Source organism: Parendozoicomonas sp. Alg238-R29 (assembly GCF_947331445.1).
Taxonomy (GTDB): Bacteria; Pseudomonadota; Gammaproteobacteria; order Pseudomonadales; family Endozoicomonadaceae; genus Sansalvadorimonas.
The window spans coordinates 57,672-104,883 of sequence record NZ_CAMZOG010000003.1; the positions used below are offsets into that span (position 1 = coordinate 57,672).

Genomic DNA, 47,212 nt, shown 5'->3' on the forward strand with positions numbered 1-47,212 from the left:
CCACAGCTTCTTGCCGACTATTCCAGAAGTTCGGCCGCCGGTCCGCTATAGCGGCCATAGGATTAATCTTTGGACTGAGTTTTTGCAGAGATCGAAAGGTAAGCCATTTGGTAGTGGTAATAAAGACCGGATCAATCAGCACCAGTGCAGAAAACAAATCGGGTCTTTTAGCTGCCGCAAATGTTGTAGCCACAGCACCCAGGGAGTGCCCTATTCCAACAACAGGGCCTTTGTTTTGCCCCTCCAGGAAACAGATCAGATCATCCGCATAAATATGCCAGTGCATACTTTTATCAGGTAACCCTGCGCTTTCCCAGGTACCTCTGTGGCTTAAACCAAAAATATCTCCATCCAACTTATCGAGAAAGCTGCCGTAGGTTCTGAAAGGGTAGGCGTTGGCATGGTAGACATGGACAGGCCTTGTGGAGGAGTTTTCTCCCTCAAGGCTAAAGTAATGGGCGGGCTTATTATCGAGCTGAATATCCCGGCGAGATACGGTTGGCATCATGGCATTGTTATTCTTATCAAATCACTGACAATGAGATTCTCACAACGATTTCACCAAATAAATAGCAAACTCTACCACCGAGGTTGACTTGGAAATCCTGAAATAATTCGTCATTGGTTTTCTTTAACGGATTAAAAACAAATGATCTGGGAGTCCCATACCACACCACGCCCTGTTCACGCAGAGCGTCGGTGTCCAGAGTTGGCTGATGAGGGGCCGTCAGAAAGTGCGGTAAGATCCCGAGAAGTAAAAAGAATATCTAGAACGCCTGATCTACCTTCACCAAAGCATCTGCCAGCTCCTGAGGCTTAAAAGGGGGTCGTAGGAATCCTTGGTAATCACCCTTTGGATTAACCAGAACAACCTGAGCACTGTGCTCCACCAGGTAATCATCTGATTCTATATCTCCAACAATCTCAAACGCCACGTTCAGCTGTTGAGTTAAGGCTTTCAGGTTTGCAGAATCACCAGTCACCCCAACAAAATCCTTATCAAAGAAATCCACATATTGGGCAAGTTTGTCCGGTGTATCCCTCTGGGGGTCAACACTGACCAGTACCACGTTTACTTTCTGAGCAACCTCCGGGTTGATAGCTTTCAGCTCCTTCATCACCTGCGCAAGATTCGCTAGCGTGGCCGGGCAAATATCCGGACAGTAAGTAAACCCGAAGTACATCAAAGTCCAGGGGCCTTCCAGATCGGAAGCCTGAAAGGTTTCTCCGCTTGCTTTCTTTAACGGGTTAAATACAAATGTTCTGGGAGTCTCATACCAGACAACCCCCTGTTCACGCAGAGCTTCGGTATCCAGGGTTGGCTTTCCGTTGAACTTGTTAAATGTCAGACCTATTACCGCCAGAACAACCAGCGCCAAAATCAGAACCGTCTTGCGTACACCTGCATCCATTTATTTTTAACCTTTTCAACTTAACCCAGATAGAGATAGTGATCTGCCAGTAAAACCACGAACAACAACATCAGATAAGTGATGGAGTAGTGAAATGTTTTAATCGCCGCATGGGGGCGAGATTCTCGCAGCAACGCCACAGCCCAATACAAAAAGCGCAGACCAAGAGCCGATGCTCCCAACAGATAAATCATGCCGCTCATACCTGTCATCCACGGCATAAGGCTGACCAGCAGCAGAATCACGGTATAGAGAAGAATATGAAGTTTGGTGTAAGCCTCCCCGTGAGTTACCGGCAGCATAGGGATATCCGCTTTGGCATATTCTTCCTTGCGATGAATAGCCAGAGCCCAGAAGTGAGGTGGAGTCCAGGCAAAGATAATCAGAACCAACAACAAAGCATTACCGTGAAACTCGCCGGTTACAGCAGTCCAGCCAAGCAGGGGAGGTGCAGCACCAGCAATGCCACCAATCACAATATTCTGTGGAGTCGCACGTTTCAGGAACAGGGTATAAACGACAGCGTAACCAAGTAGAGAAGCCAGTGTGAGCCATGCTGTCAGTGGATTAACCATAGCCAGCAAAATACCCATACCAGCCACGCCAATCACCAGCGCAAAGAGCAGAGCATTCAGCGGTTCAACTTTGCCAGTTGCCACCGGGCGTTTCATGGTGCGAGCCATCACCGTATCTATACGACGATCAACAACATGATTGATCACTGCCGCAGAACCTGCACATAGAGCAATGCCAATGTTTCCCAAGAACAAAATATCCAAAGGAACCATGCCCGGTGTTGCCAGACACATGCCGATAACAACAGTCAGCACCATCAGAGCAACGACTTTCGGCTTACACAGCTCGAGGTAATCCCGCCAACCCGCAGGTTCAACTATAACCGTTTTGCTTGCTCGTGTTATTCCCATAACCTTCCACCTTTTATCCTTATTTTTATTATTCTTTCCGTGTGGTGACCAAGACTAAAACCTTTAAAGTTCTATGCCCGTTCTAACCTGAGCCGATAATTCAGTACTATGACTGAGACCAGCAACAAAGCTCCACCCAGATTATGTGCAACGGCAACCGAAAGAGGCAGATAAAAAATTATATTGCTCAACCCAAGGCACACCTGCAAAACAAGCGCTCCCAGCACAAAGCCATAAACTGGTTTTAAATTTCCCGCTCCACGCACAAGACCTTTTATGGTAAGAAACCCAAGCAGTAGCGTAGTTAGGATAGCGCCTATCCGATGCGCCATATGAATAGCAACACGGGCATCATTATCCATCTGCCCACCAAGATAGTTCGGACCGATAGATTGCATAACATCAAACCCTTCTGAGAAATCCATTGGTGGTAGATATTGCCCCTGGCAGGTTGGTAAATCCGGGCAGGCAAGAGCTGCATAGTTGGAACTTGTCCACCCTCCTAATGATATTTGGGCAACCACAACCAGCAATGCAGCAACAGCCAGCTTTTGAGGTTGGAAGATGGACGCAGAGAAAGCTCTAACTTTTTGCCACGCCCCCGACAATCGAAAAGTAAGCAGCGCCAGCAAACTTAACGTGGCAAAGCCTCCCAACAGATGAGCCGTTACCACTTGTGGCCAAAGCTTTAACGTCACTGTCCACATACCAAAAGCAGCCTGAAGAATAATCAACCCAAGGATAAACAGTGGAAGCTTCAGTGGCTGACCTTCAGCCTTTCGGTTTCGAACAGCGCTTACCGCAAGCCCAAGAACCAAAAGAAGTAATGAGCCCGCTACATAGCGATGAATCATTTCCGGCCAGCCCTTCTCAACCTCTACAGGGGCATCCGGAAAACGTTGTTCTGCAATCATGATTTCGCTTGCTGTCTCGGGCACAGTCAGGAAGCCATAACAACCTGGCCAATCGGGACAGCCCAATCCGGCGTGTACAAGCCGGGTCCAGGCACCGAGACCAACCACGACAATCGCGATTAATGTTGCGAAAGCTGCCAGCCAGAATCCGGGTTTACGATATGATGTCATCATACATCCTTACCCTATACGACTGGCTTTCAGCAGTTTTTCCAAATCCTTCAGGATTTGTTTGCCCGAATGTTCTTTTCCGTACCAGAGCATCACATTACCAAGTGGGTCTGCGAGAAAAACTCTTACAGATTCATCGGAGCCGTAGGGGAGTAGAGGCATCCTCCCTGTTAGAACATTGAGTTCCTGATGTTCTGCTTCCAGAAGTTGATTCAGTGCTCCTTGTGGCAATTCTTCGGAAATAAAGAAACGTGAAACACGTGTGGAGTTACGATTCAGAGCAATATGGGACTGCCGGGTGAGATAAAGAAAATCCCGACACGCCTGCCCACACTCTCCCTCAGAAACAACAATAATGCCCCACTTGCCGTCCAGCATGTCTGTGTTAAGACCGCTGGTCTGAAACTCTGCCAGGGAAAGGGGTGTGGAAAGCAGATTCCCTTTATGACTTCTCCCATCTGGTAAAAACTCACCGGCAAAGTACATCCATGCAGCCAGCGCTAATCCGCCAAATGGAATGAGCAGAATGAATATCAACTCCAGCTTGCTGGATGACTTTGCCTCTGCCTGTATCCCTGCTTCTACCATCAAGGTAACTCCTGCTTTACAGCTTGTTTATTATTGCTTTTATCTTTTCTGAGAGCCCAAAAACCCAGCACTACCAAAACCAGAGCCATGGCAAACCACTGCATGGCATAACCAAAATGTCGCGATGCGGGCATATTGGTTAAGAAAAAATTCTTTTCCAGGCTGCCCGGTTGATCATTATCCTGCACCAGCAACCATGACTCCGCTGTTACACCAAGAACTTCCTGCATACGCTCCTGATCAATTGCCTGAATCACTTTAGGCCAATCTTCACTCCAGACATCTTCTGCAAGCAGAAAGGCTTCTCCAGCTGGTTGCCAGCTTTGGCCAGCGATAAGCACCTTGCCATCAACTGCTGGAATATCTGGTAGACGACTACGATCAGGGATTCCGACAATCCAGCCACGATCAACTATGACTGTTTCACCGGAGACTGTTTCACCGGAGACTGTTTCACCGGAGACTGTTTCACCGGAGACTGTTTCACCGGAGTCCACAAAAAAGGGAGTGAGCACATGAAACCCGACCCGCCCTTTAAATGTACGGTTATCCAGAAGAAAGCTGCGAGAGTTATCGAATCGTCCTGCCAGAGTCAGCTGAAAGTACAGAGGGTCATAAAGCCCTTTCAGGTCAGAGACAGAATAAGTACCACCCCTGCGCTCCTGATACTGATTTTCCATAGCGAGTTTGGAGTCGTACCTTTCCAACTGCCAGAAACCCAACCCCACAAGAACGGGGAGTAGGGCGACTACCAGTAACACTATTCGAATTCTGTACATCTCGCGGATTCGATACATCTACTTCATCCGTTTCTGGATTTATTATTTTTATCTGCCAGCTTTCCTGTGTTTATACGACGCAGTAAGCTGGTAATTAAAAACAAGCGGAGAGCACCATGTGGATCAAAGTCGCCATTGTTATCCTTCTCATTACTATGATCGCCAGCCTTGTGAATGCCTTTATCGGGCTGATGAAGGATAGAAGTGGCTCTCCCCGTCTTGTCTGGTCACTCACGTCCCGCGTACTGATGGCGGGATTAATTCTTGCGCTGATTCTTTACGGCAAGCTCAGCGGCCAGCTTGATATCTCTGCACCTTGGTTATGATGCCCGGCTTTGTTGGGTGAGACGCAAAGCGTCGTAACCCAACACGCGCTACAAGATATACACAAACAAAAACAGCCCAATCCAAACCACATCCACAAAGTGCCAATACCAGGCCGCAGCTTCAAAACCAAAATGATTCTTCGCAGTGAAATGCCCTTTGGAAATCCGGATAAACATGATCAGCAACATCACGGCTCCAAGGGTTACGTGTGCCCCATGAAAACCAGTCAGCATAAAGAAGGTTGAACCATAGATACCGGAATTCAGCGTCAAGCCAAGGTCATTATAGGCGTGGTAATACTCATAACCCTGTACACCCAGGAATACAAAACCAAGAACAAGCGTGATGGCCAGCCAGTTCTTTGTACTGGAACGGTTATCAGCAACCAATGCGTGGTGAGCCTTGGTACAGGTCACACTGGAAGTCACCAGCAAGATGGTATTGATTAACGGCAGAGTCCAGGGATCAACAAGCTTCGCAGGTCCTTTAAATGTTTCTGGATCAGGGTTATTCATCAACGGCCATTCTGGAGTAAAGCCTGGCCATAAAAGCTGAGAAACACCTTTCTCTCCTTCACCTCCCAGCCACGGCACTGCGTAGAAACGCACAAAAAACAGTGCACCAAAAAATGCCGAGAAGAACATCACTTCGGAGAAAATGAACCACCCCATTCCCCAGCGAAAACTGCGATCCATCTGCGCACTGTACAAACCAGAGCGAGATTCACGAATCACATCACCAAACCACCCAAACAGCATATAAGCCATAACCAGCGCACCGGCAAAGAACACGTAGTGCCCGGTGGGGTCATCCACTTTAGCGCTCATACTGTTCATCATCATGCCGGCACCAACCAGCGTCAGAAACAGTCCTACAGTTGCAACAATGGGCCACTTACTTTGAGCAGGAACGTAGTAGGTGCCTTCGCCCTCATTTGCTCCCTGTGTTTCACTTGCCATTGTTCTCTCCTTAATAGCCTCTAGAGGTGCACTGTGTACACCAGCCTGAGATTTACGGGACTTACAGCCCGGCAGTCCTCTTCTTATTCATTTCTGTAATGTCGAACAGCGTGTAGGACAGGGTCAGCTTATTAATATGTTTGGGCAGATCCTGATCTACGATAATTTTCAGTGGCATCAACTTTTCCTCATGGGCCTCTAAAGGCTGGGAGGTAAAGCAGAAACATTCTGTTTTGTGCAGATAATCTGTAGCTTCAAAAGGTGAAACACTGGGAATAGCCTGCCCCACCATATTCTTTCCGGAAGGATTGCGGACATAGAATGTCAGCGAGCCTATCTCTCCGGGATGAATTTTCACCTGGTGGGTGCTGGGTTTGAAATCCCAGTGCATACCTTTGTTGTTTGTTGCCAGAAACTGCACAGTAATTGTTCGGGATGTATCCACAGCGGCGGGAACGGATTTGTAAGGATTCGGGTCTGTTTTTCCATTCAAACCCGTTACCTTACAGAGCACGTTATACAAAGGAACCATCACCACAAAGACAAAGGCGAACATACCAACAGCGGTTATGATGGCTTTAACAATCGTCTTCTGTGCCGGATTCAGCTGCATAATCCCATGCCTCCTTTTACTTCACATCTGGAGGCGTTGTGAATGTGTGGTAAGGAGCCGGAGAGGGCACCATCCACTCCAGACCATGAGCGCCTTCCCAGGGTTTAGCTTCTGCCTTTTCACCGCCTTTCACACACTTAATAACGATAAACAGGAACAGCAGCTGGGTTACACCGAACATAAACCCGCCAATACTGGAGAGCATGTTGAAGTCGGCAAACTGCATGTTGTAGTCAGGAATACGTCGCGGCATTCCCGCCAACCCAACAAAGTGCATGGGGAAGAAGGTCAGGTTCATGCCAATAAACGACATCCAGAAGTGAACCTTGGAAAGTGCCGTGTCATACATATGACCCGTCCACTTTGGCAGCCAGTAATAAACCCCTGCAAAGATTGCAAAGATTGCTCCAGGAACCAGTACGTAGTGGAAGTGGGCAACAACAAAGTAGGTATCGTGATACTGGAAATCCGCCGGCGCGATCGACAGCATCAGACCGGAGAAGCCACCAATGGTGAACAGCACCACAAACGCTATTGAGAACAGCATCGGTGTTTCAAAGGTGAGAGAGCCCCGGAACATGGTAGCGATCCAGTTAAACACTTTCACCCCTGTCGGCACGGCTATCAGCATGGTGGCGTACATAAAGAACACCTCGCCCACCAACGGGATACCCACGGTAAACATATGGTGTGCCCATACAATGAACGACAGAAAGGCAATACTGGCAACGGCGTAAACCATTGAGGTATAGCCAAACAGTTGCTTCCGAGCAAAAGCGGGAATAATCGCAGACACGATCCCGAATGCTGGCAGGATCATGATGTATACCTCGGGATGCCCGAAGAACCAGAACACATGCTGGAACAGAACCGGGTCACCACCGCCGCCCGCGTTAAAGAACGAGGTGCCGAAGTGAATATCCATCAGCATCATGGTCACCGCACCAGCCAGTACGGGCATAACGGCAATCAACAAATAAGCCGTGATCAACCATGTCCATACAAACAGCGGCATCTTCATCAATGTCATACCCGGAGCCCGAAGGTTCAGGATTGTGGCAATAACGTTGATCGCCCCCATGATCGACGATACACCCATCATGTGAACGGCGAAGATAAAGTAGGTCGTTGATGGCGGAGCGTAGTCCGTAGAAAGAGGGGCATAGAAGGTCCAACCAAAGTTTGGACCACCACCTTCCATAAACAGAGTGCTGGCCATAAGCGCAAAGGCAAACGGGAGAATCCAGAAACTCCAGTTATTCATACGTGGCAGTGCCATATCCGGCGCTCCGATCATCATCGGAATCATCCAGTTCGCCAAACCAACAAAGGCTGGCATAACCGCACCAAACACCATGACCAGACCGTGCATGGTGGTCATCTGGTTAAAGAAATTCGGCTCCACAAGTTGAAGGCCGGGCTGGAACAGTTCTGCCCGAATCACCATTGCCATGGAACCACCAAACAAAAACATGGCAAAACTGAACCACAGATACATTGAGCCAATGTCTTTATGGTTTGTAGTCAGTACCCAGCGCATTAAGCCTTTGGCAGGCCCGTGATGATGGTCGCTCATTTGACGCCCCCTTCAGGAACCTTACCTTCCTGGCCTTTGTACTTACCGGTTTTCTTGAAATCGAGAATATCTTTCGGGGTCACCATTTCACCGGTGTTGTTACCCCAGGCATTCCGCTCGTAAGTAATGACAGCTGCCATATCAACTTCACTTAACTGTTCCTTGAATGCCTGCATTGCTGTGCCTTTCACCCCATAAAGAAGTACATAAATATGGTCAGCAATCATGTCTTTGTTAACTGCGACAGGTGCTCCTTTAAGAGCCGGGAACATGGGTGGAATACCCTGGCCATTCGCTTGGTGACAAGCCACGCAAACCTTGTCATAAACCTGTTCACCTTTGACCATGAGTTCTTCCATAGTCCAATCTTTCTGGGTCAATTCGCGAATCCTGGCTGCCTCTTCACGTTTTGCCTGCAGCCAGTCTTCGTACTCAGCCTGTGGTCGTGCATCAACCACAATGGGCATAAAACCGTGATCCTTTCCGCAGAGCTCCGCACACTGCCCACGATAAATTCCGGGTTCATTAATTTTCGCCCAGGATTCATTGATAAAGCCGGGAATCGCATCTTTCTTTACTGCCAGCTCCGGCACCCACCAGGAGTGAATAACATCCGCACCGGTGACAAGGAAACGAATCTTCTTGTCGATGGGAACTACCAGTGGCTCATCCACCTCAAGAAGGTAGTTGGTATTTTTCGGGCGAAGGTTGTTTACCTCATCACGTGACGTGGCGAGGTTACTGAAGAAGCTGACTTCTTCTCCAAGATACTCGTATTGCCACTTCCACTGATAACCGGTGACCTTGATATCTATATCCGCGTCATCTGCGTTATAAACTTCGATCAGGGTTTTGGTGGCAGGAATTGCCATAACAACCAAAATAGCAAAAGGAATACTGGTCCAGAGAATCTCTACCAGTGTACTTTCGTGAAACTCAGCCGCTTTCGCTCCCCGCGATTTGCGGTGAAAGATGACTGACCAGAACATCACGCCAAACACCAGAACACCAATAGCAACGGTGACCCAGAAGATCGTCATGTGCAGATCATAAATTGAATGACTGAGATCCGTGACCCCTTTCGGCATGTTGAACGCCCACTCAGCCCAAAGGGCAGGGGAGGCCATCAGGCCGATCAGAAGCATGACAAGTCTTCTTGCTTGCAGCCTCATTCACTTCCATCCTCTGACGGTAGCTCTATCGCAACATTATTTAAGGGGATTACAGCTACCCACAGGCGTACGGCATACGTTGGACAGTGCTTATTATTGTTTTTCCCCGGCACCGACAAAAAAGTAGCCAACACCGAGCTGTTTCGCATTGTTTATGATGAAAACTCAGACGAGAAAAACGAGAAAACTGCAGAGGACTCTGCAAAGAAGGACAGGCTAACACGACACCCGACTATTACCGGTACCGTTTAAGACCTAACATCAAACAGACAACATCCGCCAGACAGCGGAAACAGTTTATAAGCCCAGTTTTCTTTTCCTGAGAGGTGGAAAAGGTTTTATATTGCCTGTACCAAATACTTCACAGGGGCTTCCTGCTTCTCGAAATCTGGTTACAACATATGCCACTGAGTTTCTAACTGCTCCTTCATTAAACAACATGAGCCAACAAAAGCAAACACATTATTTTGTGATTTTTTTTATAAAAACACTCTGTATAAAGCCTTTAAGGCTGCAATGAGACTGCCTGACTGTACCTCTCCATAACTACAGCAACGGAATAAGCATCCGAACCACTCGATAAACAAGCAGAGCGTATTAGTACCAAAAATCAGAATGCCAATTCCTGGCAGACTGGGCTTATAAACTAGCCTCCCCATACTGAACTTTTTAGACAGCGTCTGCGCGGTAACTGCATCTGGCATCCAGCCCGAATCTCACAAAACAGCTCTACGAATTTACAGCATGCTTACAAACAAATGACAGGGTAGACAGCTCCACAGACTATATTTGAACCATCTACTGGCACGCACACTCCGACAACTAATGGCAGAAAAAACCAATGTATTAACGGAGGCTTCCATGTTCCGGTGCCCGATATCAGCTCGTTTCCATGCTCTCATTTTGCTCTTTCTGATATGTTTCTCCCTTTCCTGCAGGGCTGAGAATTGCACTCCTTTACAAATAAAGTCCCCGGACCACCCCCGTGAACTGGAAATGATCATTGATGAAGCCCGGAGAAAAAAAGTCAGAATCAGCCTTCTGGGGGGTGGTTACAGTCAGGGCAATCAGACCTGCGCTAACAATGTTATCCAAATCAATATCCGTGAAATGAACCAGCTGATAAGCCTGGATATTGAGAAAAACCTGATCACCGTACAAAGCGGCATGACCTGGAAACGCCTGCAGGAACATCTGACACCTTTTGGTCTGGGTGTTGCGGCCATGCAATCCTACAGTGACTTTTCTATTGGAGGATCATTAGGAGTTAACGCTCACGGTCAGGATTTACACTGGAATCCCGTTTCCAGCACCGTTGAATCAGTGAAAGTTCTGCTGACTGATGGCCGCCACCTTCATGCCAGCCGCACTGAAAACCACGATTTGTTCAGGGCAGTTATTGGTACTTACGGGCTTGTCGGAATTATTACAGAGATTACTCTCAGGGTTGTTCCTAATCATACACTGTTAAAACGTCCTGAACTGGTAAAAACCCAGGACTACGAAAAGCTGTTCTTTAATGAGTACAAAAACAACAAAAGGCTTGCGCTGCATTCTGCCCGGCTCTCCATTAATCCACTGTTTCTTTTCCGAAACGTTATTGTTGTGAATTACTACGACACGGGTGAACTCGCGCCGCCACCATTGGAGTTATTACCACCAAACCTTCCACCAGCCGAGAAAATAAACCTTATGAAAACCAGCTGGCTGGCCCGGTTTGCCCGCACAACAATGGAATTCTTTCTTTACGAAAAAAGCGCCCGAATGTCCCGGAATCAGGCAATGGGTGAATCGGTTGTGTCCTTAAAAAACACCGTTCCCGGAACCAGAGATATTCTGCAAGAATATTTCGTTCCGCCAGAACAGCTGCAACCCTTCCTGAACGCATTAAGAAACTGGTCGAAAAAACACCAAGACTTCGAGTTAGTTAATGCCACTTTGCGCTGGGTAAATGCAGATAAGGACTCTTTATTGCCTTACGCGCCAGAGGATCGGTTTGCCATCGTGTTGTTTATGAACCTTCCAGATACATCGGAAGCAGAGAAAGCCATGACCAAGGCCACCCGCGAACTGATTGATCTCACACTTTCCATGGGGGGACGTTACTATCTCCCCTATGCCCTGTATGCCAGTAGAGATCAACTTAATCGCGCCTACCCGGAGTTTGAACAACTGCTGAAGGCCAAACAACTGTGGGACACAGGAGACCTGCTAACCAGTAAGCTTTATCAGGCTTATGCCCCACAGAGAAAAGCGCATATCAGGAATCCGAAGGCTGCACTGTAGGAGTAACTCTGCCTTTATCCCTGCGTGGACGCTTACTGGAACCCCGATCAGCTAAGGGTGAGAACTTCACCTCCTCTAACTCCAAGCTCTGTTCACGAAATAACTCACTATCAGCGTGACGCCTGTAGATTTTCCTGCCCCCGGTGAATTTCTTAATAGCAAGATTCAAGTATGTCAGCCTGTCATCATCTGAGTCTGGAAAGAAAACGGATGTCGCGTCCTTAAAATGCTTTCTTACATGAACAGCATCTGCAGTGCTGCCAACCACAACAACGGTCGAACCGCCTGGTTCAAGCTCACCAGTCAGGCCTCTTAACCAGGCTTCAGTGCTGTCAGTATGTCTTGTCCTGCGCTTTTGGGTGAGATCGATAATAGTGAGCGGTTTACCGAGTACCGCAGGTGTCATTATTACAACATGAGAAACAGCAAACTGTGCGGCGTCGCGTATCCACTTGACCTTATAAGCGTTTATTTCTGAATAGGGAAAATGCTGGCCAGACAAAACAGGGGTAAGAGTTTTACCAAGCGGATGAACTGGCACCCACACATTCCCGGCAACATCACTGCCTTGATGCCCCCAGGGTTCAATAATTATCCCCTGATGAGTCTCTGTTGTTGTTTTAACCGGCCCCAGTTGCAGTTGAAAAGTATCAGTATCCATAAGAACATCATCAGCCCCTTTCACATAAGAGGTATCCTTTTTTGCAAGAGAGAATGTCTTTTTCAGAAGTTCTGGCACTCCAAAATCACCTTCATCCTCTTCCTCGCTGGTTTCACCCTTAAAAGCCGTTAGCTTTTCAACGAGTTCGTCCCATTTCTTTTGCATACTTTCCTGCTCTCTGGTTTTTTTTTCTTCAACACCAAGCTTTGTAATACTCTCAAGCAATTGAGATTTGTCTGCTACAGCCTTCTTTGTCATAACCAGCGCACCAGGTAACTGGGAACGAAAATAGGGCTTGGCAGGATCGGCAGCCAGAATCACAACATCATTGACCTGCAATGATGAAAAATTATTTTCGTATTCTTTCAGTTCCGCTCCACTACCATCTTCACCAATAGCATTAGCATCCAGAAGCGTAACGCTATTGACCTTGTTATGGTCCAGCACAACTACATGGAACATTCTGAGAAACAGCCCTTCCATCGGGTTGTTATTGGCAACTATTACCCTAAACATCCAGCTGTTCGATTTATTTAATGCCGCGGTGCTGAACGTGCCATTAAGGGTTGTTTTTTCGCCTTCAGTAAAACTGATTGTTGGTGCCAGTTCACCTTGTGGAAGTGACTCCATAACATATTCCCTCTTGTCCTTATCCCAAGAGTGCACTGTAATTCTCGCACCGCTGCTCCCCCACGGAATCGAGAACTTACACTTTTCATCTTCGGGAGACAGCAAAATGACTGGAGGGGTGTCAACAAGATCTGAGAAGTTGACAGCTTCGATAGAGGCATCAATTTCATCTGCTCCTGCTCCTGCTCCTGCTACATCGCTACAGTCTTCCAATAAATCACGGGGCCTCTTCAAAGGCAGATGCTGAACACTATCAGCATCTGCCCCAACAATTGCCAGATCAGTCTGCCCAGAAGACCGTTCGTCTTTCATCTCATATTTCGCAGCTGAAGAAGATAAAGGTGACAGGGGCTTTTCTTCCGAGCCATACGCCCCTGTAGGACCGAGAGAAAATAAAGCCAGCAGGCAGCCAAAAGGAAATTTGAGACAATGCATAACGACCTCCTTAGACCTGCTCAGGAGTTTAGTTGTCGTTATCTATCGCACCAGTTTCTAACGAAAAAGGGATTAGTGAAGGATTTTAATAGGAGAAACATCGTCGTCTTCTGGTGCTCTATGCCCTGTATGCCAGCAGGGACCAGCTTAATCGCGCCTACCCGGAGTTTGAAAAACTACTGGAGGCTAAACGACTGTGGGACACTGGAGACCTGCTAACCAGTAAGCTGTATCAGGCTTATGTCCCACAGAGAAAAGCGTATATCAGGAGTCCGCAGGCTGAACGATAGGATAAACCTTCCCCTCGTTTCGCGGTTTGTCTATATCCACTCTCACTGGAGGAATGAATGTCGTTTCCTCCAAGCCCAGACCTTCTTCGCGGAACAACTCACTATCATCATGGCGCCTGTAAATATGCTTGCTCCCAGTGAATTTCTTAATATCAATATTCAAATGTGTAAGCCTCGCATCATCCGTGTCTAAAAAGAAAACAAGTGGAACATTTTTAAAGTATTCTCTTGCATGATCTGCATCTGAGGTGCTGCCTACTGCAATAACTGTCGAGTTGCTCACTTCCAATTCTGCCGACAGAGCTCTTAGCCATTCTTCAGAACTACTGGCGTGTTTTACCCCGCGCCTCGTAAGATCAATAACTGTAAGCGGTTGACTGAGCACAGCAGGCGTCATTACTACAACGTGAGAAATAGCAAACTGTTCCGCATCATGTACCCACAGGATCTTATAAGCATCTTTTTTTGAAGGGAGACGGTGCTGACGATACATAACAGGAGCAAGCGTTCCGGCTAATGGATAGACCTTCACCCAAACACGCAAAGCTGCGTCACCACCTTCATGCCCCCAAGGTTCAATGATTATCCCTTGGGGCGTCTCTTGGGTTGTATTAACTGGCCCCAGTTGCAGTTGGTAGTCATCAGTATCCACAAGCACATCATCTGCCCCTTCCACATAAGGGGTGTTCCTTCTTGTAAAAGAGAAGTCTTTTTTCAGATCCGCTCCCCCCCAAAAATCAACTTCCTCTACTCCTTTTTTGGCTTTGTCTTCAGCGTTTACCTCCTGTTGAAAAACAGTTAACTTATCAACCAGCTCATCCCATCTTTGTTGTTCTTCGACATTTTTTTCCTCAGGTCTTGGCTTTGTAACACGTTTAAGCAGTTCAGATTTTTCTGTCACAGCCCTTTTGGTCATAACCAGTGCACCAAACAACTGGGAATCAAAATGAGGCTTGGTAGGATCAGCAGCTAGAATCACAACATCGTTAACCTGTAATGATGCATACGTATTTTTGTATTTGTTTATTTCTTCTCCACGACCATTTTTTCCAAGACCATCTTCTCCAATAGCATTACCATCCAAAAGCTTAACGCCATTGACCTTTTTGGGGTCCATCACAATCGCACGGAAGTCAACGACAAATCCATCTTGCGGGTTGCTATGGGTAACCATGACTCGAAACATCCAGCTGTCAGATTTATTCAGAGCTGAGGTGTTGAACTGACCATTAAGGATCTTTTTTCCGCCGTCAAAAGAGAAAGTGATTTCTGGTGCGAGTTCATTATCAGGAAGGAGCTCCTTAACATATTCCTCTTCATCATCATCCCAACGCTGCACAGAAATTTTCGTATCGTTGTCTTCGTACCACGGAATAGAGAAGTTGCACTTTTCGTCTTCGGGAGAAAGTAAAACGACAGGAAGGGAATGTGTAAATTCTGAGAAAATAACAGTCTGAGTTTTATCGGCTTCGGTCACCCTTTCAGGGTCTTCCAATGAAGAATGCGGCCTCTTCAAAGATTTGCGCGGAACCTCACCATCTTTCGGCCCAACAACTGTCAAACCTGCCCCTGGAGAATTTTCGTTACTAAATTGCATGTTGTATTGTGCAGCTGAAGAAGATAAAGGTGGCAGGGGCTTTTCTTCCGAGCCATACGCCCCTGTAGGACCGAGAGAAAATAAAACCAGCAGGCAGCCAAAAGGAAATTTGAGACAATGCATAACGACCTCCTTAGACCTGCTCAGGAGTTTAGTTGTCGTTATCTATCGCACCAGTTTATAACGGAAAAGGGGCTTCTAACAGAAAAGGGATTAGTGAAGGATTTTAATAGGGGAAACATCGTCGTCTGCTGGTGCTGCTGCGTCGTGCATATCAACCTGATTGACACGAGTTTCAAGCTCGCCCTGCGGTTCCAGATCTTTCTGGTTATCAGTAAAACCACACTCAACGCACTCACGAATAGTGACGCCCTGATCTTCAAACATAACCAGACGATCCATAGCCGCACACTTTGGGCAGACAGCTCCGGCAATAAAGCGCTTTTTCATAATTGTTCTCACTGCAAGCTGATCGGGCTGAAAAACCAAACCCGACCAGCATTTGGGCTAACTATCAGCCAGTAATACCTTTGTGGCGCAGCATAGCATCCAGCTCAGGCTTGCGGCCACGGAAAGCCTTGAACATATCAGCAGGTTCTCTGGAGCCACCACATTCAAGAATTTCATTGAGGAAGGATTCTCCAGTTTCCCGGTTAAAGATGCCGTCTTCCTCAAATTTGGAAAATGCATCAGCAGAAAGAACTTCTGCCCATAGGTAGCTGTAATAACCGGCCGCATAACCACCAGCAAAGATATGGGAGAAGCTGTTCTGGAACCGGTTAAACGCTGGCGGAATCAACACAGACACCTGACTGCGCACATCATTCAGAGTCTTTTGAATATCCATTCCATTTTTCCAGCCGTGGTGGAGGCGGAAATCAAACAGCGCAAACTCCAGCTGACGAACAATCATCATTGCGGACTGGAAGTTTTTAGCTGCCAGCATCTTTTCCAGCATTTCATCTGGCAAAGGTTCACCAGTTTCATGGTGACTGGAAATCAAAGCCAGAGCTTCTTTCTCCCAACACCAGTTCTCCATAAACTGGCTTGGCAACTCCACTGCATCCCATGGCACACCGCTGATACCGGAAACCGCAGCGTAATCAACCCTGGTCAGCATGTGATGTAACCCATGACCAAACTCGTGGAACAGTGTGACAACTTCATCATGGGTTAACAGCGCAGGGTTATCGCCAACCGGTGGAGTAAAGTTACAGGTCAGGAAGGCAACTGGAGTTTGAACATTATCTCCGGTCTTGCGACGGTTATGGCAATCTGCCATCCAGGCTCCGCCGCGCTTATGCTCACGGGCGTACAGATCAAGATAGAAGCGGCCTATAACATTGCCATTTCGCTCAATATCAAAGAACTGAACATCGTTGTGCCAGGTATCAATGTCTTCACAGGGTTTGAAAGTGATGCCATACAGACGACCAACCACTTCAAACATTCCATTGATCACCTTGTTGGCCGGGAACCAGGGGCGCAGCTCTTCCTGACTGATGGAGTAACGCTGCTGACGCAGCTTTTCACCGTAGAAATTAATATCCCAGGCTGACAGTTCCTCAACGCCAAACTCGCCTTCGGCAAAGGCTTTCAGTTCCGCCAACTCTCGTTCAGCCTGAGGCTTACTGCGAGCAGCAAGGTCTTCCAGAAACTCCAGAACTTCAGCGGGGCTGGAAGCCATTTTGGTGGCAAGGGAATAATCAGCGTAGGTTTCAAAATCCAGCAGGGCAGAAAGCTCTTTACGGGCAGCCATGATCTCTTTCATAGCTTCGCTGTTATCAAACTCACCAGCATTGGGACCTTGCTCAGAAGCTCGGGTTACATAGGCTGTGTACATTTCTTCCCGCAGATCACGGTTTTCACAGTAAGTCATGACCGGGAAGTAACAAGGGAAATCCAGGTTCAGCATCCAACCTTGTTCATGGCCTTTGCTTTCAGCCAGTTGTTTTGCACCAGCCAAAGCACTTTCAGGCAAACCTTTCAGTTTTGTTTCATCGGTAACCAGTTTGCTCCAGGCCATGGTGGCATCCAGAACACGATCAGAGAAACCGCTGGTCAATTCAGAAAGCTTGATGCTCAGCTCAACATAACGTTTCTTTTTCTCTTCTGGCAGATCAACACCTGCCAAATGAAAATCACGCAGAGCGTTATCAATAACTTTACGCTGGGCTTCATCCAGAGTTTTGTATTCTTCGCCGTCAGCAATCTGTTTGTAGGCATCAAACAGATCTTTATTCTGGCCAACCCAGGTTCCAAACTCAGAAAGCTTTGGCAAGCAGCCATTGTAGGCATCCCGCAGTGCATCACTGTTTACTACTGCATTCATGTGGGAAACAGGAGACCAGGCATGACTCAAGCGTTCATCGAGAGCATCCATTGGCTCTTGAAGGTTGGCCCAAGTGTAAGCTTTGCCTTCAGATAAAAGAGCCTCGATACCTTCACGAGACTCTTTCAATAGTTCATCTATAGCAGGGCCGACATGTTCGGCAGACACCTTGGAGAACGGTGGCAGTTGGTTCTGGTCCAGCAGAGGATTGCTCATTCGATGCCCTTCCTGTTATTACCATGTTAACCATGGCTGTTCGGCCACAATCTGTCGATCTATTATCGACTTCAATGGTGGCAACTACAGGGTATTTCAAGGCCTTTCAACTCTGCTGGAAACCCTGGTTCACATGACTACGCCCCGTCACCTTTCTCCTCAGTCGCTCCTTCAGGATCATCTGTTTGTAAGAACAGTTCATGAATGAAAAGTGATTCAGTTTCATCTCCATCAGGGAAATCGTCACTTTGACTGTTAGATGAACCCGAGGAGTTGGTTGGCGAAGATGGATGTGGTGGAGCCATAGCCTCTCTACGACGCTTCAACACGGCCAACAAAGGCGCAGTGAAGCATCACCAACGTATTCCCTGGGTACTTTCTTCGGAGGCCCAACCTTGTTCAGTTTTACCCCTCCGCTCTTGAAGAGACGTTGCAGCTCATCAGCAGGCCTTTCCTTATTCACAACGAGCACCGCTGCTAAAGGTTGTGTCGATTTTTTTAAATTATTGGCTTCGGAGGGAGCTGAATCTATGGAAGTGGTAGCGGAAGTGGTGGTGCCTGATGGACAGCAGCATCACCTTTGGCCACTTGTGCCAGTTCGCCTTCAGTTGGATAGATTGATGTCGTAGTATTCGAGTTGGATTGCTTTTGCTGGCGTCTCCATTCTTCATCTTCTGCATCGTCAAGTTCGGCCCGGACATGCTTGGCAAAGCTGCTCTTCTTCGGTGCGTGTAATCTCCAGTTAAAGAATGCTTTCGCCATCAGGCTATAGGTATAGTTTGTTGCAAACTGTTTCGCTATACGGGCACCACCTCGCACTGGCAACCAGGGCAGATGAGATTCCATACTGACAAGGTTCGTTTTATGGATCTGTGAGACATCGACCTGAGTTAAAAGAGTTATCTTCGACCACTCTGCTCTCCTGGATTTGTGATCATCAAAGAAAAAACCACCGCTGCTTCCATTGCTAACCAGAGTGTGAAGCTTGGACTGTAGAGGGATAGCCTGAACAGCCAGTTCACTGCCATCCTCAATATCTCCAGCAAGATCAGGAGCAACAAACATCCATTGGTGCTTTTTCCAATAGGTTGTGTGTACCTCCAATCTCTCACTCATAGCCATTACTTCAATCAGCTCAGGAATGTAAGCAATAATACTTTCACTCAGAGGATTCATAAGAGGACGGTTATATCCCCAGAGATTATTCCAGCTCTGTACAACCCGGTACTGATCACGGTCGTTGTATACACCGTGAAAGGTTCGGGAATCCAACGCCCTTGTCCACCAGTCTGCCTCCTTGGGTGATCCAAAACTGGCAGGAAACTTAATCAACTGGCTGGGCCTGTTGCCAGAATAAAACTGAAGATAGAGAGAAAGTTCTCTGCCTTTTTCTACCGCACCATAAAAACGAATACGATTAATGCCATTTGCACGACAACTGTCATTCAGCTGCTGCAAGGCTTGCTCGTAGCTGGATCCGGGTTCGTGGTCGATTGGTGCTCCAGAGAGAATATCCAGATCAATATAAGCAAAAGGTGGGGTACCCTGATTTCTCTCGCTGAGGGCGCTTCTTACCTCAAGTGATATGTATTGTTTTAGATAATCCGGCTCAATATCTATCACGGCAGACCCGGGGCCGATAATCCCCAGTTCCCAGAGAGTTTCAGGCAAGGCACTGTAAAAGAATGGCAGATAAGCGACTGTTTTTTTCGCGCCGTACAGCAACCTGTCTTTCCAGCCTCCGGTTCCATTGCGGAAGATGTCGATATTGGAAACTCCCAGCTTCCATATCGCTTCATTTGGAGAGTTAGAAGTAGCAACATCAGCCATTGCATCCCCAAAACGCCAGAACAGATCCTGCATTTTTCCGGAGTTATCACCAGTCCAGTAATATTCCAGCCAACCTCCCTGCCTTGAAAGTTCTGCAGTAAGAAAAAGTGCCGCAATCGGCAAAACATGATCACTTGCTGCTTCGTAGACACGACCCTTTGTTGTATACGGAGAAAGACTCATCTCAGACAATTTTGTCTGGGGTAACCAGTCCCACTCACCATGAGATTCAATAAGCACCCGGTTATGTTGCCCATCGGCTTCTGAGCTTTTCGGTTGAGTCACAGACCGTTGATACCAGTTATCAAGATGACTCCTTAGCTCCAATCTCGAGGACGCAAATGTTGCCAGAGAAATACAAAACAAGACTGAAGCCGTAAGATAGCGAAATGTCTGTCGCCGATACGAGTCAAACATAGGCCGTTGCCGGTGAATTGCCGAAATCAGACTTACAGGACTAGACAACAATGACGAGTTTGCAAGCTGACAACACTGTTCTGGTTAAATTTCTCTCCTGACTCTTACATTGATAGCAGCAGAAATACGGATAGTTGTGAGCAAACCCATATATGTCGCACTCAGAGCAACATTTCTGGCAATTGCATAAACGCCCCGTGGATAAAGCCACGGCAGGTGCTTCTCCAGCTGTACCAAACTTTTGTTAGTTATCCATGAGCTGTCAGCACTGGGAAGCAATGTTATTTTCGGCATGCCAACGCTCTGGGATTCATAATCATCAATGAAGATTCCACCGCTGGCGCCGTTACTTATCAACGTATGTGATTGAGACTGTGCAGGAATAGCTTTTGCCGCTAGCTTTGAAACGTCGTCAACATCAAGAGATAGAGCCGTATCAGCGTGACTCCAAGTGTATCCTTCCCAATGGGAAGTGAATGATTCTTCCTCGTCTGCAAACAAAGAGGTTTCTATTAATTCAGGAACCTGTTCGAGAATACCTTTACTGATGGGGTTTAAAAGAGGCTTGCCATACCCCAGCAAGTAATTCAAAGACTGCACTATCTTGTATTGATCATCCTTATTATATACCCGTTGGATCCAGCGTTTTTCCAGTGCCTCAGTCCACCAGATTCCTGACCCTGTTTCTCCAAAATTAACGGGAAACCGTATCAAGCGTGGTTCCTGAATATTTGAGTGCAGACGAAGATACAGTGAGAGCTGCGATTTCTTATCAACTGTTTCCTTCGCGCCATAAAAGCTGATCTTGGTAATACCATTGGTTCGAGCGCTCTCATGTAAGGCCACCAATGCTTCTTCATAGCCTGTCTGGTGAGGTTCGTTCTGAATCGACGTTGGATGTATTTTCATATCGATCCGGGGAAATGGAAGACCTTCGACCAGGGCATCACTCGCTACAAAACTAAAAGAAAAATACTTTCCTAAACTTTCTGGATATAGCTTGATATGGCTTCGGCTAGTTCTGATTAAACCAAGTTGCCAGAAGATTTCTGGAAGATTAGACACTACAGCTGGAACCAAAGCAGCTCCTCTCTGTGCCCAAAACAAATTACTCTTTCCCCCCAGAGCTTTGATCAGGGGTTGAGAATTAAAGCTTGCTACGCCCACCCGCCATATAAGCTCGAATTGAGACATGGAGCTTGCCACATCAGAGAGCAGCCCCCCAGCCAGAAGATACTCTCCAGAACCTTCCTCTAAAGAACATATGGCGGGTAACAATCCTAACGATAAAGCATGATCGTAAAACAACTCCCAACCTCGCCCCGTATAACCGTAGGGTGCAGGCTTTAACGACTCCAGCTTCTCGGTCGGCAATATCTGCCATTCCGGATGGACATTCAGCAGCTCCCGAGCTGTGTCTTCCAGTTCTCTTTCCTGTATTGGCAAAACCTCGGCAACGGTTAGTGGAACAACAGTCATTACCAGCAAACAAAAAAGGAGTAACCGAATAAAACAGAGTCGTTCTGAATGACTGTAACCTGAATGCAGACCTCTGAACCTTTGCATAGCTAGCTCTTGAAATTTCACAAGCCCATAGAAATAGCCCAGTTCCTGACCTTTACAAGAGAGTGTACCTCTGATTTATCTCAGGCTTCTGCACAGTGATGAGTTTGCAACTTTGCTTTTGTATTCATTATGCTTGCCAGCATTAACTTCACATACACGAGCTACCAGCCCCATGACTATACGCAGCTACCAGGGCAAAACACCCTCATTGGGCGACAAGGTTTTTGTTGACGACACAGCTGTCGTATTGGGGAATGTTTCAATAGGCACAGACAGCTCTATATGGCCCTGCGCGGTCATTCGAGGGGATATGCACGAGATCCGTATTGGTGAACGCACCAGTGTTCAGGATGGTTCTGTGCTTCATATTACCCATGCAGGCCCCTACAACACCGATGGCTGGCCTTTGCATATTGGTGATGATGTCACCATCGGCCATAACGCCACACTTCATGGCTGCACAATCTACGACAGGGTTCTTATCGGTCTTGGCGCAATTGTGATGGATGGTGCGGTTGTGGAGTCAGAAGTTCTTGTTGCGGCAGGTGCTATGGTTCCACCAAAAGCGCATCTACAAAGTGGGTATGTGTACAAAGGCAATCCAGCCAAGAAAGCCCGCCCTCTTACCGATAAAGAGCGGGACTTCTTTCTGTACTCTTCAAAAAACTATGTTCGATTAAAAAACAAACACATGGAAGAGCAGGGCGGTTAGCCTTTATCAGGCTGACTCTCAGGAGCAGCCTGAATAAATGCGTCCAACGTCATGCAGTGATCCCAGATGCCGAGAATTTTGGGGAATGGGGAAAGGTCCATAGCAAAACGTTTGGCATTTTTCACCTGAGGAATCAGACAAATATCCGCCAAGGTCGGTGTATTCCCCACACAAAAGGGAGTAGCTTCAACCTGTTGCTCCAAAGCTTCAAAACTCTTGGCAATCCAGTGGTAATACCAGGTAGTTACTGCTTCCTCGCTCTGCGACAAATCATTTTGCAGATACTTAAGCACCCGGGAATTATTCAAGGGGTGTATATCACAGGCGATCCCATAGGCCATGGCTCGAGTCTGAGCCTTTTCCCAGCCAAGCTTTGGCAACAGGGCTGGTTCCGGGTAAGTTTCATCCAGCCACTCAATAATTGCCAGCGACTGTCCCAGCACACCTTCCTCTGTCCCTAATGCAGGAACAAGCCCCATGGGGTTTACTGCTTTATATTCCTGCTCATTTTGCTCACCATTAAGCAGATTGATTGCAACCTGCTCATAATCCAAACCTTTCAGGTTCAGAGCGATACGGGTTCGAAATGCAGCAGAGGAACGGAAATAGCTGTAGAGTTTCACGGTTCGCCTTTCTTGTTATTTGTGTTGCGCCAAAAATTTGTCCAGTGCATTAGCAAAATCCATTCGTTCCCGGTTTCCCAACGGTGGCGAGCCTCCGGATACCTGACCAGTACTGCGCATTTCTTCCATAAAATTCCGCATAGCCAGACGGTGACGTATGTTTTCCTGATCGTAAAATTCACCCCGGGGATTCAGGGCATGCGCACCTTTCTGCAACACTTCAGCAGCCAGTGGAATATCTGCCGTAACAATCAAGTCACCCGCAGAACACTCCTGCACAATATGACTGTCGGCCACATCAAATCCTGATGGAACCTGAACCGCTGTTATCAGAGGGGAGGGAGGTGTGCGAAGATACTGGTTAGCCACCAGCGTCAGTTCGGTTTTTGTACGCTGAGAAGCTTTAAACAAAATTTCTTTTATGACATTGGGGCAGGCGTCGGCATCAACCCATATTTTCATTGGAACAACCTGGAAGAATCTATGGCTGCAGAGTGTCACAGCCAAGGAATCTTGTCATCCGTTCTAAACAGTACTGCTCACCTTCAGACATCCTCACTCAGGGGGGTAACCTGTTGATCTATCGCTCCGAATATTGATTGCTTTGATGCGTTTAGCATTTCTATCCGTACACGTTCTCTAAACTTCAAAAAGCAGGTTTCCGGCTGGCCCTTTTCAAGGGTTTCCAACATTCGCCGCTCTGCGATACAACAAGAGCCAACACTTCGATCTTTATTCGAAATAGTACCGGAACCAATAATTGTTCCTGCTCCAAGGTGACGTGTTTTGGCAGCATGGGAAATCAGTTCGAAAAAGTTAAAAGTCATATCTGTTGCGCAGTCAGGCTGGCCAAAAAGCTCTTCTCCTCTGTAAACCAGTAAGGGCAGGTGAACCATTCCATCTTTCCAACTTACACCAAGCTCATCTGGGGTAACGAAAACCGGAGAAAAGCTGGAGGCAGGTTTGCTCTGCACAAAGCCAAAACCTTTTCCTAATTCAGCCGGAATCAAATTTCGAAGGGAAACATCGTTCACCAAACCCAGCAAACGGATAGAACTTGCTGCATCGCTCTCCGTTGCTCCCATGGTCACATCACCAGTCACAACTATGATTTCAGCTTCAAAATCTATACCCCAATCCTCACTTGCCAGATCAATATCATCACAAGGGCCAAGCATTTGATCGGAACCGCCCTGATACATTAATGGATCAGTCCAGAAGGACTCCGGCATTTCTGCGCCACGTGCTTTGCGAACCAGTTCCACATGATTCACATAGGCACTGCCATCCAGCCACTGATAAGCTCTGGGTAACGGCGCAGCAAACAACTCACGGGAATAGTCCACCGCTGCCGGATAATCTCCGGCATTCAGTCTTTCATAAACTTTTTCCAGCGCGGGGGCTGCGGTTTCCCAATGATCCAGAGCTTCCTGCAGGGTTGCTGCAATATCAGATACTGCCACCAATCGGGAAAGGTCTTTGGAAACAACCACCAGCTGCCCATCTCGTCCTGCTTTCAGAGAACCCAATTTCATTCGGTTTCTCCTTCGCACGCTTCGGAAGACTTCCACGAGTTAACATAACTTTTGTCTTCTACCGGCCACAAGGTATCAACCATTTTCAGTGGCCGACGGGAATCAATCATAACGGCCACTTCGTCGGTCTCTGTGGCAGGATTTACCAGACTCTTTTCCAATGCTTTGGGGTGAGGACCATGGGGGAACCCACAAGGGTGAAAAGTCATCATGCCTTCATCAATATTGTCGCGGCTGAAGAAATTACCCCGGTGATAAAACAGCACTTCGTCGTAGTCATCGTTGTTATGGAAGAATGGTACTTTCAAAGCACCAGCATCAGTTTCCACAGGTCGGGGAACAAAAGTACAAACCACCAAGCCGGAACCGACAAAGGTAGAATGCACCGAAGGTGGCAGATGGTAGCGATGACTCATGATTGGGCGAATATCTCGCCAGTTGATCCGCAACACCATATTGGTACCGTGCCATCCAACGGCGTCCAGAGGATTAAACGGGTAGGTCACTTTGGAAATATGACCTTCACGTTTTACATAAATCTTCCATCTATGTTCATCTTGCTGATCCAGAAAACGATCGTTGATTTTCGGGTGATCAAGACAAGCCGGATCAAAAATCGCGTTATAACCAGCCAGCCCTTTATCCGGGAGAGAAAACAAACCATCGGTGTTTTCAATCATCAGAAAAGAACAGGGTTCCGATATGTCTATACGCCATGCTGTTCCTCGTGGAATCAGCAGATAATCGCCATCCCGAAAGCTCAAATGCCCATAGTCACAGAAAAGATCGCCTGTACCGTTGTGAACAAATAACAGCTCATCTCCGTCACTGTTGCGTGCCAGATACTCCATATCCCGCGACAGTTTCCAGAACCGCAGTCGAACATCCCGGTTATAAAGAAGTGGTGCAGACAGCCATGGACTTATAGCTTCAGAGTGCAATTTGTTCAGATCAAAAGCATGGGGGCGAAGAGGACCTTCCCATTTTTCCCACCCTGTTGGCGGGTGTTTGTGATGCATGTGAGAAACCGGGCCATAAAAACCTTCCCGACCCAGTTCTCTTTCATAGGTTCCCTTTGGTAGATCACAATGAGCCTGCCGGGATGATTCCCCCTCACGAACCGGAAGGCCGTGAGTATATTTATTATTCATTTTTAACATCCAATGTTGTTTCTATGCTGCGTTGAATCCTTAACGCAGATCTATCAGATAAAACTAGTCGCCAAAGGCCTTATCCGTTCGGGCTGCCAAAATGAAATCATTTTTGTGCAGCCCTTTGATGCTGTGACTCCACCATGTCACTGTGACTTTCCCCCACTCTGTTAAAAGGGCTGGGTGATGGCCTGCGGTCTCTGCCAATTCACCAATTGCATTGGTAAATTCCAGAGCTTTTTTAAAATTAGAGAATTGGAAAACTCTTTCCAGTTGAAGAATTCCTCCTCTATTTTCCATACACCACTTCGGCAGCTGCTTGAGCAACTCCGCAATTTCAGGTTCTCTCAACAGCGCAGCCCGGGCTTCACAGGGCGCACACTTTGATTCTGATAACTCACTCACGGCATCACCTACTCATTGTCATCAGTCGTTGGTAAAGAGTGGTGGCAGAAGGCCTGTCTGGCGAGCTTCCGCCACCATTAACATAATATCCTGCTTGCTGAGGTCATTCAGTTCAGACATATGATCGATGATGTAGTACAAAGGCTGAAGAATATCGATTCGATAGGGAGTTCGCAGCGCCAGCACCGGATCAAACCGCTCCCGCCTCGGAGCAATACTTTCAACACTCCACCTGGTTTCCTTGGGACTAGAAAGAATACCCCCTCCATAAATACGCAAACCGGTAGGAGTATCAATCAAACCAAACTCTACAGTGAACCAGTAAAGCCTTGCCAGATACACCCTTTGTTCGTGTGTGGCGGACTTACCTAACTTCCCATAAGTGTGGGTAAAGGCGGCAAAAGAAGGATTGGTTAACAGTGGGCAGTGGCCGAATACTTCATGGAAGATATCCGGCTCTTTCAGATAACCCATGTGCTCAGGGCGACGAATAAAGGTCGCTACCGGAAACTTCTTATCCGCTAACAAAGAAAAAAAACGGTCGAAATCAATCAGTGCCGGAACCCGCTCAACCTGCCAGCCTGTAGCTTCTGCCAAAACCTTATTCAGCTCATCGAGTTGTGGAATATGACCGTGAGGAAGATGCAGCCTCTCCAGCCCATCCAGATATTCCTGACAGGCGTGCTCGGGCATCAGGTTAATCTGCTGCTCAACTAATTTCGCCCAGGTTTCATGCTCCTGCTCGGTGTATTGAATAACACCGTCTGCATCTGGTTCACGGGCGACGTACGATGACTCTTTCATTATTGCCCTGCCTGCTGCGGCCCTTGGAGAAGGTCACCCTGAGCCGCCTGATTGGCGAGCACGCCTCGCGCCACCTGGTCTCTTTCAATGCTCTCAAACAGTGCCTGAAAATTCCCTTCACCAAAGCCTTCATCACCTTTCCGCTGAATCACTTCGAAGAAAATAGGGCCAATAACCGTGTCGGTGAAAACCTGCAGAAGCAGACCACCATGATCATCACCATCCAGAAGAATACCCCGGCTCTTCAATTCCGCAACATTCTCACCATGATTGGGCAACCGTTCATCCAGCATGTCGTAGTAGGTAGCTGGAGGGGGAGACATAAACTTCACACCTGCGCTACTTAAAGAACTCACTGTTCTTTGAATGTCATTTGTACTCAGGGCAATGTGCTGAATACCTTCCCCTTTATATTGCTGGAGAAACTCCTCAATCTGGCTGTTGTCATCGGAGGATTCATTAATAGGGATGCGGATTTTTCCACAGGGGCTGGTCATTGCCCGGGACTTAAGGCCAGTCAGTTTGCCTTCAATATCAAAGTAACGAATCTGTTTGAAGTTAAAGTAATGCTCATAAAAAGCTGCCCACCGGTTCATATTGCCCCGGTAAACATTGTGAGTCAGATGATCGATTTCATACATTCCAAAGCCAGAATGCTGATCACTCACATTATCTAAAGGCTCAAAATCCACATCATAAATCGATCCCTTGTCACCATAACGATCAACAAAATAAATATGCGCGCCGCCAATGCCTTCTATACCGGGAATATTCAATTCCATATAGCTGGCTTGTGATTTCAAAGGGCTGGCACCCAGTTTTAAAGCGCGCTCCATTGTGTACTTGGCATCCGCCACACGAAAGGCCATTGCGCAGGCACAGGAGCCATGACGGTTCATAAAATCATGACTGAAACCGGAACGTTCGGCGTTGATTAGAAAGTTAACCTCTCCCTGACGCCACAAAGTGACATTCCGGGAACGGTGCTTCGCAATAGCTTTAAAACCAAGAGAGGAGAATAACATTTCCAGCTCATGAGGGTCTGCCGCGGCAAACTCAACAAACTCAAAGCCGTCGGTTCCCATTGGGTTGCCTTCAGAAATAAAACCTTCCTTGGGTGAACTAAGAAGAGCATCCATAAGAGCCTCCGTGCCCTATAGTCATTCTTAACTTAAAAAGTATAGAGCCGCTCAGGCAAATAGCTGCAAGGAAGATTGGGCTTCAGAAGGATTGGGACTTAATCATGAGTTTCTTAGCTCCATAAACAAAAAAACGGAGCACAAAGCTCCGTTTTTTACAGCCCTGCAAACCGTTATGCAGGAACTACCTGACCAGTCATCTGTGCAGGATGTGGCGCACCGATAGGCATAACAGTACGACCATACTTCTCGTTCAGTACCAGAGCAAAAGCTTCATACAGAGCACTTGCTCCACAGAAGATACCAACATATCCAGCCAGAATGCCAATCGCATGGTTTCCGGTGAAGTCTTTAGCTGCCAGCAGGAAGAAAAGAATAGCCAGAGAACCAAAAACAATCTGACCAATGCGTGGACCAGCCAGAGTGCCCAGGAAGAAGAAGGTCGTGAAGATTCCCCACAGCAGCAAATACCAGCCAACAAATGCGGCAGATGCTGGTGCAGCCAGCCCCAGTGCAGGCAGAGTCCAGATCATAACCAGAGACCACCAGAACAGACCGTAAGAAGTAAATGCAACTGTGCCAAAGGTGTTGCCCTTACGGAACTCCATCATGCCAACCAGGATCTGAGCCAGACCACCGTAGCAGATGCCCATAGCGAGAATAACTGCGTTCAGCTCAAAAAAGCCTGCGTTGTGCAGATTGAGGAGAATTGTTGTCATACCGAAACCTGCCAGACCGAGTGGGGCAGGATTTGCGCTGCTGGTAGCCATGAAGAGAGCCCTAAGAGAGTATTTTGTGTGCATTATTGAAAAAACACACACAAAATTGAAAAGTTGGGTGAATTTTAGAGAGCGGGAATTATTGTTTCAATAGAACTGCGGAAAGCCGCTAAATAACTAGCATTTATTCATAGTGCCAGTGATTTTACCTTGGTTATCTATTAACCAAAGGCTGTGCGTATCCCAGCTCCATATCCCACGGAAACCTTACCCAGGTGTCCTGGGAAAACTTATCAACAAAGGTATCAACAAGCTTCTCCCCAGAGGGTTTTACATAGAGGGTGGCAATATGTGCAGCTGATAACAATCTTCTGACCTCCCGAAGAGTTGCTCCGGTATCAACAAGGTCATCAATTACCAAATATCCCTGCCCATCTGTTTCAAGCATGGTATTTTTGATTACTTTCAACTCACCCACCTGCTGATGATCGTCATAGCAGGAGATACAGAGCGTATCGATCAACCGAATATTTAATTCACGGGCAATAATAGCTGCAGGAATCATTCCTCCGCGGGTAACAGCAATAATGCCCTCCCATCTTTTATTATCTCCCGGTGCTTTTTTAAGCAATTCCCAGGCAAGTTCTCTACTATCCCGGTGTAATTCTGACCAGGTTTTTATAACGTCTTTGGTATAGGGCGACGAAGTCATTGGCAGAGCGATTTTTGTTGGGTGAATTAAAAATTCGCACAATATTATGACCATCTGGTCAAAATTAACAGGGAGAGATTCGACCCGATATATCCGGGTTAAACACTTATAGGGCTGTCGCCGCACTTATCGGGCGCTCACACGACTCAGCCCATCACTGCAGAATTCTCCTGTAATCAACCTTGTCAGTGGTTCCGGCTGAAATCTGGTATCTACAAATAATCATAGGTAAGGCACAATGCGGCTTCTGCAAATCCCTGCCTCACCTTTATAAAAACGGATTCAAAAAATGGAGATCTGGAGCGCAGCACTGACGCTGTTTTTGATCATGGACCCTCTGGGCAACCTGCCCGTATTTATGTCCATTCTTAAGTCAGTTCCGGAAGAACGGCGCAGCAAAGTGCTGTTAAGAGAACTGTTAATTGCCCTGTTTATTATGATGCTGTTCCTGTTTGCCGGGCAGGCCATTCTTGATGTGATGCATCTTAAGGCAGAGGCCGTGAGTATTTCCGGCGGTATTATTCTGTTTATCATTGCCATCAGAATGATTTTCCCATCAGACAACGGTTCTCATAACGACACACCTAAACAGGAACCTTTCATAGTTCCTCTGGCAACGCCTTTGGTGGCCGGCCCATCTCTACTGGCATCCCTGATGCTTTTGGCTAATCGACAGCCAGATATGCTTGCGGACTGGACTATCGCAACTTTTGGCGCCTGGCTTGTTTCTTCCGCCATTCTTATGTTCTGCAAACCTTTGTACAAAATCCTTGGTGACAGAGGTCTTATGGCGATAGAGCGCCTGATGGGTATGATTCTGGTTATGCTGGCCGTACAGATGCTATTGGATGGATTGGTGCAGTACTTTCAGTAAACCCTCTTTTCTTAGCTTCCCTAAAGAAGCCAGCGCTGACTAAAAGGGTCAGCGCTGGCGGGAAGTCAGACAAAATATTCTCTTCTGTGTTCTGAAACGTATTAACGGGAGATAAGTTTTGCTGGTGGTTGTTTTCCGGTGGTTGTTTCACGGTCAGCCCTCCCGACAAGATGGTTTCCCACACTTGCTGACTGAATTCAGGACGTACGCCCCAAAGCCTGACAAAAAGCCTTGGTTTCCTTCGCACCAAGTTGGTACATTAAGTCTTCAAACCTGCTCATAATCTGAACATCAGACACATTGTGCAGGATGAAATAAACCGGAGTTGGGGAGCTTCGGTGTTTGTTCCCAAGACTTTCAGCATTTCTGAAAAAGGTGGGAATAGTGGTCTCGAATTTGCTTTGCCGTAGTTGTTTTGTAGACAAATACGGTCTGGCAGTAGTCCGACAAGAAAATAACTACAAACAATAAATAACAAAGAGACAGAAACCATGAAAAAAGCTATCAAGCTGGCAGGTGCCGCTCTGGCGCTGACTGCCGTCTCAGGCATGGCTCAGGCTGCAACTCTCGACAGCGTAAAAGAGCGTGGCTACCTACAGTGTGGCGTAAGTACAGGTCTGCCAGGTTTCTCCAGCCCTGACGAGAAAGGTAACTGGACTGGTATCGATGTTGACGTTTGCCGCGCCATGGCTGCTGCCACTCTGGGCGATGCTTCCAAAGTAAAGTATGTTCCCCTGACCGCTAAAGAGCGTTTCACCGCTCTGCAGTCTGGTGAAATTGATGTTCTGTCCCGTAATACCACCTGGACCCAAACCCGTGACACTTCTCTCGGCCTGAACTTCGTAGGCGTGAACTACTACGACGGTCAGGGCTTTATGGTTAACAAAAGCCTGAACGTGAGCAGTGCCAAAGAATTGGACGGTGCAACAGTATGTATTCAGGCCGGCACGACTACCGAGCTGAACATGGCGGATTACTTCCGTGAAAACAAAATGACTTACCAGCCATTGGTATTTGATACATCCGCCCAGACTATCGCCGGTTTCGAAACAGGTCGCTGTGACATGCTGACTTCTGACCAGTCTCAGCTGTACGCTCTGCGCACCAAGTTGGCCAAACCTGCCGATGCAGTTGTTCTGCCAGAAGTCATTTCCAAGGAACCTCTGGGTCCTGTCGTTCGTCAGGGTGACGACCAGTGGCTGAACATTGCCAAGTGGTCTCTGTACGCACTTGTTAACGGTGAAGAGTTGGGCCTGACTTCTACTAACATCGAAACTCAGATGAAAGGTGATAACCCTGCTGTTTCCCGTTTCATTGGTAAGACTGGCCCTGGTGGCAAGGCCCTGAATCTGCCAAATGACTTCGCTTATCAAATCGTTAAGCAGGTTGGTAACTACGATGAAGTCTTCGAGCGCAATGTTGGCGCCAAGTCTCCGCTGCTTATCAAGCGTGGTATCAACGCGCTATGGAAAGACGGCGGCATCGTTTACGCACCTCCTTTCCGTTAATTCCTGCCTGCGTGGGTTGGGTTAGTCGCATAGCGACGTAACCCAACCCACGAAATCACCTTCTTATAAAAGAATCTTCAAGGCTGGTTTAACGTGTCTGAAAACAATACCAACTCCGCACATGCCGAGAAGCCGGGTGCCTTACGCTTCTGGTATGACCCCAGAGTCCGCAGCGTTCTCTTTCAGCTGTTATTTATCGGACTACTGGTTTTTCTTATCTCCACCATCATTACCAACACCACAAACAATTTAGAGCAACGTGGTATTACCACGGGCTTTGACTTCCTGAACCAGGAAGCTGGTTTTGGCATTATCCAAAGTCTGGTGGAATACGACGAAACCCATACTTTCGGCAAAACCTTTATTGTCGGTTTACTGAATACCGCATTGGTGGCTGTGTTAGGCGTCGTTCTCTCTACTCTGGTCGGCTTTCTGGTGGGCGTCGGACGATTGTCCAACAACTGGTTGATTGCCAAGCTATCTGCGACCTATGTCGAAATATTCCGAAACATTCCTGTTCTACTGCAAATCCTGTTTTGGTATATCGCTGTGTTGCGAGTACTACCATCACCACGACAGAGCATGTCTTTAGGTGAGTCGGTATTCCTGAACCTGCGGGGGCTTTATATTCCTTCCCCTGTATTTGAAGAAGGTTCATCCATCATTCTGGGAGCTTTAGTTACTGCTATTGCAATAGCTTTTGGCATATCCCGCTGGGCTAAACAACGACAGATTAAGACTGGCCAAACGTTCCCGACTTTTCGTATTGGCCTTGGATTGATTATTATCTTGCCAGTTTTTGTTTGGGCTGTGGCTGGGCAACCGATCTCGCTCGAGCTTCCCGTTCTGAAAGGCTTTAACTTCCGCGGCGGTTTAACAGTCATGCCGGAACTTATGGCTCTGCTATTAGGCCTGAGTTTCTACACTGCGTCGTATATTGCCGAGAACGTACGTGCTGGTATTGAGGCGATTAACAAAGGTCAAAGAGAAGCTTCCGGCGCACTTGGCCTGAGTGAAGGACAAACCATGCGCTTGGTTGTCATTCCTCAAGCCATGCGAATTGTCATCCCCCCGCTTGCCACCAATTACATGAACTTGATCAAGAACTCCTCTCTGGCCACTGCGATTGGCTACCCGGAACTTGTGAATGTGTTTATGGGAACAACCCTCAACCAAACCGGACAGGCTATTGAGATTATTGCCATGACCATGGCCGTTTATCTCACCATGAACCTGCTGGTTTCCCTGCTTATGAACTGGTTTAACAAGCGCATGGCGCTGGTTGAGAGATAAGGGCGGAACAAACCATGATAATAAACGAAAACACTATACCAGCCCGCCCGGCTCCGGCTTCTAGCCGGGGAATTATTGGCTGGTTGCGGGCGAACCTGTTCTCTACGCCAGCAAACAGCGTTATGTCCCTCGCAGGACTGGCATTCCTGGCATGGGCCATACCTCCTCTCTTTCAATGGGTGGTGTTGGAAGCTGACTTCATTGGCACTAACAAAGATGCCTGTACCAGCGAAGGTGCCTGCTGGGTGTTTGTGTCCGCACGGTTCCAGCAGTTTATGTATGGCTTCTACCCAGACGTTGAACTTTGGCGGGTAAACATCTTTTTTGCAGAGATGACCGCCGTACTGGTATGGGTTCTGTGGGACAAAATGCCTAAACGTAACTGGGGAGGTATCTGGTTTTTGACCGGTTTCCCTGCCACCAGTTTTTTACTGCTCTATGGTGGCTTCGGGCTGGAAGTTGTAGAGACTCATAAGTGGGGCGGTTTGATGCTGACTCTGGTGCTATCACTTGTTGGTATGGTGATCGCACTTCCCGTTGGTGTGCTGCTTGCACTGGGTCGCCGTTCAGATATGCCGGCCATCAGTTCTTTCTGTACCATTTTTATCGAGGTTTGGCGTGGTGTACCACTAATCACCATTCTGTTTATGGCTTCTGTAATGTTGCCGTTGTTTGTACCCGGCGATATTGAGATGGATAAGCTAGTGCGGGCAATGATTGGTATCAGCCTGTTTGAAGCAGCCTTGATTGCCGAGGTTATTCGTGGTGGTTTACAGGCTATGCCGAAAGGTCAGTACGAAGCTGCAGACGCGATGGGATTAAGCTACTGGAAGGGTATGCGTTTGATCATCATGCCCCAGGTATTCCGGATTTCCATTCCTGGCATTGTGAACACCTTTGTTCAGCTATTTAAAGACACCAGCCTTGTATTGATTATCGGCCTGTTTGACCTTCTCGCAGTTATGCAAGCAGGTATTACCGATGTAAATTGGCCCAACATTTCCATCGAAGCCTTTGTTTTTACTGGATTTGTTTTCTGGATGTTCTGCTTTGGAATGTCTCGCTACAGCCAGGCCCTGGAACGGAAGCTGGATACCGGCCATAAGAATTAGAAATGCATAACAACAAATACACAAATAACAATTACAGGGTTTTGATATGCAAGCAGACGTAGCAGAAAGGGCCGAAGAACAAGCCCAACACAGCATTTCCATTGAAAAGCTGGCTGATGCCGAAACCATGATTGAGCTGAAAGGCGTAAATAAGTGGTACGGTGACTTTCATGTACTCAAAGACATTAACCTGACTGTTAAGAAGGGTGAGCGTATTGTTGTGTGCGGACCTTCTGGTTCCGGTAAGTCCACAATGATCCGTTGCATTAACCGCTTGGAAGAACACCAGGAAGGCATTATTGATGTAAACGGCGTAACGCTGACCAACGACCTCAAGAACATTGAGCACATCCGCAAGGATGTGGGCATGGTGTTCCAGCACTTTAACCTTTTCCCACACCTGACCGTTTTGGAGAACTGCACCCTGGCTCCTATCTGGGTTCGCAAGATGCCAAAGAAAGAAGCGGAAGAAATCGCTATGAAATACCTGGAGCGAGTGAAGATCCCAGATCAGGCGAACAAGTTCCCAGGTCAGCTTTCCGGTGGTCAGCAGCAACGTGTAGCCATTGCACGCAGTCTGTGTATGAACCCGGAAGTTATGTTGTTCGATGAACCAACGTCAGCCCTTGATCCAGAAATGATCAAAGAAGTGCTGGATGTAATGATCGAGCTGGCCCAGGAAGGCATGACCATGATTTGCGTAACCCACGAAATGGGCTTTGCCCGTACCGTGGCGAACCGGGTGATATTTATGGATGGAGGACAGATTATTGAAGAAAACGCGCCGGAGCCTTTCTTTAATAATCCCCAATCTGATCGCACTAAACTATTTCTGAGTCAGATTCTCAGTCATTAAAACTCACCGAACGATACAAGACACCATTCACAACCCTTGGGAAGCTTTTTTCCCAAGGGGTAGGCCAATCAGGCATCTGCTCTTATTATGTGAACACTGATTTTCTGAATTGTGCAGGAGACACATTCATCACCTGACGAAAACGGGTAGAGAAATGGCTCTGGCTGGAAAAACCAACCTGTAGAGCAATACTGGCCAAACTTTCACCACCACCAATCAACTCTTTGCTTTTATTGACTCTTTCTTGAGTGACAAATTGGTGAGGTGTTAAGCCTGTGGTTTCTTTAAACATTCTGGCGAAGTGATATTCACTCAATCCAGTTTGTTCTGCCAAGCTTGCCAGAGAGAGATCAGCCCCCAGGTGTTCCAGAATATATTCCCGGACTCTTCTCACCTGATAATGAGTTAAACCGCCTGTAATTCTCGGTTGCTGAAAAGATCGCGAGCAATGGTTCTTAAGCAGGTGAACCATCAGCATCTGGCTGCTGCTTTGAAGAGAAATTTGATCGGCTCGATCCTGCCAGTTCAAAACATTAACCATTTGCAGAAAGATAGTTGCCAGATAAGGGTCTTCCAGAAAGGTTTTGTCATCCAGTGATAAGTGGTTTAAAGACTTATCCCAAACCTTTTCACCCAGTTCGCCCAGATGCTTATCAGAAAAGTAAAAGTGAAGAAGTCTAATGTCGTCGTTTATTTTCCAGATGTACTCATGATCAGAGGGCATAAGGCAAAGTTTCTCAGGAGCGCTACCTCCAGCAACTTCCGCCCCCATAACTCGCTTTACTTTGTATCCTCCGGAGACATAACAGCTCAGCGTGTGATGCTGAGGCTGCTTATAGTTCACTTCATCAACACCATTGGCCCAGTAAGCAAAACCAAGCGCATCTTTAAGGGTAATACTGTTTAGCAGGCGGGCACGTGAGTCTGCGAGATCCTGAAAAACCTCTGTATCACCTATGCTCCCGTAAGCCTGCTCAATCATATCGCCCTCTGCTTCTTTGTATTTTCTCTACTTTGTGCGAATAGAAGTCATAGTGCCTAAAGTTGACCTGAATAACACCCGTGGAACCAAGATCAACAGCAAGAATCTATAAAAACTGAATGAATTAACAGGAATCTGTAAGAAGCCATGGCCAAAAGTCCAGATACTGCTGCCATTGCCTATTTGAGTCTGGGGTATTGACTATGAATATTATGCTGTACGCAGCCACAGTGCTGATCTGGGGAACCACATGGATTGCCATCAAACTGCAACTGGGTGAAGTTGCTATCAGCGCATCCATTTTTTACCGCTTTCTTATAGCAAGTTGCGTACTGATGTTTACTCTCAAGCTCACCGGCAAGCTTCAGGCAATGACACTGCAACAACATGCCAGCTGTTTGATGCTGGGAGTTCTGCTGTTCAGCGTTAATTTTGTTTTCTTTTACAGTGCCACCCAGTACATAGTCAGTGGCTTAAGCTCTGTGATTTTCTCAATGGCAACGGTGATGAATATGGCCAACGGTTACCTGTTCTACCGCCATAAACCCACTCCACGTTTGATCACAGGTGCAGCGCTGGGAATTACCGGCGTGCTCTTCCTGTTCTGGCAAGACCTTTCTGTGGCTAGTGAAATGCACCAGACATTGTTGGGAATGGGCTTAGCGGCTGCCGGGACCTTATGTTTCTCGTTCGGCAATATGCTCAGCGCCAAACAGCAAAAACAAGGGTTCTCTGTCTTCAGTGTTAATGCCTGGGGCATGTTTTATGGCGCTGGGATGCTGGCAACCTGGACTGTCCTGCAAGGCGTGCCATTTACCATCAGCACAGAAATAAGCTATCTCGGGAGTTTGTTCTATCTAGCTATCCCTGGCTCAGTAATAGCATTCAGTTGCTATCTTTTGTTGGTTGGCCGTATTGGCCCCCAAAAAGCGGCATATTCAACAGTGCTTTTCCCGCTGGTCGCTTTGGGAATATCCACTGTTTATGAAAGCTATGAATGGAGCCTGGTTGCTTTAGCCGGTGTGGCTTTGGTTGTTGTTGGAAATATTCTGGTTTTTTATCAGGGAAACATTAAAGAGCTCATTTCCCGTAACCGGGCAGTAAATGCTTAACAGTTACTGCTCACCTCCAGGCCAGCCTGGAATATAAGTGAGGAATTATTTTCTGAACTTTATTCCATGGCTGGTATTAAAGTTTGTTGCTTAAAAACCACGCCGCCCCTGCAAACCTCCGGTGTGAATAGCCAGAAGTCGACAGCCTCTGGCTATCTTCCCCTGCACACACTTTTTATATAATGAGAACATCATCTTACCGGTATAAACCGGCTCCAGAGGAATTTCGGTTTCCTGTTCAAATTGCTCAATAAACTTTAACAGCTCAGGTGTTGTGCGAGCATAACCACCGCAGTGGGATTCGGTATCAACAGACCAGTTCTTATGTTCCTCTGAGAGGTACTGCTGAATTTCATCTTTCATCCAGCTTGCACCTTTTAGAACTGCAACGCTTTGAACACATGTTTCTGGGGCGGAACGGATTACACCAGCGGCAGTTGTACCTGTACCAGACGCCAGCCAGATTTGATCATAGGTTTCAGGAGAGACTCTTCCCGCACTCAGAATATATTCACAACCTTTTACGCCCAACTCTCCAGAGCCACCTTCAGGAACAATCCACACATCAGAACCTGACAAGCGAAGATCATCGAGTAATTGCTGCAGAAACTCCGGGTTATGCTTTACCCGATAATCTGCCCGTGAAATAAAGTGAAGCCGCATCCCCCAGCTCTCAGCATCCTGCAAAGTTGAAGATAAAACCTCCGCCCGCTCGCCGCGGATAACTCCAACAGTGGGAAAATCAATATTCTTTCCTGCAGCAGCCAAGGCATGAATATGGTTAGACCAGGCTCCGCCAAAGCTCAGAATCGAGGAGTACCCATCATCAAAAGCATGTTGAAGATGGTTTCTGAGTTTGAACCATTTGTTGCCACTGATTTTGGGATGCAGCTGATCAAGGCGGTGCATATTAAGGGTAACGTCTGCCTCCGCCAGCCAGCTTGTTTGAATAGTACTTACAGGAACTTTTTTCTCGGAAAGACGGCTAAACAGTTCAGGGTTATACATTGCGTTTGTCTAACAGCTCCCGCACAACACCCGGCACCTTTTGCCGCAGGTGAAGAGATATCTTTGCTTCATTCTTCTGCCACACAACTCCCAGCCAGATAATAGCCAAACCAATTACAGTTAAGGCGATTGGGAACAACCAGCTATTCTCAAATACTTCATTGGCCAAATGCCCCAGATAACCAGCCACACCCAAAGCGCCAAACACCACAAACACTCTTCTGGCAATAACAACACCAGAAACAGCCAGCAGCAGGTTAATACAAAGGTAGATAAATTTACTGAATTCGCTGTCTGAGTGTTGAGATGACATGCCTCCCCAAAATGCCATCACCCCAAACAGATAGAGCCAAAAGGAATAATCCAGTGTTTTGCGAGATCGAATATCCACCAGAAACGCAAACAATGTCATTGCCAAGCCAAACCACATAGTAATCCAGCCACGTTCACGCCAACCATAATCCTCACCGAGAAACAGCTCTGCAATATCCATCGACAGATACAGGAGCGTGACAGCCACAGGCATTAACATAAACGGGTAACGGTATCGCCAAATCATAATGGCTCCGACCAACAGAGTCGCAAGTTCCATATAAATCCACAGGAACTTGATATGGCGATGGAATTCCTGGTAGACCGAGTCATCGGGCCACCAACCCATAGTCTGCTGGAATCCGTATACGGCCAGAGGAGTTATTGCTATAACAAATGCTGCACAAATTCCCGCAGGAATATCCCTTCCTGCCTGCTGAAATGTTGTTGTTATAAACAAACCCAGCATCGCATACACACAGGAGATGATCAGGATTCCCGCACCGCCAAACTCTTCCCACCCTAAAGTCATAAACAACGTGAGTGCACCAATGGCAATCAGTCCACCAAAGTAATAGAGCACATGAGTGAGGTCGAAGCGGGGGCCAGACTGTTGTTTTAGAAAACTATAAAGAGGTTCAACCTGCTCTGGCTGCAGGAGGTTTTGTTCCACTGCTTTTTGGAGGGTGCCCTTGGCCACCATAACCAGACCAACCTGTTTTGTAGAGTTATTCCTATAATCCTAACACATGGCTGTTTATGGATTTTCTATCCTTTGCGCTGTTATTTAACGCTCCTCTAGGGGAAAATTCATCCAACTGCCATCACGGCCTGTATGGTGATTTATATTTTCAGGCTGTTAGAACAATAAGGGTCATGCAATGAAGAACCCAAAGAAAGTAGCTAAGGTAATTTTGAACGGCTTTCGTCGCCATTATCAGCTGTTTCAGAACATCACTGCCTCGATAAAAGGTCACTACATTAGCCAGAACTGGCCAGCCATCAGCCAATCTTCCGCAGACAGGATTTCTTACTACGACTCACGGGTTCGCGAATCCGTTAACGAAGTCAGTGAATTGCTGGGCGAGAGCAAACACGACGCTACGCTGTGGAATGAGGTTAAACAACACTATAAAAGGTTCCTGCTTTTCCATCCACAGGCAGAACTGGCAGAGACTTTTTACAACTCGGTATTCTGTAATCTTGTTCATCGCCAGTATTACAACAACCAGTTTATCTTTGTGGAGACCACGCTGCAGGATCGTATTCCGGTCCCTGTAGACACGGAATACAGAAGTTATTTCCCGGTTGAGTTTAACGATGGCGGTATTGGTGAAACTGTTAAAAAAATCATCAAAGACTTTCACTTAAACACTGAGTTTGCTGATCTTGAGAGAGACATAACCCTGTTGCAGAAAGCCTTTTTTGATCAGGCTCCGCTCACCCATCACCAGCCTTACCGTATGCGATTTGATATTCTCAAGTCACCATTTTTTCGCAATAAGTCGGCTTACATTATTGGCCGGGTGGTTTCCCGTACTGGTATTCAGCCGTTTATTATTCCGGTGCTTCACCATCCGAAGAGCGGTTTGTTTATTGATGCACTGCTCACCGACCCCCGCCAGCTTTCCATTCTGTTTGGCTTTGCCCGCGCCTATTTTATGGTGGAAACCCGCGCGCCATCCGCCCTGGTTCGCTTCCTGAAAACCCTTCTTCCCAATAAAACTCTCGCGGAACTTTACAGTGCAGTTGGTTTCCACAAACACGGCAAGACTGAATTTTACCGCGAACTACTCAACCATCTGAAAGCATCTGATGATCAATTCATCATTGCTCCCGGTGTAAAGGGCATGGTGATGGAAGTGTTCACACTCCCATCATTCCCTTATGTCTTCAAAGTAATTAAGGATAAGTTTGCTCCCAGCAAAAACTTCGGCCGGGACACCGTGCTCGAACGTTACCAGCTGGTGAAACAACATGATCGTATTGGTCGCATGGCTGACACCCATGAATACAAAGATGTTGTGCTACCCAAACACCGTTTCCCTGAGGAGCTTATCGAACAGTTTCAGGAAACTATCCCTGGATCATTCTCGATCGAAGGTGACACTGTTGTTATCAAGCATTTGTATATTGAACGGCGCATGACGCCTTTGAATATCTACCTGGATAAAGCTAACCCGGAAGAGACAGAAGAGGCCATTGATGAATACGGCCACGCTCTTAAAGAGATGATTGGCGTAAACATTTTTCCTGGCGACATGCTGCTGAAAAACTTCGGAGTAACTAACAACAGGCGAGTGGTGTTTTACGACTACGACGAGGTTCAATATATGACTGAGATGAACTTCAGGAAGATTCCACCACCTAGATGTTATGAAGATGAGATGGCAGCCGAGCCATGGTATTCCGTGGCTCCCAATGATGTGTTCCCGGAAGAGCTGGCAACCTTTGTAACTACACTGCCCAATGCCAGAAAGCTTCTACAGCAACTCCACCCTGACTTGCTTGATGCCGAGTACTGGAAGGATATTCAAAAAAGGGTGGCTAACGGTGATTTTCTGGATGTATTCCCTTACCCGGATAAACAGCGTTTCTATCATCAGTGGTAACTGATGAAGCCACTATTAATTTCGAATGGTGTAATTTCGAATAGTGGCTTAGCAGGGTGTGTTCACAATGAAATATCAAGCTCTTGTTTAATTATGAACACCCCTAATTACTTTTGCAGTATTACCGCCTTAGGGATAACAGCCCAGTGAAGTTATCTATTCATTATGACAACTATCCAGCACCTGTCTTATACCCACAGGGTATTCCTACAAGAAATGAATACATTCTTTTTATGCATTAACCCTGTATTCAAAATATGCTGCAGATCAATAATCAAACAAAAAAAGGGGGAACAGTGAGACCACCTACTGATAATTGTGAAAAATAAGAATATTATCCCCACAGTTAAAAATTGTTCGTATCACACGCATACGAACAAGAAAGTTTCATTTTGCTCGATTTAAATGTTACAGCTTTGGGATCAAACTCATTTCGTAATCGGGCGAAAACTCAGTAAAACATACACGCCCCTGGAGTTTTTCATGTTCCGCAAGAACGCCCTTCCTTTGGCTATAGCCACTGCTATTGCTGCATCTTCTGCCGCACAGGCAAATTTCAGCAACCTTTATGAAGATGCCACCGTTGGTGGAAAACTGCGTACTGTTTATATTGAAGCAGACAAAAAAGACGGTGGAACCGATGCAGGTGCCTGGACTGTCAGTGCAGATATCACTGTAAAATCTGGCTGGGCTTACGATATGTTCGGTTTTGATGCGTCTTATTATGGCGCGATGGCCATTAACGATGGCAATACCAACGACCCGAAAAACCTGCTGACTTATGGCGACAAAGATGGCTTTAGTAAGCTGGGTCAGGCTTACCTGAAAGGTAAGTTCGGCTCCAAAGATATGGGCGCATCCTTTAAAGCCGGCCGTACTCGCATTTATACAGGCCTGATTTCCGGCTCTGGTTCCCGTTCTATTCCAAGCTCCTGGCAGGGTATTGATACTGACTTCAACTTCAACGGTTTGAATGTTGGTGTTGCCTGGGTGAATGCTGTTTTGCCTCGCGACACTCCAGACATGAAGTGGATTGAAAACAGCGAAGGCGAACGTATCGACAACATTCTTGGTATGGAAGCCAGCTACAAGTTCGACAACGGCCTGAGCCTGAAATATATGAATGGCTTTGCCAAAGATTTTGTTGAAAGCCACCAATTTATCGCCAAGAAAGGTTACGAATTATCCAACGGTAACAAGCTAACAGTTGAAGGTAATTACCGTGTATCCGAGGAAAACGGAAAACTGTGGACCGGGCAGGGCGGCTACGGCTCCAGTGACTCTGGCTTCGGCGACAAAGCCCAGACTTACGACTTCAACGTGAAGTACGGCATGGGTGCAGCGTATGTTCGCGCAGGTCTTGGTTACACCAAAGCTGACTCCTACTCTTACGGTGGCCGTGAGTACACCGGTCGTCACTACTACGACTTTGGTAAGTATTCCTACGGTGCATGGAATACCTGGACCAATTCCGGCCTGATCGAAGAGTTCTACTACGATGGCGAAAAGGTTATTGCTTTGGGTGCTGGTTACGACTTTGCCGATATGGGTATTCCAGGCCTGACTGTTGATTACAAGTTCCGTTATGGTTCTGGCATCGATCTGTCTCAGGGTGGCAGCGCTTCTGAAACTGAGCACGGCATTGACGTGAAGTACAAGTTCCAAAGCGTTAAAGGCCTGAGCACCCGCATTCGTTACGCTATCTACAATCAGGATGATCTGGTATACGCAACCAAAAACGGTGCTGCTTCCAAAGCTGAAACCGATGAGAATCAGCTGCGCGTTTACCTCGATTACAAGTTCTAAACAACATTCATGACCCCTGTCAGGGGGGCTCCCCCCCTGGCTCTGCTATTTTGTTCAGCCGCCCAATATGCTGTTGGGCAGCTTTTAAGAATGAATAACACCTCAAGGATGCCATCATGCGATCCATGCATCGCGGGCTAAAGCTATTTACGGCTACCGCCCTTGCGCTTTCCGTCAGCGCCTGCTCATTCCTTCAGCACCAGCCTGAAGCGACTTACGAGAAGGACAAAACCTACAAACTGACTGTTCTGCACACTAACGACCACCACGGCCGTTTCTGGCAGGATCGTAAAGGCCGCTGGGGCATGTCTGCCCGTATGACTCTGGTTAAGCAGATTCGCAGTGAAGTAGAAGCTGAAGGCGGTAATGTACTGTTACTCTCCGGCGGCGATATTAATACCGGAGTGCCTGAATCCGACCTGCAAGATGCAGTGCCCGATTTCAAAGGCATGAACATGCTGGGCTACGATGCCATGGCTGTGGGCAACCATGAGTTTGATAATCCCCGTACAATCCTGAAAATGCAGGAAGAGCTGGCGAACTTCCCATTCCTGTCTGCCAACATCATTAATGAGAAGACCGGCAAGCCGCTGTTCAATCCTTACACTACCTTCAACTTCAATGGCCTGCGCATTGCGGTTATGGGTATGACCACAACCGATACTCCCAAGCAGACCAGCCCTGAGAGTGTTGCTGGTTTAGAGTTTAAATCTCCTGTAGAAGTGGCTTCCAAGCTGGTTCCTGAACTGGAAAAGAAAGCCGACGTAATCATCGCCACCACTCACATGGGCCACTACCAGAATGGTGATTACGGGGTGAATGCTCCAGGTGATGTGACTTTGGCGCGAAGTGTTGATGGCATCGACCTGATTGTTGGCGGCCACTCTCAAGACCCACTGTTTGAGCCAGATCTGCAAAACGGTACTTACATTGTTCAGGCTCACGAGTGGGGCAAATATGTAGGCCGAGCTGATTTTGAATTCAAGAATGGTAGCCTGAAACTGGTGAGTTATGAGTTGGTTCCGGTTAACCCCAAGAATGCCAAGATTAAGATCCCTCAGGATCCAGATATGTTGGCTCTGCTGACTCCTTATCAGGAGAAGGGCGCCAAGCTTGTTGAAGCCAAAGTGGGTTCTGTTGATGAGCGCCTGATGGGTGAGCGCAAAGAAGTCCGTTTCCAGCCAACCAACTTGGGAACCCTCCTATCTAAAGCCTTTATGGAGAAGTCCGGCGCTGATTTCGCAACAATGAATGGCGGAGGTATTCGTGCCAGCATTGACGGAGGTGAGATTACCTATAAAGATGTTCTGACAGTTCTGCCTTTCGGCAACACTCTGAGCACAGTTGAAATGACAGGTTCTGAGGTTATAGATTACCTGGGCGTTGTTGCAACCAAGCCAGCGAACTCTGGTGCTTTTGCACACTTTGCTGGTATTGAGATGATTATTGATGACCACAACGTAAGTGATGTGAAGATTGGTGGCGAAGCTATCAACTACGAGAAAACTTACAAGATGGCTATCCTGAGCTTCTCTGCCAGTGGTGGTGACAAGTATCCAAAACTGAACGACAAGCCCGGTTACGTTGATACTGGTTTTATGGATGCAGATGTTCTGCGTGAGTTTGTTGAACAGAACTCCCCTCTGAGTGTTTCCAAATTTGCTCCAAAGGGTGTTGTTCGTAAATAATTCGAACTGCACTTACAAGAAACCCGGCATCAGAGCCGGGTTTCTTTTATCTACATAACTAAACGTTAGAAGTTGTACTTCAGGGTGTAGATCATCGCATTGTTGTAGCCATCAAGGCCCAGCTTCTCACTGGCATAACGGTACTGAACACCAGCGCTAATATGCTGGGTGGCGTTCCACCACAGTGCAACTGCGCCGTTAATACCAAAGTTACCGTTTGCGTCTTTGTACTCATCAGCACGCAAGAATTCCATCTCGTGCCAGTTGGTGATCATGAAATCCTGGTCCATAGCTTTGAAGTTATAACCCAGAACCCAACCAGCCATAACACCATTCTTACCATTGTAACCACCATCACTGTCTACATAGTGACCGCCAATCCAGGGCTTGACCCACAAGCCAGAGTCATTTGAATAGCGATAACCTAAACCGACAACACTGTTGGTCTCATAAAAGGCTTTGGAATTGAAATGGTAAACCTGTGAATAAAGAGAGAAGTTAGTGTCGCCGAGGTAGTAATGAAACGTACCTTTGGTGGCTATGCGCTTATTCTTACTCTCATCGTTATCACGGCTATGCCCAGGGTTTTCGAGATCATAGAAACCATAAAACTCACCCCAGTCATAACCCACTCCACCTTCAACCTCTAGAAAGTAAAAGTCTTCCTTGAATCCGAATGGGCTACGTGTGCGCTCTTCTGTTCCAGCAGACCAGTCCAGAAAGTTCACGCTAACGTCAGCAAAGCTCCACAGAGGTTCTGTGATGCTGCCTGCATTGGCAGTCCCTGCCATGCAGGCAGCTGTCAGTGCCAGAGACGCTGCAATTGTGTGTGTTTTTTTCATGGTACAACTTCTTCTTTGTGTGTGTGCCCTCAACGAGGGAGAACGAGAGTAATTCACCCTCTGTTCAAAAAAGTTGCCCCGCGTCAATTACTGCTTATTTTCCCAAGAATTTATGTATATTTTTGTTCTATAAGCGCAGTGAGGTGCTAGACGCCAGTCATTTTCTATGTACAAAAAAACCGGCAGCATGCCGGCTTTTTTGGTTTTGTATGATCTTTAGAAGTTGTACTTCAGGGTGTAGATCATCGCATTGTTGTAGCCATCAAGGCCCAGCTTCTCACTGGCATAACGGTACTGAACACCAGCGCTAATATGCTGGGTGGCGTTCCACCACAGTGCAACTGCGCCGTTAATACCAAAGTTACCGTTTGCGTCTTTGTACTCATCAGCACGCAAGAATTCCATCTCGTGCCAGTTGGTGATCATGAAATCCTGGTCCATAGCTTTGAAGTTATAACCCAGAACCCAACCAGCCATAACACCATTCTTACCATTGTAACCACCATCACTGTCTACATAGTGACCGCCAATCCAGGGCTTGACCCACAAGCCAGAGTCATTTGAATAGCGATAACCTAAACCGACAACACTGTTGGTCTCATAAAAGGCTTTGGAATTGAAATGGTAAACCTGTGAATAAAGAGAGAAGTTAGTGTCGCCGAGGTAGTAATGAAACGTACCTTTGGTGGCTATGCGCTTATTCTTACTCTCATCGTTATCACGGCTATGCCCAGGGTTTTCGAGATCATAGAAACCATAAAACTCACCCCAGTCATAACCCACTCCACCTTCAACCTCTAGAAAGTAAAAGTCTTCCTTGAATCCGAATGGGCTACGTGTGCGCTCTTCTGTTCCAGCAGACCAGTCCAGAAAGTTCACGCTAACGTCAGCAAAGCTCCATACCGGAGAAGTCAGATCTGCAGTAGCAGTCACAGACATGCATGTCGTTGAAAGAGCCAGTGCTGCCATCATTTTTTGTGTGTTTTTCATACACTTACTTCTTATATTTGTATGTTCTTGTGTGTTTGGCCGCGCAAGAGTACGCATTTTGTGTAAAAAAATAAATCCTTATGTTTGTTTATGTTTACTTATACTCCCCAAAATGCAGTATCTTCTTCGAAATTGTGTAGAAACAACCAACTGGTTTCACTACTGTCCGGTTAAGCATAAACCAGTTCCAGACTCCCCTGATTCTGGAGTGAATTGACTTCCATGCTATCCGGCGGATCACTGAATAATTCCAACAAAGAGCAACGGCGGGTCAGATTAAGACTGACTCTTCGGGCTATTTGCTGTAACGACAATTTGCAGGGTGTTGTGATCTGAGCCAGGCGCAGCAGGAGGTAGGCAATCATTGCTGTGAGCACCTGTATTTTTACAGCATTTTCACTGCGCCCAAGGAACCGCTTCACCTTCAGATTCTGCTTAATCCACTTGAAGAACAGTTCGATTTGCCAGCGGGATTTATACAAGGCGGCAATCTCTGCAGCACTTCTCTTTAGATCGTTACTGATAAAAACCAGTACTTTGCCGTCTTCTTCCCGGCAAATCTTGACCCGCCTGAGATCAGTTGGACAGTCCTTTCGACCTTTGTCAGAAGAGAGCCTGATGATTTGGTCTTCCAGGATAGAGTCGTCTGTCGTTTCACGACATTCAACGACTTCGTAAACTGCTGAGGTTTTCATCCTGCCCACAAACTGCGTGCCCTGA

43 protein-coding genes (1 of these 43 running past the window's edge) are annotated in these 47,212 nt (G+C 47.2%); 12 read left to right on the forward strand and 31 right to left on the reverse strand.

Annotated features, from left to right (window positions below):
- The 6 genes from QMA35_RS01355 to QMA35_RS01380 form a co-directional block, all read right to left on the reverse strand.
- A protein-coding gene (locus QMA35_RS01355; protein WP_281645328.1) for an alpha/beta hydrolase crosses the window boundary here: on the reverse strand, positions 1-508 show its 5' portion. 359 nt of this gene lie to the left of the window's left edge; the window shows 508 of its 867 coding nt (coding positions 1-508); its start codon is at positions 506-508; its stop codon lies beyond the left edge, outside the window.
- Positions 509-767: 259 nt separating this feature from the next.
- Entirely contained in the window at positions 768-1,412 is a 645-nt protein-coding gene (locus QMA35_RS01360; protein ID WP_281645329.1) for an SCO family protein, read from the reverse strand.
- A gap of 20 nt (positions 1,413-1,432) precedes the next feature.
- Positions 1,433-2,338 carry a heme o synthase gene (gene cyoE / locus QMA35_RS01365; RefSeq protein ID WP_281645330.1) on the reverse strand — a complete coding sequence of 302 codons (906 nt, stop codon included), beginning with the start codon at positions 2,336-2,338 and terminating at the stop codon, positions 1,433-1,435.
- A gap of 71 nt (positions 2,339-2,409) precedes the next feature.
- On the reverse strand, positions 2,410-3,426 hold the full coding sequence (locus QMA35_RS01370; protein ID WP_281645331.1) for a COX15/CtaA family protein: 1,017 nt from the start codon (positions 3,424-3,426) through the stop codon (positions 2,410-2,412).
- Positions 3,427-3,432: 6 nt separating this feature from the next.
- Positions 3,433-4,014: a hypothetical protein gene (locus tag QMA35_RS01375; RefSeq protein WP_281645332.1), complete on the reverse strand. Its 582-nt coding sequence runs from the start codon at positions 4,012-4,014 to the stop codon at positions 3,433-3,435.
- A complete protein-coding gene (locus QMA35_RS01380) occupies positions 4,011-4,808 on the reverse strand; it encodes an SURF1 family protein (protein WP_281645333.1) in 798 nt (265 codons plus the stop codon). Before QMA35_RS01380 ends, QMA35_RS01375 begins: the two co-directional genes overlap by 4 nt.
- Before the next feature lie 98 nt (positions 4,809-4,906).
- Here QMA35_RS01380 and QMA35_RS01385 point away from each other — a divergent pair, with 98 nt between their 5' ends.
- Positions 4,907-5,116, forward strand: a complete 210-nt coding sequence (locus QMA35_RS01385; RefSeq protein ID WP_281645334.1) for a DUF2909 domain-containing protein — start codon at positions 4,907-4,909, stop codon at positions 5,114-5,116.
- 48 nt (positions 5,117-5,164) lie between these two features.
- On the opposite strand, the gene QMA35_RS01390 is transcribed toward QMA35_RS01385, so the two are convergent.
- From QMA35_RS01390 to coxB, 4 genes are all read right to left on the reverse strand, one after another.
- A complete protein-coding gene (locus QMA35_RS01390; protein ID WP_281645335.1) occupies positions 5,165-6,076 on the reverse strand; it encodes a cytochrome c oxidase subunit 3 in 912 nt (303 codons plus the stop codon).
- 61 nt (positions 6,077-6,137) lie between these two features.
- Positions 6,138-6,689 (reverse strand): cytochrome c oxidase assembly protein, encoded by a 552-nt coding sequence (locus tag QMA35_RS01395; protein WP_281645336.1) that lies wholly within the window; start codon positions 6,687-6,689, stop codon positions 6,138-6,140.
- A 16-nt stretch (positions 6,690-6,705) separates the two neighbouring features.
- The gene (gene ctaD, locus QMA35_RS01400; RefSeq protein ID WP_281645337.1) at positions 6,706-8,265 is read right to left on the reverse strand and encodes a cytochrome c oxidase subunit I; all 1,560 of its coding nucleotides are present in this window, start codon (positions 8,263-8,265) and stop codon (positions 6,706-6,708) included.
- Entirely contained in the window at positions 8,262-9,410 is a 1,149-nt protein-coding gene (coxB, locus tag QMA35_RS01405) for a cytochrome c oxidase subunit II (protein WP_281645338.1), read from the reverse strand. Before coxB ends, ctaD begins: the two co-directional genes overlap by 4 nt.
- Positions 9,411-10,298: 888 nt before the next feature.
- On the opposite strand from coxB, the gene QMA35_RS01410 reads away from it, so the two are divergent.
- Positions 10,299-11,723, forward strand: coding sequence for an FAD-binding oxidoreductase (locus QMA35_RS01410; protein WP_281645339.1), 1,425 nt, complete (start codon positions 10,299-10,301; stop codon positions 11,721-11,723).
- Here the strand turns inward: QMA35_RS01410 and QMA35_RS01415 are convergent.
- From QMA35_RS01415 to QMA35_RS01440, 6 genes are all read right to left on the reverse strand, one after another.
- Positions 11,698-13,449 carry a hypothetical protein gene (locus QMA35_RS01415; protein WP_281645340.1) on the reverse strand — a complete coding sequence of 584 codons (1,752 nt, stop codon included), beginning with the start codon at positions 13,447-13,449 and terminating at the stop codon, positions 11,698-11,700. The genes QMA35_RS01410 and QMA35_RS01415 overlap by 26 nt on opposite strands.
- Positions 13,450-13,713: 264 nt before the next feature.
- Positions 13,714-15,459 carry a hypothetical protein gene (locus tag QMA35_RS01420; RefSeq protein ID WP_281645341.1) on the reverse strand — a complete coding sequence of 582 codons (1,746 nt, stop codon included), beginning with the start codon at positions 15,457-15,459 and terminating at the stop codon, positions 13,714-13,716.
- Between the two features lie 90 nt (positions 15,460-15,549).
- Positions 15,550-15,786 carry a YheV family putative zinc ribbon protein gene (locus QMA35_RS01425; RefSeq protein ID WP_281645342.1) on the reverse strand — a complete coding sequence of 79 codons (237 nt, stop codon included), beginning with the start codon at positions 15,784-15,786 and terminating at the stop codon, positions 15,550-15,552.
- Positions 15,787-15,850: 64 nt separating this feature from the next.
- Positions 15,851-17,884, reverse strand: a complete 2,034-nt coding sequence (gene prlC, locus QMA35_RS01430; RefSeq protein WP_281645343.1) for an oligopeptidase A — start codon at positions 17,882-17,884, stop codon at positions 15,851-15,853.
- Positions 17,885-18,412: 528 nt separating this feature from the next.
- Positions 18,413-19,999, reverse strand: coding sequence for a hypothetical protein (locus QMA35_RS01435; RefSeq protein ID WP_281645344.1), 1,587 nt, complete (start codon positions 19,997-19,999; stop codon positions 18,413-18,415).
- A gap of 216 nt (positions 20,000-20,215) precedes the next feature.
- Positions 20,216-21,697, reverse strand: a complete 1,482-nt coding sequence (locus tag QMA35_RS01440) for a hypothetical protein (protein ID WP_281645345.1) — start codon at positions 21,695-21,697, stop codon at positions 20,216-20,218.
- Between the two features lie 172 nt (positions 21,698-21,869).
- Between QMA35_RS01440 and QMA35_RS01445 the strand changes: the two genes are divergently transcribed.
- The gene (locus tag QMA35_RS01445; RefSeq protein WP_281645346.1) at positions 21,870-22,409 is read left to right on the forward strand and encodes a gamma carbonic anhydrase family protein; all 540 of its coding nucleotides are present in this window, start codon (positions 21,870-21,872) and stop codon (positions 22,407-22,409) included.
- Here the strand turns inward: QMA35_RS01445 and maiA are convergent.
- The 9 genes from maiA to gpt form a co-directional block, all read right to left on the reverse strand.
- The gene (gene maiA / locus QMA35_RS01450; RefSeq protein ID WP_281645347.1) at positions 22,406-23,032 is read right to left on the reverse strand and encodes a maleylacetoacetate isomerase; all 627 of its coding nucleotides are present in this window, start codon (positions 23,030-23,032) and stop codon (positions 22,406-22,408) included. The genes QMA35_RS01445 and maiA overlap by 4 nt on opposite strands.
- Positions 23,033-23,047: 15 nt before the next feature.
- Positions 23,048-23,494 (reverse strand): YaiI/YqxD family protein, encoded by a 447-nt coding sequence (locus QMA35_RS01455; protein WP_281645348.1) that lies wholly within the window; start codon positions 23,492-23,494, stop codon positions 23,048-23,050.
- 83 nt (positions 23,495-23,577) lie between these two features.
- Positions 23,578-24,567, reverse strand: coding sequence for a fumarylacetoacetate hydrolase family protein (locus tag QMA35_RS01460; protein ID WP_281645349.1), 990 nt, complete (start codon positions 24,565-24,567; stop codon positions 23,578-23,580).
- Positions 24,564-25,718, reverse strand: a complete 1,155-nt coding sequence (locus QMA35_RS01465) for a homogentisate 1,2-dioxygenase (RefSeq protein WP_281645350.1) — start codon at positions 25,716-25,718, stop codon at positions 24,564-24,566. The genes QMA35_RS01460 and QMA35_RS01465 overlap by 4 nt, the downstream gene beginning before the upstream one ends.
- 63 nt (positions 25,719-25,781) lie before the next feature.
- Positions 25,782-26,123 carry a 4a-hydroxytetrahydrobiopterin dehydratase gene (locus tag QMA35_RS01470; protein ID WP_281645351.1) on the reverse strand — a complete coding sequence of 114 codons (342 nt, stop codon included), beginning with the start codon at positions 26,121-26,123 and terminating at the stop codon, positions 25,782-25,784.
- Between the two features lie 21 nt (positions 26,124-26,144).
- Positions 26,145-26,927, reverse strand: a complete 783-nt coding sequence (gene phhA, locus QMA35_RS01475) for a phenylalanine 4-monooxygenase (RefSeq protein ID WP_281645352.1) — start codon at positions 26,925-26,927, stop codon at positions 26,145-26,147.
- On the reverse strand, positions 26,927-28,066 hold the full coding sequence (gene hppD / locus QMA35_RS01480; protein WP_281645353.1) for a 4-hydroxyphenylpyruvate dioxygenase: 1,140 nt from the start codon (positions 28,064-28,066) through the stop codon (positions 26,927-26,929). Before hppD ends, phhA begins: the two co-directional genes overlap by 1 nt.
- Before the next feature lie 173 nt (positions 28,067-28,239).
- Positions 28,240-28,836, reverse strand: a complete 597-nt coding sequence (locus QMA35_RS01485; protein WP_281645354.1) for an acetate uptake transporter — start codon at positions 28,834-28,836, stop codon at positions 28,240-28,242.
- A gap of 163 nt (positions 28,837-28,999) precedes the next feature.
- Positions 29,000-29,539, reverse strand: coding sequence for a xanthine phosphoribosyltransferase (gene gpt, locus QMA35_RS01490; RefSeq protein ID WP_348650920.1), 540 nt, complete (start codon positions 29,537-29,539; stop codon positions 29,000-29,002).
- Between the two features lie 247 nt (positions 29,540-29,786).
- Here gpt and QMA35_RS01495 point away from each other — a divergent pair, with 247 nt between their 5' ends.
- The 5 genes from QMA35_RS01495 (at position 29,787) to QMA35_RS01515 (ending at position 35,140) form a co-directional block, all read left to right on the forward strand.
- On the forward strand, positions 29,787-30,371 hold the full coding sequence (locus QMA35_RS01495) for a YhgN family NAAT transporter (RefSeq protein ID WP_281645355.1): 585 nt from the start codon (positions 29,787-29,789) through the stop codon (positions 30,369-30,371).
- 491 nt (positions 30,372-30,862) lie between these two features.
- Positions 30,863-31,879 (forward strand): amino acid ABC transporter substrate-binding protein, encoded by a 1,017-nt coding sequence (locus QMA35_RS01500; RefSeq protein ID WP_281645356.1) that lies wholly within the window; start codon positions 30,863-30,865, stop codon positions 31,877-31,879.
- A gap of 93 nt (positions 31,880-31,972) precedes the next feature.
- Positions 31,973-33,172 carry an amino acid ABC transporter permease gene (locus tag QMA35_RS01505; protein ID WP_281645357.1) on the forward strand — a complete coding sequence of 400 codons (1,200 nt, stop codon included), beginning with the start codon at positions 31,973-31,975 and terminating at the stop codon, positions 33,170-33,172.
- A gap of 14 nt (positions 33,173-33,186) precedes the next feature.
- Entirely contained in the window at positions 33,187-34,284 is a 1,098-nt protein-coding gene (locus tag QMA35_RS01510) for an amino acid ABC transporter permease (RefSeq protein WP_281645358.1), read from the forward strand.
- Between the two features lie 127 nt (positions 34,285-34,411).
- Positions 34,412-35,140, forward strand: coding sequence for an amino acid ABC transporter ATP-binding protein (locus tag QMA35_RS01515; protein ID WP_281645369.1), 729 nt, complete (start codon positions 34,412-34,414; stop codon positions 35,138-35,140).
- An 85-nt stretch (positions 35,141-35,225) separates the two neighbouring features.
- On the opposite strand, the gene QMA35_RS01520 is transcribed toward QMA35_RS01515, so the two are convergent.
- The gene (locus QMA35_RS01520) at positions 35,226-36,122 is read right to left on the reverse strand and encodes an AraC family transcriptional regulator (RefSeq protein ID WP_281645359.1); all 897 of its coding nucleotides are present in this window, start codon (positions 36,120-36,122) and stop codon (positions 35,226-35,228) included.
- A gap of 203 nt (positions 36,123-36,325) precedes the next feature.
- On the opposite strand from QMA35_RS01520, the gene QMA35_RS01525 reads away from it, so the two are divergent.
- Complete coding sequence (locus QMA35_RS01525) at positions 36,326-37,234, forward strand: DMT family transporter (RefSeq protein WP_281645360.1); 909 nt, start codon at positions 36,326-36,328, stop codon at positions 37,232-37,234.
- Between the two features lie 90 nt (positions 37,235-37,324).
- Here QMA35_RS01525 and QMA35_RS01530 read toward each other — a convergent pair whose 3' ends face one another.
- Together QMA35_RS01530 and QMA35_RS01535 are read right to left on the reverse strand one after the other, a co-directional pair.
- Entirely contained in the window at positions 37,325-38,242 is a 918-nt protein-coding gene (locus QMA35_RS01530) for a hypothetical protein (protein ID WP_281645361.1), read from the reverse strand.
- Entirely contained in the window at positions 38,235-39,257 is a 1,023-nt protein-coding gene (locus QMA35_RS01535; RefSeq protein WP_281645362.1) for a DUF2157 domain-containing protein, read from the reverse strand. The genes QMA35_RS01530 and QMA35_RS01535 overlap by 8 nt, the downstream gene beginning before the upstream one ends.
- 178 nt (positions 39,258-39,435) lie before the next feature.
- Between QMA35_RS01535 and aceK the strand changes: the two genes are divergently transcribed.
- The 3 genes from aceK (at position 39,436) to ushA (ending at position 44,660) form a co-directional block, all read left to right on the forward strand.
- Complete coding sequence (gene aceK / locus QMA35_RS01540; protein ID WP_281645363.1) at positions 39,436-41,166, forward strand: bifunctional isocitrate dehydrogenase kinase/phosphatase; 1,731 nt, start codon at positions 39,436-39,438, stop codon at positions 41,164-41,166.
- A 483-nt stretch (positions 41,167-41,649) separates the two neighbouring features.
- Positions 41,650-42,972 carry an OprD family outer membrane porin gene (locus QMA35_RS01545; RefSeq protein WP_281645364.1) on the forward strand — a complete coding sequence of 441 codons (1,323 nt, stop codon included), beginning with the start codon at positions 41,650-41,652 and terminating at the stop codon, positions 42,970-42,972.
- 116 nt (positions 42,973-43,088) lie between these two features.
- Positions 43,089-44,660, forward strand: a complete 1,572-nt coding sequence (ushA, locus tag QMA35_RS01550; protein ID WP_281645365.1) for a bifunctional UDP-sugar hydrolase/5'-nucleotidase UshA — start codon at positions 43,089-43,091, stop codon at positions 44,658-44,660.
- A gap of 65 nt (positions 44,661-44,725) precedes the next feature.
- Here ushA and QMA35_RS01555 read toward each other — a convergent pair whose 3' ends face one another.
- The 3 genes from QMA35_RS01555 to QMA35_RS01565 all read right to left on the reverse strand — a co-directional run bounded on the left by QMA35_RS01555 (position 44,726) and on the right by QMA35_RS01565 (position 47,187).
- Positions 44,726-45,502: an outer membrane protein OmpK gene (locus QMA35_RS01555; RefSeq protein ID WP_281645366.1), complete on the reverse strand. Its 777-nt coding sequence runs from the start codon at positions 45,500-45,502 to the stop codon at positions 44,726-44,728.
- 216 nt (positions 45,503-45,718) lie between these two features.
- The gene (locus QMA35_RS01560) at positions 45,719-46,492 is read right to left on the reverse strand and encodes an outer membrane protein OmpK (RefSeq protein ID WP_281645367.1); all 774 of its coding nucleotides are present in this window, start codon (positions 46,490-46,492) and stop codon (positions 45,719-45,721) included.
- Between the two features lie 170 nt (positions 46,493-46,662).
- Positions 46,663-47,187 (reverse strand): transposase, encoded by a 525-nt coding sequence (locus QMA35_RS01565; protein ID WP_281645370.1) that lies wholly within the window; start codon positions 47,185-47,187, stop codon positions 46,663-46,665.
- Positions 47,188-47,212 lie beyond the last annotated feature (25 nt).

Coding starts and splice junctions, on each gene's coding strand:
- QMA35_RS01380 (WP_281645333.1), bottom strand. CDS start 4,808: ATGTATCGAATCCGCGAGATGTACAGAATTCGAATAGTGTTACTGGTA.
- QMA35_RS01370 (WP_281645331.1), bottom strand. CDS start 3,426: ATGATGACATCATATCGTAAACCCGGATTCTGGCTGGCAGCTTTCGCA.
- hppD (WP_281645353.1), bottom strand. CDS start 28,066: ATGGATGCTCTTCTTAGTTCACCCAAGGAAGGTTTTATTTCTGAAGGC.
- QMA35_RS01415 (WP_281645340.1), bottom strand. CDS start 13,449: ATGCATTGTCTCAAATTTCCTTTTGGCTGCCTGCTGGCTTTATTTTCT.
- QMA35_RS01555 (WP_281645366.1), bottom strand. CDS start 45,502: ATGAAAAAAACACACACAATTGCAGCGTCTCTGGCACTGACAGCTGCC.
- QMA35_RS01465 (WP_281645350.1), bottom strand. CDS start 25,718: ATGAATAATAAATATACTCACGGCCTTCCGGTTCGTGAGGGGGAATCA.
- QMA35_RS01425 (WP_281645342.1), bottom strand. CDS start 15,786: ATGAAAAAGCGCTTTATTGCCGGAGCTGTCTGCCCAAAGTGTGCGGCT.
- QMA35_RS01440 (WP_281645345.1), bottom strand. CDS start 21,697: ATGCAAAGGTTCAGAGGTCTGCATTCAGGTTACAGTCATTCAGAACGA.
- prlC (WP_281645343.1), bottom strand. CDS start 17,884: ATGAGCAATCCTCTGCTGGACCAGAACCAACTGCCACCGTTCTCCAAG.
- phhA (WP_281645352.1), bottom strand. CDS start 26,927: ATGAAAGAGTCATCGTACGTCGCCCGTGAACCAGATGCAGACGGTGTT.
- QMA35_RS01485 (WP_281645354.1), bottom strand. CDS start 28,836: ATGGCTACCAGCAGCGCAAATCCTGCCCCACTCGGTCTGGCAGGTTTC.
- QMA35_RS01420 (WP_281645341.1), bottom strand. CDS start 15,459: ATGCATTGTCTCAAATTTCCTTTTGGCTGCCTGCTGGTTTTATTTTCT.
- QMA35_RS01520 (WP_281645359.1), bottom strand. CDS start 36,122: ATGATTGAGCAGGCTTACGGGAGCATAGGTGATACAGAGGTTTTTCAG.
- QMA35_RS01360 (WP_281645329.1), bottom strand. CDS start 1,412: ATGGATGCAGGTGTACGCAAGACGGTTCTGATTTTGGCGCTGGTTGTT.
- QMA35_RS01460 (WP_281645349.1), bottom strand. CDS start 24,567: ATGAAATTGGGTTCTCTGAAAGCAGGACGAGATGGGCAGCTGGTGGTT.
- QMA35_RS01390 (WP_281645335.1), bottom strand. CDS start 6,076: ATGGCAAGTGAAACACAGGGAGCAAATGAGGGCGAAGGCACCTACTAC.
- QMA35_RS01495 (WP_281645355.1), top strand. CDS start 29,787: ATGGAGATCTGGAGCGCAGCACTGACGCTGTTTTTGATCATGGACCCT.
- QMA35_RS01385 (WP_281645334.1), top strand. CDS start 4,907: ATGTGGATCAAAGTCGCCATTGTTATCCTTCTCATTACTATGATCGCC.
- ushA (WP_281645365.1), top strand. CDS start 43,089: ATGCGATCCATGCATCGCGGGCTAAAGCTATTTACGGCTACCGCCCTT.
- cyoE (WP_281645330.1), bottom strand. CDS start 2,338: ATGGGAATAACACGAGCAAGCAAAACGGTTATAGTTGAACCTGCGGGT.
- coxB (WP_281645338.1), bottom strand. CDS start 9,410: ATGCTTCTGATCGGCCTGATGGCCTCCCCTGCCCTTTGGGCTGAGTGG.
- aceK (WP_281645363.1), top strand. CDS start 39,436: ATGAAGAACCCAAAGAAAGTAGCTAAGGTAATTTTGAACGGCTTTCGT.
- QMA35_RS01560 (WP_281645367.1), bottom strand. CDS start 46,492: ATGAAAAACACACAAAAAATGATGGCAGCACTGGCTCTTTCAACGACA.
- QMA35_RS01445 (WP_281645346.1), top strand. CDS start 21,870: ATGACTATACGCAGCTACCAGGGCAAAACACCCTCATTGGGCGACAAG.
- QMA35_RS01410 (WP_281645339.1), top strand. CDS start 10,299: ATGTTCCGGTGCCCGATATCAGCTCGTTTCCATGCTCTCATTTTGCTC.
- QMA35_RS01395 (WP_281645336.1), bottom strand. CDS start 6,689: ATGCAGCTGAATCCGGCACAGAAGACGATTGTTAAAGCCATCATAACC.
- QMA35_RS01525 (WP_281645360.1), top strand. CDS start 36,326: ATGAATATTATGCTGTACGCAGCCACAGTGCTGATCTGGGGAACCACA.
- QMA35_RS01515 (WP_281645369.1), top strand. CDS start 34,412: ATGATTGAGCTGAAAGGCGTAAATAAGTGGTACGGTGACTTTCATGTA.
- QMA35_RS01535 (WP_281645362.1), bottom strand. CDS start 39,257: ATGGTGGCCAAGGGCACCCTCCAAAAAGCAGTGGAACAAAACCTCCTG.
- QMA35_RS01545 (WP_281645364.1), top strand. CDS start 41,650: ATGTTCCGCAAGAACGCCCTTCCTTTGGCTATAGCCACTGCTATTGCT.
- QMA35_RS01565 (WP_281645370.1), bottom strand. CDS start 47,187: ATGAAAACCTCAGCAGTTTACGAAGTCGTTGAATGTCGTGAAACGACA.
- QMA35_RS01510 (WP_281645358.1), top strand. CDS start 33,187: ATGATAATAAACGAAAACACTATACCAGCCCGCCCGGCTCCGGCTTCT.
- QMA35_RS01530 (WP_281645361.1), bottom strand. CDS start 38,242: ATGTATAACCCTGAACTGTTTAGCCGTCTTTCCGAGAAAAAAGTTCCT.
- QMA35_RS01455 (WP_281645348.1), bottom strand. CDS start 23,494: ATGAAAATATGGGTTGATGCCGACGCCTGCCCCAATGTCATAAAAGAA.
- ctaD (WP_281645337.1), bottom strand. CDS start 8,265: ATGAGCGACCATCATCACGGGCCTGCCAAAGGCTTAATGCGCTGGGTA.
- QMA35_RS01500 (WP_281645356.1), top strand. CDS start 30,863: ATGAAAAAAGCTATCAAGCTGGCAGGTGCCGCTCTGGCGCTGACTGCC.